This is a genomic window from Chitinophaga sp. CF118, from assembly GCF_900112615.1.
In the GTDB taxonomy this organism is placed as follows: Bacteria; Bacteroidota; Bacteroidia; order Chitinophagales; family Chitinophagaceae; genus Chitinophaga.
Genome location: NZ_FOMK01000003.1, coordinates 173,015 through 230,685, shown reverse-complemented (window position 1 = coordinate 230,685; position 57,671 = coordinate 173,015). Strand labels below are relative to the sequence as shown.

Genomic DNA, 57,671 nt, shown 5'->3' with positions numbered 1-57,671 from the left:
TAAAAGCAGCGGGTTTCTTTTAAGTTACCCGCATTCAATATTATGCCTTTTTGTAGCTATATCAACAGGTTGATGATTTGATGATTTTAGTTAAATTTATACAAATAACGAATTGACTGGTATCCGTGAATAATCCTCCTGTATATAATAATGAAAATGAGCATAAACTACTCCTGCAGATCGCACAAAATGATGGGGTGGCTTTTAAGTTAGTTTTTGACCACTACTGGGACAGGATCTATTCTATGGCTCTGGCTTATCTGAAATCTCCTTTATACGCAGAAGATGCTGTACAGGAGGTTTTTGTGAAGTTATGGAATAGCAGGCAGCAATTAACCGCTGTACGTAAATTTGATTCATACCTCTTTATTGTTGCCCGGAATGAAATAATCAGTACCCTCCGGAAAAAGATAGTACATGCTCCTTTTGACGACTACCTGAGTGACGAATTGACAGAAGAAGTACTGGCCCCTGATCAGCAACTGGATTTAAAAGAGTTCCAGATATTGGTCGATGAAGCCATAGAAAAACTTCCGGTGCAGCAACAGCGCGTTTATAAGATGAGCCGGCAGGAAGGAATGTCTCAGGAACAAATATCCAGGGAGCTGGATATTTCCATATCAACCATTAAAGGTCATATGACCAAAGCCCTTCAATCTATCAGGACACAGTTATCTATGAATTCTAATAAGGCAAGCCTGCTCTGGTGGCTTATTTTAATCTCCATAAAAAATAATTAACTTTTTTTTAGGATCAACCAATACCTGAGGCAATTATTTGCGTCTTTAGATATATGCAGGTAGTAAAATAGCCCGAGGAGTTGGTTATCAGCCAGATCACTGCCTAATTTATCCGATAATATGGAATTTAAGTTTAGAGCCTTACTTGAAAAATATCTGGCAGATTCAATCAGCGAGTCTGAGAAAGCACAGCTTTTTCAGATGCTTCAATCTACGGATTATGAGTCTGAACTGGAACAAATAATAGATAATGGTTTCCTGGAAGGAAAAATAAGTGGTTTGGCCGATCAGCGCAGAGCAAAAGCATTGTTTGATAAAATCGTTGAAGCCGGACAGGTATCACGTAAACCATTCTTTAGCCGCAGGCTGCGATATACCGCGGCTGCGGCTGCAATTCTTTTAATGCTGTCTGTAGCTATTTATAAATTCAGTACAACAAACAGCACCTCCCCGGCCATAGCAGGCAAGGGAAAAACAGATGAGGAAATTGTTCCAGGCAGTGATAAAGCAATGCTGACACTGGCAGATGGTACTGTTATTATACTGGACAGTACTGGTACAAAGGCTATGCGGCAGGGTAATACTGCTATCCGTCAGTACAGAGGACAATTGCAGTATTTACAGCAGGAACCTGAAACAGGGATCAGCTATAATACGCTTACTACTCCCCTCGGCGGACAATTCAGGCTTACCTTACCCGACGGCAGTAAGATATGGCTGAACGCTGCATCATCTATCACCTATCCTACAGCCTTCACTGGTAACAGGCGTAAAGTGTCTATCACCGGCGAAGTATATATGGAAATAGCGAAGAATGAAAATATGCCGTTTGAAGTCATTGTAAAAGATGTGGAAATAACAGTACTGGGTACCTGTTTTAATATAAATGCTTACGAAGATGAGCCTTCCATGAATACAACCCTCCTGGAAGGAGCAGTGAAAGTAAGCCGGACAAATAATGATCAATTGTTAATGCCAGGTCAGCAGGAACAATTATTACCGGATGGTACATTTAAAATTATAGATGATATAGATACAGCATCTGTGGTTGCATGGAAAAATGGTATGTTTTCTTTTAATGATGCTGATATTCCTGCCGTGATGAGGCAGATAAACAGATGGTATGATGCGGAAATAGTATACAAGAGTGAAGTTTCTCAACATTTTATGGGGTCTGTGCCCAGAAACGTTCCTGTTTCTAAGTTGTTGACCATGCTGGAATTAACAGGTCGCCTGCATTTTAAAATTGATGGTAGAAAAATAATAGTAACCCAATAGTATAAAGCACAACTAAAAATATATTGTTCACCTAAAACGTAAGTGTTAATGTAGAAAACAACAAAACTATATCCTGCATGGGGGACATGAGGTGTTGGTCGCATCTTAAGTTCTGCAGGCATCTAAATCGTCGTGTTCTGAAAATTCCTTAATCAACCAAACTCAAAATCTATGCCTTTCACTGTCTGGTGCCAACACAGGCTTGTCACCGTATGCCTATTAATGATTGTATCACTTGCATTCAGCCTGTCTGCAAGTGCTGGTAATTTTCAAACTGTTACGCTCTCTTTAAAAAATGCTTCGCTACAAAAAACATTTAAAGAAATAGAGAAACAAACAGGGTATTCTTTCTTGTATTCAAGAGAGGATATGGAACAAACCAGGAATGTAAGTCTTGAAGTAAGAAATGTAAATGTTGAAGCTGTATTGAATATTTGTTTTGAAGCACAGCCTTTCACCTATACTATAGTGGACAAAGTTGTGATCATAAAAAGAAAATCGTCGGCTCCTCCCATTACCGGTACAATAGTTGGTCCTGATGGCGCTCCTATCCCGGGAGCCAACATCCAGATCAAAGGAACCAATACAGGAACTGTCACTGATCCTGAAGGTAGATTTTCACTGACTGCCGAAGTGGGCAAAACACTGGTGATCAGAATAGTGGGATATGAAACACAGGAAGTGAAAATAGGATCTGAAACTTCTCTCCGGATAGTACTAAAAATAAGCACCTCTTTACTGGAAGAAGTAATTGTAACAGCAGGTGGTATAAGATCAAAACGCAGAGAAATCGGTACAGCCAATACCGTTATAAAAACGGCGAGCCTGGTAGCAGGTAAATCGGTAAATGTAGCCGGTGGATTACAGGGTAAAGTAGCCGGTTTACAGATCAATGCTACCAGTGGTGGTGTAAATCCTAATTACAGGCTGATTTTAAGAGGACAGCGTTCCTTAACCGGTAATAACCAGGCATTGATTGTACTGGATAACGTGATAGTACCCAATACCGTTTTAGGTAACCTGAACCCGGAAGATGTAGAAGAACTGGTAGTTCTGAACGGTGCCGGTGCAGCAGCGCTGTATGGTTCCCAGGCATCCAACGGTGCGATCGTTGTAACTACTAAAAAAGGTAAAAAGGGCGTTACAGAGGTAAAATTATCTCATACTACCACTGTTGAATCCGTTGCCTTCTTCCCTAAGCTGCAGTATGCCTATGGTGCAGGTGGTAGTACTTACGGTTTTGATGTGAATGGCAAACCTTTATTCTCTAATCTGGAGAACCAGTCATATGGTCCCGGTTTTGATGGTACCAAAGTACCTTTAGGAGAACCATTGGAAGATGGCAGTCAGGATTCTGCTTATTATTCCGGTAATAAAGAGCATAATAATTTCTGGGAGAGAGGGATTACTAACCAAACTGATTTTTCTGTTTCTTCAGGAGATGATAAATCAACCCTTTACCTTTCCGGACAATATGCAGGTATAACAGGTACCACGCCGAAAGATAAATATAACCGCGCCGTACTGAGAGCAAACGGAACGCATAAAATGGGGCAGCATATCACCTCAGTATATAGTATTGCCTATACCCAGACCAGGTCTGATCTTACTTCGCAAACGGCTACAATTTACAGCCAATTGCTGAACATGCCACAAAACGTAGATATTACAAAATACAAAAACTGGCGTTCCAACAAATTCGCTAACCCAAATGGTTTTTATAACCCATGGTATGGCAACCCGTATTTTACACTTGACAACAACCGCAGTAAACAAAGAAATGACTATTTAATAGGAAATCTTGAAATAAAATATTCTCCGCTGGAATGGTTGGACTTCACTGGCCGCCAAGGTATTTCTGCCAGGAATCTATCATACAAATCATGGGGTGGTGGATTTAATTACACTACCTATGCAGAGGTAACGAGTGCTTCCAAAACAGACATTTCTGCTTACGTTAATGATGAAAGCGGATATACCACTGAATTGCTCACTGATGTATTCACACAGATACATAAATCAGCAGGAGATTTCAATTTTAACCTCATAGCAGGTGCTCAATGGCGGCAGGATCAGTCTAAGTTTGTAGGTAATGGAGCAAACGGACTGACTATTCCGGATCTGTTTAACGTGGGCAACAGTGCCACTAATCCAACAGCTTACGAAAACAACTACAAGGCCCGCCAGATGGGGATATACGGCGACCTCCGTATCGGCTATAAAAATGTATTGTTCCTGCATGGTACCGGCCGTAAAGACTGGGTATCTATCCTGGCTCCCAATAACAGAACCTTCTTCTACCCTTCTGTAGATCTTTCATTTATAGCCAGTGATGCAATCAGTGCATTAAAAGACAGCAGAACGATCTCTTACCTGAAGCTGAGAGGCGGCTGGTCAAAAGTAGGTCAGGTGAATCTCGGCAACAGTTCAGACTTCGGTGCCTATTACCTGCAACCAACCTTCAGCCAGGCAAATGGTTACCCTTACAATAATGTATCCGGTTATACCGTAAACAATACTCTTGTTTCGACCAATCTGAAACCGGAAATTACCAAAGGTTATGAAGTAGGTTTTGACCTGAATATGTTCCAGGACAGGATCATTTCCACTGTTACCTGGTACAGTACCAAAACTGATAACCAAACAGTAAATACCTCCGTATCCAATGCTACCGGTTTTTCATCTTACAGAGTTAACACCGGACAAACTACCAGCCGTGGACTGGAAGTAACCGTACATGTTACACCAATCAAGACTAACGACTTTGAATTAACAGTGGGTGGCAACTATACTCATCTTGATAACAAGGTGAATAATATCAGCGCCGACCTGCCACGTTTAACATTGTCTTCCTATACCAGCGGAACAGGATCTTATGCCGTAGCAGGACAACCATTCCCTGTTATCATGGGTAAAGATTATTCCCGCGATAAAGACGGACATGTTATTGTAGATCGTCTTACAGGTACTCCTTACCTGGATGATACTATTAAAATTCTGGGTAATGCAGTAGCTAAAGACCGTCTGAGCCTGGACCTGAGTGTTAGATATAAACATTTCCGCCTTTCTGCCCTGTTGGAATACCGTGGCGGTTATATGGTGTATAACAATATGGGATCTGAGTTAGACTGGGCAGGTACAGGGTATAGAACAGCAGCCTTTAACCGCACCCGTTTTGTATTCCCTAATTCTGTATACGAAGATCCTTCCCATCCTGGTACTTACATCAAAAATACCAACATTACCGTTCGAGATGGTAATGGTAACTCGGCTTTCTGGACTAACGACGAAAACCGGACCGTCGCATCCAACTATGTTACCTCCGGCGATTTCTGGAAATTAAGGGAAGTATCTCTTTCATATGATATCCCTTCTTCCCTGTTAAGCAAAACAAGGGTGATCAAAAATGCCACCTTCAGTTTACAGGGACGCAATCTCTTTATATGGCTTGCCAAATCGAATTATTATACGGATCCTGAATACAGCGATTCCGGTAATGATAGTAATGGTATTGGTCTGACAGGCCTGGGACAATCACCTCCTTCACGCTTTTACGGCGCAGCACTGTCATTGACATTTTAACGGCATTCCTTAAAAAACTGGACTAATGAAAAAATCACTACTTATTATAGCTACAGGACTTATTGTGTTGGGCAGCTCCTGTAAAAAATATCTCGACATAAATGAAAATCCCAACCAGGCAACTTCCGGTACGCCGGAAGTAGTACTGCCACAGGCACTTGTTTTTACTGCCAGTAACTTTAACACTTTTAATACTTATGGTTCCCAACAGGTAGGTTATTCTGCGAATGCCGGTGGTTATGGTGGCTTTGGATCAGCTGTTACTTATGACTACAGCAATGCCACCTTTGCCGGATTATGGACCAGCACATACGATCTGCTGTATGATTTCCAGTACGTAATCGAACAAACAGATACATTACCAGATTACGGGTACTTTAATGCCGCTGCCAAAATCATGAAAGCGATGAACTTCCAGATCCTGATAGATACCTACAATGATGTTCCATACAAAAGCTCATTGAAAGGAATCAGTAACCTTACTCCGGAATATGATAAGGCAGAAGACATTTACGTGGACCTTGCCAATCAGCTGGATACAGCCATTGGTACTATTATAACAACCATGACGGAAGAATCCACCAACCCGACCAGTAATGTGAAGCCACTAAGCTCTGCTACTGATCCTATGTTTGGAGGTGATATGGAAAAATGGATCCAATTTGCCAATACTGTGAAACTCCGCTTGTTTATCCGTGCAAATGGCAAAGTGACCTTTACGAATACAACTTTTGATGCTGCCGGTTTCCTTACTTCAGATGCTATTGTAAACCCAGGTTACACACGGGATAACGGAAAGCAAAACCCGCAATGGAATACATGGGCATATACCTATACAGGAGCTGCAGGCAACAAAGCATGGATACCTACTAAATTCATGCTGAGTTTCTATGATGGCGCCAAACTGAATGATTATCGAGGACAGGCTATTTACTACAACTTCGCTACTTCTGCAGGTACGGTATCCAACCAATTAGGCTATGAAAACAGTAGTGTACCTAGTTCTCCGGCTGGCAGTGCATGGCTGTCAGGCGCCAATACAGGCAGCGACAGAGGCAGCACAACTGCTGGTAAAAGCATAGGTATCCTGAAAGGGCCCAATGCAGGGGAACCCATCCTGATGGCATCAGAGAGCTATTTCCTGCAGGCGGAAGCTGCACTCAGAGGCATTATAACAGGTGATGCAAAAACACTTTTCGAAAACGGTATCCTCGCTTCTTATAAATATCTGTATATGAAGCCAGATGGTACTTATGATAACAACTGGGATCCCGCTACAGATTTCGACAGCTACCTGGCAGACAATGACAGCTACCTGGTACATTTTGAGAATGCCACAACCCTGGAAGAACAGGTCGAAGCCATCATCACCCAGAAATATATTGCACTGAATTTCATTCATGGTCATGAGGCCTGGAATGAATATCGCAGAACGCATTATCCGGCTATTGTAAATGGTTCTACTAATGCTACTTTAACCTTTGCCTCTACACAGTCTATAAGTACCCGTCCGGACAGACTTCCTACCAGGGTTCTATATCCGCTTACGGAATCGTCCAATAATTCGGTTAACATGCCTAAAGGAATAAGCCCATTCTCTTCTTTTATTTTCTGGGCTTTACAATAAAAAATAAATGGGGAAAACTATGAAACATATAATCAAAAATACATTGCCTTTACTGGCATTAACACTTGTATTTACTTCCTGCTTAAAGGACCATCTTGCCATGGATCCTGCACAGTCAAATAACGTAATAGAATTTGCCAATACGGGTGCAAACGTTTCTCCGGCAACGGCTATCTATCCCCGGTTTGCAAGTGATATGGGCAGCCTGGGTACTGGTGATTCAGCTACTTTCAACGTCAATTTAAGTTATTCAGGTGCAGAGATGGCACCCAACGATATCACAGTAACTCTTGCATTAGATACGGCTGCATTGAGGGCTTATAATGATGATCTGGGTACAGACTATGTAGCCCCTCCGGAAAGTGTATATAAACTTGCAACTACCGCTGTAATTAAGAAAGGAACACAGGTATTACAGTTAAAAGTAGCTATCATCAATAATGACAATTTTGATTTCAATGTTAATTACGCATTGCCTCTCAAAATAGCTGCGGTTTCTTCTGGCGTGATCAGTGGAAATTATGGTCTTGCAATCTATTCTTTTGCAGTACGTAATGTGTTTGATGGTGTATATGAAATGACAGGAACATTAACTGATAATGCGAGTTCAGCCATCACCGGAAACTACCCGGTGGAAACACAATTAATTACCTACTCAGGTAATTCAATTGCTTTATGGGATCCGGTTTATGCGAAAGCTTACGGGCATATTATCCGCAGTGGTACAGGCAACTCTTATTACGGTTACTTCAGTCCTGTTTTTGCGTTTGATGCCAGTGGCAACGTCACTGTCTCAAACTATTTCGGAGATCTGGCAGGTCCCAGTAAACGATCTGCTGCACTGAATCCTACCGGCATCAACAAAATCACTTATGGTGCTGATGGACATGTAGAATATTTCGAAGTGAGCTATTTCATGACACAAAGTGGTACAACCAGAACCTCTTTTAATGAGAAGTTCACCTATAAAAGACCCAGATAATCTACATTTCCTCCCCCTCTGAATATAAGTATGGCCCGTGTAATGCGGGCTATGCTTTTTTTTCAGGAGTAAAAAAAATCCCACTCACCGTGTGGTGAATGGGACAAGACCGGTGATGTTGGTCGCACCTCTGGCCCATAGGGTAATACTAAATCGTCGTGTTCTGATATTTATTAATCACCCGGAACCAAAAGTATGAATTTCCCCAGGATCAAAAAATCTATACTCATATCATACTTAAAGCTAAATCGGACCAATTAAAATCCAAACAGGCTGTATCAAAAGTTAGATACAGCCTGTTTTCCATGCTCCTTAAGTAATTCCTTCTTTTTGTTACATCCCTTCGGTTAGTTTATATATCTGCTTTAAAACGTTCTTTTCTACTCAGACTCCTGATTGAAGTTTTATGCCTGTTTTGATTCGCCCCTGTTGTTTCATAACTCTCACCTGAATCATTATTGTACCTGTTCCAGCATAGCATCCAGCATCTGATCCGTAAATTTCCCACCACCCATACTCACAAGTTTACTCACAGGCATTTCATTCAATATGGTTATCATCATCGTCTGCATTTTCTTCTTAGCATCTTCCTGCGCAGGTGTAAGCTTTTCAGTACTATTACTGTTTCCACCAAACATACTGCTCATATTTTCCATCAACTTCGCATACATTGCTTTGCCTTTGGGATGCTGTGCAAATTCTTTCAACAGAGAATTACGTGTTAGAGGAGGATACAGCACATGGCTGGCGCTGATTTTCATAGAAGTATGCAACGGCAGGTCTGCGGAAGAACCACCGGCTAGGATATTATACTGTCCATTACTCGTTTGCCACTCATGTACCTTCTCATCGTAATAAGCGAAATCGCGGTAGTTTAATTCAAAACTGACAGTTGTTTCCTCTCCGGGTTGTAAAAACACTTTGGTAAAATGCTTCAATTCTTTTTCCGGCCTTAATATTGTTTTATTCTCATCCTGAACATACAGCTGCACCACTTCCTTACCTGCCACCTTGCCGGTATTTTTAACCTTTACACTTACTTTTATTTTATCTGTATCACTGGCAGCAGCAGTGCTGATATCCATATCACTATAAGCAAAAGTGGTATAACTTAATCCAAAGCCAAATGGAAATAATGGCGCTACTTTCTTCTTATCATAATACCGGTATCCTATAAAGATCCCTTCTCCATAGATGGTAGTGCCATTCCTTCCGGGAAATTCCAGGTAAGAGGGTGTATCTTCCAGTTTAACCGCAAACGTTTCTGAAAGTTTACCAGAAGGATTCACCTTACCGGTAAGTATATCTGCCAGTGCCTCTCCTCCTGCCTGACCACCCAGCCAGCACTCAATAATCCCCTTTACTTTACCAGCCCAGGGCATGGCAACAGCTGATCCGTTCATCAATACCACCACTACATTTGGTTGAACTTTCACAACAGCATCAATGAGCCTGTTAAAGGCTTCCGGCATATCCATGTTGCTGCGGTCGAACCCTTCGCTTTCATAAGTATCTGGCAGCCCTACCACCACAACCGCAACATTGCTGTTTTTAGCCTCTTGCTGCGCCTCAGCTATCAGTTTGTCATCTGTAGTCGCATCAGCTGTATACCCCTGCGCAAAGGTCACGGATGCTGCCTTACTGAGGGCATCATACACATTTGCGATACGGGTAGGATTCACCTGCGAGCTACCGGCACCCTGATAACGGGGAACTTTAGCAAAATTACCTATCAATGCGATCTTCTTTTTTTCAATAGGCAAAATGTTGTTGCTGTTCTTTAACAACACTGCACATTCACTACTCACCTCCCTGGCCAGTGAGTGATGTTTATCTTTATCGTAGGTAGCCCCTTCTTTGTGCAGGGCATGTGTTTTCAATTGCTGGGCCAGGATTTGTGTCACCACTTCATCCAGCCTTTGCATACTGATCCGGCCACTGTTCACAGCATCAATGATCTTTTTATCGTTGATCCCGCCATTGCCCGGCATTTCAAGATCCAGCCCGGCATTGATGCCCGCAGCACGATCATTCACAGCCCCCCAGTCGCTCACTACGAATCCTTTAAAGCCCCATTGTTTTCTGAGGATACTATCCAGCAGCAGACTGTTTTCAGAAGCATACACTCCATTTATTTTATTATAAGAGCACATGACTGTCCAGGGTTGCGCTTCTTTCACAGCTATTTCAAAAGCTGGCAGGTAAATCTCGTGTAAGGTTCTCTCATCCACAACGGAGTTGTTTGAAAGCCGTTCGAATTCCTGGTTGTTCGCCGCAAAATGTTTTAATGATGCACCTACTCCCTGGCTTTGCAGACCATTAATAAGTGCCGCAGCCATCTTACCCGCCAATACAGGATCTTCAGAAAAGTATTCAAAGTTCCTTCCGCCCAGAGGAGAACGTTTCATATTTACACCAGGGCCTAAAAGGAACTGTACGTTATTCGCCTGGCATTCCTCCCCGAGTGCGACTCCCATTTCCTGCAGCAATGCCGGATTCCAGGAAGATGCCAGTCCGGCAGCAGTAGGGAAACAGGTAGCAGGCACACTATTCGTAAAATCAGTTCCAACTGCCTTACGCAAGCCGTGCGGCCCATCCGTCATAAAAACTGAAGGGATATCCAACCGTTCTATTGGTTTGGTACTCCAGAAATCCCTGCCGGAGCATAATGACGCTTTTTCTTCCAGCGTCATTTTAGCTACCAGTTCTTTTGCTTTTGTGTCGTAACCGGATTGACCAAAAGCTGTTTGAGCTAACATGATCATAGAAATTAACAGGCCTTGTTGTTTCATCTTCAATGGTTTAAAATTCATAAGAAACCGAAGCCCAGAAGCTGCGGGGAAGAATGGTTCTTCCTGCCATCACAGCACCTTTGGTAACGGTAGAGAAATCACGGAATTGGTCGCCTCTCACATCACCTTCAGTCAACACTTTTGAGTTAAGCAGGTTATCTACCCATCCTCTCAATGCAATCTTCTTAGTGATATCATATCCTACACCACCACGCATTACCACATAGGCAGGCAATTTGTAACTATCAGAAGGAGAAGTGAAACGGCTGCCAATGTAGTTCGCAGAAAGGTTGATATTAAAACGTTTGATATCATAAGTAGCAGAAAGTTCAGTATTCAGCACTGGTACTCTTTCTGTTCTTTTACCTGTAAAGCTATAAGTGGTATCACCCATCTCTGCCAGTACTGAGGGGTTGGTATTGGTAGAAGCGGAATAATCAGTATATTTTGAATCCTGTAAAGTACCTGTCAGTCTTAGTCCCAGCTGTTTAACGGGCCTGTAAGACAATTCAAATTCAGCACTGTAAGTACGTGTAGAACCGAATGCAAGAATGTTCTGCAAACCTGCTGAAGTAGTAGGCACTGCAATAGTAAGGGATACATTTTTGATAGCAGAGTAACTGGCAGATGCAAACAGGGATACATTGCCCTGTGCATATTTTACGCCTAATTCTCCCAGGTACACAGGTCTTTTCTTAATAGAAGCAGGATCGAATGTAGTGGCGTTATAATCAATGATGTTAGGTGAATTATATGCTTTTGTAGCACGGCCAAACATGGCGATTGCATCATTTATTTTGTAGTTTAAACCTACTGATGCAGCCCAGTTAGTATTGTTTTCTGTATAAGCGGTATAGCCTGCAATAGAGGTAGTAGCAGCCACGGAAGGATCTCCAGAGCCATCAGCTTTTACACCATAGTAAGGTCTTTTGCCTGTAATATGATCGTTATCTGTCCTGAAGCCAATATCTAAACGCCATTGTTCGCTGAGGGTAATTTCATCACTCACATAAGCCGATAAGGTACGGGTGTTCCCTATAACCGTAGCAGTAGATAATGGAATCATCCCATTGCCGGTAGCGCTGCCAGCTAATAACCTGCGGGGATGTTCTTTTAGTTCCTGGAAAAACAGGAAGGTGTTATTAGGACCATTATTCACGTTGTACTGGTAAACACCTGCACCCAGCGTAAGCTGATGCCGGTTGATCTTCTTCCTGAAATCCAGGTAATCGATGATTTGTTTATCCCTGTTCTGTTGTGCAATTGCAACGGCAGTCACGATACCCTCACCGGTTTTAAGAGAAGCCGCTGTACCATCGGTATAGTAATAGTTACCCGAAGTGTAGGTACTCGCACCAATCGGGATCCCAACAGTATAATTGGTTTTAGCATCCTGGTAGCGGAAGTTGTTATTGATTTGCCAGCCGTTGCCGGTTGTATAATTAAACTGGAAACCGCCATATCCGAGTTTGGTATGGATCCCATCTGCCAGGTCGTAATTGAAGGTTTTACCAGAAGGATCCGTATAGCTCCATTTAGTATCTGTAGTAGCCAGCGACTGGTTGAAAAGGTCGAATCCTGCAACTGAGCGTGGCTTTCCGGAACCATCATATGAATAGTAGCCTGGCAGCATCCATTGCACTTTATCATTCAGGTATTTACCATACAGCCGGATGAATCCTTTCTTATTTTTGAATCCGAAGGTCATATTGCCTTTGATCTGCCCTCCCTGGTTAGCGGTATATCCCGGAGAAACAATGCCTTTATCTGTCCGATAAAATCCACCCACATTATATTTCACATTCTCGCTGATCTTTCCACCCACATTAGCATCCAGACGGTATAAGTCCTGCGATAAACCGCTGGTGAACTTTACTCTGCCATATGCATGTTCTGCACCGGTATAGCTCAGATTGTTCACCACAGCACCCGGTGTATTAGCTACAAGGATAGCCGCATTACCGCCCCTGATTGCTTCCACGCCTTTCACGGTAAGATCTGTTTTGTAATATTGATCTGCCGAAGGAATAGAGTTAAAGCCAGTAGGGATTACCGGAAGGCCGTCTTCCATGATGCCCAGGAAGATATATCCACCCTGTTGGGGGAAACCTCTCACCCATACATTACCTGGACCGTCGCCACCAGTACTTTCCACGGTAAGGCCGGGAATGGCCTTTAACAGGTCTGTACTATTGAGTGGTGCTCTGGTTTCAATATCCTTATTGCTCACTGTGGTAATTGCCACACTGGATTCAATTTTCTTTTTGGGATTACCTCCTGTAACTACCACGCCCTGCAATTGCAGCACATCTTCAATTAGCTCCACATTGATGGAGAGAGGAGCGTCACCCACCACTACCTGCAATTCTTTTGAGATATAGCCGATATATGATGCCGCAAGCGTGTAGGTACCCGCTGGCACCCTTTTCAGCTCGAACCGGCCCTCTGCATCTGTCAATGCAGAGGAACCGGTATTTCTGAGCTGGATGGTGACCCCTGGTAGCAACTCCCCCTTATTGCTCTTCACTGTACCGGAAATACTCACCTCTCTATCTAGTTGAACATTATCAGTATTGTAAAGCAACAGCTGATCATCCACCACTTTATAACCAATATGAAGTGGAACGAAGATTTGTTGCAGGAAGGTGCCCAGTTTCTGGTCTTTAATAAACAGACTGATAGTACGTTCCGATTGAATAGCTTTCGCGCTGAAGATAAAGCGGATCCCTGTCTGCATCTGGATATCGGCAATGATCTTCTTCAGCTCTTTCTTATCAGCATTAATAGAAATCGTCTTATCCAGCATTCCCTGAGCAGAGGAAGGCATAGTAGCATTTACTGAAGAGATAAAGAGTATTGTGAACGCGAGTTGCACAGCAGTTACTTTCATTGCAAGCAGCATTAAAGCAACAAGTTGCTTTTTTTTCATATTTTTACGTGGATTTAATCGTTAATAATGCATTGGCGATGGAATTCTTCCTGTATAGGAATGAAGGCCGGTAATGTTGCAACCATTGCCGGTTTTTTTTTACAGGAAACAACAAGTGTTACCCTGGCGGAGGCATAGTATTCATAACGTGTTATTTGGATTAATGAAATTTATTCAGATACATCCTTTTCCTCTCAGCAAAATTCTAGTTCCTTTGATCTCATAAGTAGCACCTACAGACTGGCAGATCACATCCAGTTTGGCGTACAGGTCTGCCTGCGTGAGGCCACCCGTAAAGGGACAGTTATATAAATGTTCATCCTCGACAACAATCTCCACTCCATAATAGTTTTCCAGTGATTCCATTACAATGCGAAGTGATTCATCATTAAATATGAGGGATGGCAGAGGCAGCGTATCATTATGTTGGATAACCGGCTGTGGCGATTCTACCAGGGTAGTTTCAAAGCTACTTTCAGACTGCCGGTAAATTACTCTCTGGTTAGGCATCAGGATGACTCCGGTATTGGCATTATGCTTTAAAGATTTATCTTCATATACTTCTACCTGGCCACTACGAACAGATACTTCCACCTCATTACTATTTACGGCCGGGGCAATTGTAAAACTCGTTCCCAATACATGCGTAACAAGTTTCTTACTATAAACATAGAAAGGACGGTTTGCATCTTTACCCACATCAAAAAAGGCTTTTCCTTTCAGGTATACTTCTCTTTTTGCCGTATTAAAATGTAATGGGTATTTCATAGACGCACCGGGATATAATGTAATGACAGTCCCATCTTCAAGCTTTATTGTATAATCAGCAGTGGTGCTGTTAATTGCTTCTTTATAGTGGCCATTACCCGCATTTACGTAGCCCTGATCTGATTCACGGCTGGCAAAGAACAGCCCGGCACCAATGATTACACCTGCCAGCGCAGCAGCAATCGCCCAGCGATATAGGGGCTTCATGCGGCGTACCGGCTGGCGGGTATCTGCCTGAATCTTCACCCAGAGTCGTTCTTCTGTGGCCTGCCACTCGTCTTCCTTCATAGAAGAAAGTTCTGTATCATCTCCTATCAGCTCATACCAGTGGTCTACCAGTTCCACTTCTTCCGGAGTACATCTGTTCTCCGCGTATTTCTTCAGGAAAAGGTGAAATTCATTACGATCCATGGCCGAATGTTATGAAAGGTTATATAGTAAGTAGTCAGTTCACGAAGACAAATCCCTAAAAAGAAAGTAAAGTTTTTTTTAAGACAGAGCTATCAGAAGGGGAATTCCCAATACCATGAAGTCTTTCAGGCTCACGCGCATCAGTTTCAGGGATTGGGTGATATGATACTCCACTGCTTTTTCAGTGAGATTCATATGATGTGCTATCTCTTTTACGGAGTATTTCTCGAAGCGGCTCAGGGTAAAAACTTCTCTCGTTTTGGGGGGTAATTTGGCCAGGGCCTGCTGGATGGCATGGTGGAGGTCATTGATTAAGATGGTGGCTTCTGTAGATTCATCGGTGCTGGTGCCGGGCATGTTCTTTTGGCTTACCTGCCTTACCATCATGGCATCCACATAATTGATCACCTTATATTTTACAGCAGTGAAAAGGTATTCTTCGAGTTTTTCTATCTGCAAAACGGCTCTTTTCTCCCATAGACTGACAAAAATATTCTGCACAATCTCTTCAGCAGCTTCCTTGTTCTTTAATTTATAACAAGCCATTGCAAACAGCCTTTTCCAGTACCGTTCATATAATGTGCGGAATGCATTTTCGTCGGAGGCTTTTAATAGCCGTAACAGGAGCTCATCAGTCAGCAACTCGAAACTCATACGTGGCAATATGTCCGTAAGTTAATGTTTTTTAAGAAACAACAATCGAATGATATTAAGCGTATTGATTACGTTTATGAGTGTGTCCTGATCGTACAAATCGTGAACTGATTTGTACGATCAGGCATTCCCCTATATTTTCCCGGGACTGACTGTGTCATCTCTTTTTAGTTTGCAGGTAGTTTCTATAGCTGGCATTTTAAAGTACTTAGAATTCAGGTATAAAAAATTTGGTAACAACCAATGATTCATTTCACTTTGAGATAAAACCCAGGTGAAAGAATTTTATTCCAGCAAATAGTTTTGTTTTATTAATTTTCCAGGAATATCCGCAATCAATTAAAATAAGAAACAGCCAATCAATTTGATTTTTAAAATATTGCAACAGCCTTAATGATTATCATTAGGGCTGTTTTTGTTTAATCTGACCGGTTGAGTTTATTAAACAAAAATAAAAAAACGAGGGAGCGGCTTTTTCATACCCCTACTCTCCCATAAGCAATTAATTGTTTATATTCACTTAAACATCCACGGTTTCCTGCTGGTATAATATTTGGTTCAAACTTAACTTATTAAACTACAACAAAATGAAAGCAATCTGGCACCATGAAATAATAGCGGAAAGCAATAATACAGTTGTGGTGGAGAACAATCATTACTTTCCTGCGGAAGCAGTGAACATGTCACTGCTGAGTCCCTCCAACACCCAGACCCATTGCCCATGGAAAGGAGAAGCATCTTATTATAATGTTACTATTGACGGTAAAGTAAACAACGACGCTGCCTGGTATTACCCGGACCCCAAGGCTGCTGCAGTTGAAATAAAAGACCGCATCGCTTTCTGGAAAGGCGTAGAAGTAACCAAATAAACTATTCTTTATGAAGAAATTTGATGCAATTGTCATTGGCTCCGGCCAGGGTGGTACTCCGCTTGCGAAAAAACTGGCAAATGCCGGCTGGGAAACAGCCCTGGTTGAAAAGAGATGGATCGGTGGGACCTGTATAAATGACGGCTGTACGCCTACCAAATCCATGGTAGCCTGTGCAAAAGCAGCATATACTATCTCACATAGCCAGGAATGGGGTATTACTGTCAGCGATTGTAAAGTGAACCTGGAAAAGATTATTGACCGTAAGAATGAAGTAGTACTTCGCTTCAGGTCTGGTTCTGAAAAGGGATTGGAAAAAACGGAAGGTCTTACCCTTATTTACGGAGAAGCCGCTTTTACCGGAAATAAAACATTGTCTGTTCAATTAAAAGATGGAAGCCTGGAAGAAATCACGGCGGATTATATTTTGATCAATACAGGCGCACTGCCAAAGATCCCTGCTATTCCAGGACTGGATACCATTCCCTACCTCACCAGTACCACCCTGCTTGATAATAAAACACTTCCCTCCCACCTTGTCATATTAGGAGGCAGTTATGTAGCCCTTGAATTCGGACAGATGTTCCGCCGTTTCGGCAGCCAGGTGACGATCATTGAAACAGCGTCACAATTGTTATCACGTGAAGATGAAGATGTATCGGCAGAAGTGAAAAAGATTATTGAAGCATCCGGTATTACAGTGCATACGAATGCACAGGTAAAAAAGGTAGAACTGGCAGGCAATGATGTAATCCGGATAGAGTTAAATGCTAATGGACAATCACACGCCATCACAGGTTCTCACCTGCTGATAGCTACCGGACGGGAACCACAAACAAAAGCCCTTCAACTGGATAAAGCAGGAATCCTTAAAGATGAAAAAGGATATATTACTGTAAATGATAAACTGGAAACTGGTGTTCCCGGAATTTTTGCTTTTGGAGATGTGAAAGGAGGACCGGCATTCACACATATTGCCTATAATGATCACCTTGTATTATTTAAGAACCTGGTGGATAAAAAAGTTACTTCTATCAAAGATCGCCCCATACCATACTGTATGTTTACAGATCCTCAGTTAGGGCGTATTGGCCTTACGGAAAAAGAAGCCCTTGAAAAAGGTTATCATGTTAAGGTTGCCTGTTTACCAATGACCAGGGTAGCAAGAGCCATTGAAACAGGCCATACACAAGGCTTTATGAAAGCTATCGTAGATGCTGCCACGGATAAAATATTGGGCGCTGCCATACTGGGTGAAGAAGGAGGAGAAGTAATGTCTGTGATCCAGATGGCTATGCTGGGAGGATTTACAGCTGCACAACTCAGGGATATGATTTTTGCACATCCTCTTTATACAGAATCTCTGAATAACTTATTTGCTACAATAACCGATTAAGTTATATTTTACTTGCGGGTAACAATCTGAGTATTCAAATACCCAATAAGGGCCTATGATACGACTCGAAAATGTAAGTAAATCATTCACCAACGGAAAGCCGGTTGTCAGTAATGTTTCATTTGAGGTGAACACCGGAGAAACGATGGTATTACTGGGCACAAGCGGAAGTGGTAAAACGACAACACTACGGATGATTAACCGGCTGACAGACTCCAGCAGCGGTAACATTTATGTTAACGGTACACCGGTGACTACACAGCAACCGGAAACACTGAGAAGAGGTATCGGATATGTACTCCAGGATAACGGTTTGTTTCCTCACTACACTGTTGCAGAGAATATTGCTATCATACCTGAACTCCTGCAGTGGGACAAAAAACGGATTATTGACCGAACAGCTATCCTGATGGAGAAGCTGCATCTACCGGTATCTGAATATCTGCATGCCTATCCTCAGCAATTGAGTGGCGGACAGCAACAACGCGTAGGGCTTGCACGTGCACTAGCCGCAGATCCTCCTGTGTTGCTGATGGATGAACCATTCGGAGCACTGGATCCTGTTACGAGGGCCAGTGTGAGAAAGGAATTCCGCTCACTCGATGAGGTGCACAGCAAAACCGTAATCATCGTAACTCATGATGTGCAGGAAGCATTTGAACTGGGCACCTACATCTGCCTGATGGATAAAGGGATTGTTCAACAGATAGGTACACCAGCCGAACTATTATTTGCACCTGCAAATGATTTTGTGCACTCCTTCTTTCACGAACAAAGATTACTACTGGAACTGAAAGCACTGAAGTTGGCAGATATCAGACCCTGGTTAACAGGAACCGATCAACTAAAAAACGGGGTTATAGAAAGCAACCTGACACCCGAATTCAAAATAGCAGTTCCTCTCAATGGCGGCAACTCATGCTGGGAAGCCCTTGAACAAACAACTGCCGGGGAGATGACTATCGTTCAATTTGACAATGGTATAGCAGAGCTCAACACAAATGCATTAATGGATGCAGTAAAACAATACAAGCAAACAAGGGTACATGGAAGAACAACAGAGCTTCATTGAGTTTGTACAACAGCAATCCGGCAAGCTGCTGGAACAAACATTGCAGCATATCGGACTAACATTTATTTCATTACTCCTGGCTGTACTGATAGGTGTACCTCTCGGTATCCTGATTACACGCAGGAAAAAACTGGCAGGTACTGTACTCGGTGTTGCCGGGGTATTACAGACCATACCCAGTATAGCACTGCTGGGTTTTATGATTCCATTGCTGGGCATAGGTGCTCAACCTGCCATCGTTGCGCTATTCCTCTACGCATTGTTACCAATTATCCGCAATACCTATACTGGTATTCAACAGGTGAATCCTACCGTGACAGACGCTGCCATAGGAATGGGGATGAGTAAGCAGCAACTCCTGTTTAAAGTACAGCTTCCACTGGCTATGCCGGTATTATTGGCAGGCATCCGCACCGCGACAGTAATTAATGTAGGGGTCGCCACTTTGGCAGCATATATTGCCGCTGGTGGACTGGGAGAATTCATTTTCGGAGGTATTGCTCTGAATAATACCAATATGATCCTGGCAGGTGCAGTGCCTGCTGCCTTACTGGCAATCATTTTTGACTGGATTTTATCAAGGATGCAACGGCTCAATTTGCGTAAGGTTAAGAAAAGCTTGTACATATTCCCTTTTTTGTTGCTGATATTATCGTCTTTTTACTTATTGCCAACTGTATACGGTACGCAGCTTGTGGCAGGCTTTACGCCGGAATTCATGGGCCGGAAAGATGGTAACCTGGGATTAAAAAAGATCTACGGACTAAAGATCCGGACGGTGGTAATCAGTGATATGATAATGTATAAGGCTGCTTATGAAAAGAAACTGGATGTAATTAGCGGAAGCAGTACGGACGGGCGTGTAAAGGCATATGACCTGATTGTACTGAAAGATGATAAACACATTTTTCCACCCTATTATGCGGCGCCTATTGTACGGCAGGAAACTCTTGATAAGTATCCGGAACTGACAAGTGTGCTGAATAAATTGTCTGGTATAATTAATGATAGTATTATGACTGAGCTCAACTACCGGGTGGACTATCTGAAACAGGATCCGGCAGTGGTAGCAAAAGATTTCCTGGTAGCCAGTCACTTATGGCAGCCGGAAAAACATGGAACTAAAGGAAGTATTCGTATTGGTGCTAAAATATTTGGAGATGGGTATATATTAGCTAACATGTATAAGATGCTTGTGAATGGCTACACTGATATAGAAGCTATTACAAAGACCGGCCTGGGAGGCACTAAGATCTGTTTTGAAGCACTTACCAATGGTCAGATAGATCTTTACCCGGAATATACCGGCACCGGTTTGCTGGTGTTATTACAGGCCGGTCAGCCGGTTGTTGATTCCCTGATCGGAGATAATCAGAAAGTATATGATTATGTTGCAGGAGAATTTACCAGGCGGTTTAATATCAGGTGGCTGGCTCCTATCGGCTTCAATAATACATATGCCTTAATGATGCGCAGGCAGCAGGCTGTTACGCTTAACATTACATCTATTTCCGACCTTACAAAATATTTAGTGCATCACTAACCACCAGGTATATGCAACTTAGAAATGATTATGAAACGGTGAGGAAGCGATCTATTTATATCTGCGCGCCTCTCAAAACAGAAGATTACGTAGTACAGCCAATAGTGGATGTTAGTCCGCCGAAATGGCATCTCGGCCACACTACCTGGTTTTTTGAGACTTTTCTGCTAAAGCCTCACCTGCCGGGTTATACAGAGTTTGATCCTGATTACAATTTTGTATTTAACAGCTATTACGAATCTGTAGGTACACGTGTAGTACGCACAGACCGTGGTAACCTGAGCCGTCCAGCAGTGGAAGATGTGATGCGTTACCGTGAGCATGTGGATAATGCTATGCATACTTTGCTGGATTCTCCTGTTACACCGGAACTGGAAACACTGATTGTGTTAGGACTAAACCACGAAGAACAACATCAGGAACTCCTCTATACAGATATCAAATATATCCTGGGACATAACCCCTTATTACCTGCCTACGATAAAAACAAAGCAGGTACGCCAGTGGATACTTCCAGGGATGATGATTTTCTTTCTATGCCAGCAGGTGTTTACCAGATTGGGCATGAAGGGAAAGGATTTTGTTTTGATAATGAACTGTCAAGACATTCTGTATACTTACAGGATTATGCCATCAGCACAAAGCTGGTGACAAATGCCGAATACCTTGCCTTTATGGAAGCAGGCGGCTATAGCGATTTCCGTCACTGGCATGCAGAAGGCTGGGATTGGGTAAAGACAAACCAGGTAACCGCTCCGCTGTACTGGCATCAGTTGAATGGGCAATGGCAACATTATACCTGGCAGGGATTACAACCTGTTACACCAGATGCACCCGTTTGTCATATCAGCTATTACGAAGCTGCCGCTTATGCCGCCTGGAAAGGAATGCGGTTACCTACAGAGTTCGAATGGGAAGCAGCAGCGCCTCAATTATCATGGGGACAACGATGGGAATGGACAGAAAGTGCCTACCTGCCCTACCCCGGCTTTACCAAAGCACCTGGCGCTATTGGAGAATATAACGGCAAATTTATGATAAGCCAGATGGTATTGCGTGGTGGTTCTGAGGTAACACCTCCTAATCACAGCCGTATCACCTACCGGAACTTTTTCCATCCTTCTTTAAGGTGGCAGTTTACCGGTATCAGGCTGGCAAAACAGCACTTATTTAACCTAATATAATATTGTTATGGCAACCACCACCGTAATAAATTCGTTATCTGCACGTGTTGAACAACAGGAGCCCAGGGAAGTATTTTACCAGGATGTGATACGTGGACTTTCAGCTACAGATAAGTATCTTGATTCCAAATATTTTTATGATGCGGAAGGGGATCACCTTTTTCAGCAGATCATGCACTGTCCTGAATATTATCCCACCAATTGTGAGATGGAAATATTACGGGAGCAGTCTGCAAAAATCAGCCAGACAATACGTACCTACACCCCTCATTTTGATGTGGTAGAACTGGGTGCAGGTGATGCTACCAAATCAATTCACCTGTTACAGCAATTACAGAAAACAAATAAGGCTGTAACCTATTACCCTGTTGATATATCCGGCAACGTTATTAACCAGCTGGAAAAAACACTACCGGGTAAATTACCTTCCCTGCAGTTACACGGATTGAATGGTGAGTATTTTGAGATGCTGCATCAGGCTAACATATTATCCGCAAAAAGCAAAGTGGTATTGTGTATGGGCGGTAATATCGGAAACTTCACGCCTCCGGAAGCCAAGAAGTTCTGCCGGCAGTTGCGGCGTCACCTACAACCGGGCGACTTACTACTCATCGGGTTCGATCTGAAGAAACATCCTCAGATTATTCTGAATGCATATAATGATGCTGCAGGTATCACCCGTGATTTTAATCTGAACCTGTTGCGGCGTATTAACAACGAATTAGGTGCAGACTTTGATCTCACTAAATTTGAACACTACCCTACTTATGATCCTGGCACAGGTGCCTGTAAGAGTTACCTGGTAAGCCTGGAAGATCAAAGGGTAAATATCGGCACACAGTCTTTTGACTTTGCAACGCATGAACCTGTGTATATGGAAATTTCACAGAAATACAGTCTTGCAGAAACAGAAACACTGGCTATGCATTCCGGGTTTAAACCTGTGGCTAATTTCTTTGATACAAAGAAATGGTTTGTGGATTGCTTGTGGTTGTGTAGTTAAGATTTATAAATTTATATTAAAAAACCCGATGCCGTATGGTATCGGGTTTTTTAATTAAATTTTATGCAGGATTTCTTTTAGGGCTTCCAATAATATGTCACACTCTTCATTTGTATTATAATAATGTGGAGAAATTCGCAACGCCCAGTCTACTCCCTTACTTTCAAAATCTATAAATGCACCACTAAGAGTACTGACAGATGTATTGATATTCTTCCTGCGTAAAGTATCCAGTAACCAGTCTGAATTAACAGATGGAACAGACAATGTAATGATGCTGGACAACTCTGCACCTTTATCCAGTAACCGTACACCAGGTAATTCCTGTAATGCGGGTCTCAGTTTATCGCAAAGTTCTTTATTGCGTGCCGCTATATCAGGAATTCCGATCTGCAAAGCATATTCAACAGCTGCAAGACTACCAGCCAGAAAGGCATATGGTTGTTCCCAGTCCTGAAAACGTTTTGCACCCCGTACCGGTTCGAATACGTCTTTGCCCGTCCATTCTGCACCATACATATCAATATAGAGCGGTAACCATTTCTTTTCCAGAATGTTGTCAGACACATACAGAAAGCCAGCACCTCTCGGGCCACGAAGAAATTTCCTCATGGTTACACACAAAAAATCACATTGGATCTCTTCCACATCAAGGGGCATTTGTCCCACCGACTGGCAGGCATCTACGAGATAAGGAATATCCAGTTCCCTGCATATCTTTCCAATAGTCGCTATCGGTTGTACCAACCCTGAATTTGTAGGCACATGCGTCAATGATACTAACCTGGGATGATGCTGGCGGATCAGACGTTCCATATCTGTTACATCTACTCCACCCTCCGGCAAACTGGCAGCACGCAGCAACCGGATTCCCATTCTTTGTTGTAATGATAGAAAAGCCAGTTGATTGCTGGAATAATCTTCATTTGCAATTATTACTACATCGTCTTTTTCAAAAGGGACGCAGGATAATGCCCTTGCAAAAGAGTTGGTAGCACTGGATGTAAAAGCAATGTTATGAGCAGCGGTATTTATCAGCTGGCCAGCAGCAACATAAAAGCGATTGTTGGACGCAGCCCGTAAGGCAGCCAGTTCGTATCCACCCGTCAGGGATTCTTGTGTAATATAATCCTGTATTGCGTGTATCACAGGAGCAGGCATTAAAGCAGATCCGGCATTATTGAAATGTACTTTCGTTTTACAGCCTGGCGTGTCCGCCCTTAGTTGTTCAATATCCATAATAGGGTTTATAGTTACAGGGTTACTTCCATGCGACCAGTAATTTTCTTAATCTGAAGATCTCTTTCGTACAATAGCTGGTATGATCTCCGGCCAGCAAAACCTATTTCCACGCTCCCAGCAATCTTCTGAGTACGATGATCTCTCCTGTATGATAGCTTGTATGATCTCCGATCAGCAGGGCTTCCCTTAAAAGGTGCTGCCCATCACCATGTGAAAAAGGTGCAAACAGGTCAACATCGGGAGCTTCAAGCAAGGTAATGAATTCCTCATTATTTTTTTTGATCTGGTGCAGTGCATCTTTCCAGGCAGCTTCGCTGGGAGGTTCCGGTTTCTCAGGCCAGTAGCCTTCCGGCCAGGATGGCGAAGTATGTTTGGGGTCGCGCGAAAACTCAAGAATATCCCATTGGGTAATACGAATATGATCTACCAGTTGCCAAATACTATAAGGCATTCCATCCGGTACTACCCCACGCAGTTTTGCAGGCAGTTGTTTTACCGCATCTTCAAAAGTAGCATGTGCATTTCCGCCGGTTAATAATTCTTTAAGTGATTTTACCAGTTCCTTATTAGCTTTTGACATAAAAAAATTTACCCCAATTCCCCAATAAAGATGCCAGGGAAATTTTAATTTGCTTACTTACCTACAAGTAAGTAATTTTGTGATCCATGCTATATTATTTATGCAGGACACAAAAGAAAGAATTATTGAGCTGGCCGACCGGCTGATTAAAACCAGGGGGTTTAATGCTTTCAGTTACAAGGACATCTCTGATCCCCTGGAGATTAAAAATGCGGCAATACACTACTATTTCCCATCAAAAGCCGATCTGGGAATCGCAGTTATTGAGCAGGAAATAGAAAAATTAGCTACCAATAAACTAAAATGGGCTACTTTACCAGAAGATAAGCAACTGCAACTCTTATTTGATACCTTCAATCAAAAAAGCAAGCAAGGCTTTGTGTGCCTGATGGGTTCCCTTTCTCCTGATTATGAAACCTTGCCAGCTCCTATGCAGGAAAAAGTACAGCAGATGAGTGAGAATGTACTGGAGTGGACAACTTTGTGTCTGGAACACGGGCGCAACAGAGATCTTTTTCATTTTGACGGTGAAGCATATAACAGGGCCTTGTTGGTAATATCCGACCTGCTTGCCTCCCTTCTCTTATCAAGAGTAATGGGTAGTGAAGTGTTCGATAAGATGAGCAGACAATTATTAAACGATCTTTTATAAACATTTAATCAGAAAACCTAACAATCAGTCAATAGAGAATGGAAACATACACGTTAAAACGAGCAGTTATCACCGGTTTAGGCGCACTTACTCCTATAGGCAACAACGTAGCTGACTACTGGAATAATCTTAAAACCGGTGTCAGTGGTTCTGCCCGTATCACGCGATTTAATCCGGAACGTTTCAGAACACAGTTTGCCTGTGAATTGAAGAATTATGATCCTACCACCTTGCTGGACAGGAATGACATCCGTAAAACTGATCCATTTACACAATATGCACTGATTGCGGCACAACAGGCTGTAGACGATGCCAAACTGGATTTTTCTACAATGGATCCATTTGACAGTGGTGTAATATGGGGTTCCGGACAAGGAGGAATGCAAACATTTGAAGAACAGGTAAAAGAATATACACAGGGTGGTTTTAATCCGAGGTTCAATCCTTTCTTTGTGCCTAAATTCATTACCAACATGGCTTCTGGTATGATCTCCATCCGTTTCGGACTTATGGGCATCAACTATACCACCGTTTCTGCCTGTGCAACATCCAATACCGCTATTATGGATGCGCTGAATTATATCCGCCTGGGTAAAGCGAAAGTGATTATTACAGGTGGTTCTGAAGCTCCTGTAACAGAGGCTTCTATAGGAGGTTTCTGTGCTATGAAGGCCATGTCTGCCAGAAATGATGATCCTGCATCCGCTTCCAGACCATTTGATGTAACCAGAGATGGTTTTATTATGGGCGAAGGTGCCGGTGCCCTGGTACTGGAAGAATATGAACATGCTGTAGCCAGAGGCGCTCATATCTACGCAGAAGTAGTGGGTGCTTCCATGACAGCAGACGCTTATCATATGACGGCTACCCATCCAGAAGGACTGGGTGCATTAAGAGCCATGCAGAATGCGTTGAATGAAGCAGGATTGAAACCGGAGGATGTAGATTATCTGAATGCACATGCTACCTCTACACCAGTAGGTGATCTGAGTGAGATCTCTGCCATCATGAAACTGTTCGGAGAAAATCCTAAGAACTTATCTATCAGCGCTACCAAATCCATGACAGGTCACCTGTTGGGAGCTGCCGGCGCTATTGAAGCCATTGCTGCTATACTAAGCATCAGGGACGGCATTATACCTCCTACTATTAATACAACAGAACTGGACAAAACTATTCCTGCAACGATGCCTATCGTGCTGGGAAAAGCTATAGAAAAGAAAGTGCGTGTAGCCATGAGCAATACCTTTGGGTTTGGCGGGCATAATGGCATTGTACTGTTCAGAGAAGTAATCTGATTTATCCGGCTCCTGCTGGCGCCTACTTTCCTTTTAAAGGCGTCAGCAACCCGGTAAGCCCATTCATCTTAATTTCAAGCATCGTACTCAATAGCATCCCCAGTTTACCCTGGGGCATGCCTTTGCGCTGAAACCATTCCAGATAAGAAACTGGCAGGTCGCAAAGTAATACATCCTTGTATTTACCATAAGGCATTTTCATGGTAACCAGCTGCTTAAATATTTCCGGATCGGGTTGTATCAGTTCCATCGGACAAATATAAGATGAAAAATCAGTTACATAAAAACCAGGTACTACCTTTCGCTAAGGATAGTTCATCGATTTCAACAGGGAATTTAAGAAGAAACCCAGTTACCACATTTCGTTAAGAATAGATGCATCGATTTCAACAGGAACAGTAGATCAGTTTGTTAATATTAAATTGCTTAAAATTAATAGTAGATTAAAGAACATTGACCGTAATTTCTTCTCCCGAAAAAAAATCCCTTTTTTCCCATCTTTTTTAAATCCAAAAGAAATCCTACTACGTAAATACCTTTATTATTACAATTTATCTATATCTATAAGAGGTTAAAAGGGACAATATATACTATAAATCAGCGAATTAAATAAAATATACATAATTACGATTGCATTGTTTTCAAATTACATGAGAGCTAACATCTGTGATATATTTCAACCTATACATATAATAGAAGACAAAAAGGCATCTTTCATTTTGCATTTTTGTAAACTTTTTGATTTAAGCATCCCCCCAGAAGAGTGGTAATTCAAGAAAGCCCGGTTACAGCCCATTTGTGGCTGTAACCGTTTTTTTGTTTTACTACTCCTTATAAGAATAGTTTTTGAATGTTAAACAGAGATTATTATGGAGTACGGGGAAACAGGAAACCCTAAAGCGTTACTTGAAATAGTGCAATACTATGTCAACTCTGAGGGATCTTCTGATGATATAATAGGAGATACTACAGAACTACATACTGGTATACATATACTGGGCAAAAAACTGCAGAAGGCAGAACTCTCCCTAAAAGTAACTGAGCAACAATTATTAAGATCCAGAGAGCGGTATAATAATATGGTGGCAGAAGTAGAGGATTATGCCATACTGCTGCTCGATCTGGATGGCAATATTCTGAACTGGAATAAGGGGGCCGAATACATTAAAGGATATTTAGCCCACGAGGTCCTTGGCAGGAACTTCAGAATATTTTATACAGAAAAAGACAGGGCGGAACACTTACCGGAAAAACTAATTGGTATAGCTATCAGCGAAGGGCGTGTACAGAATGAAGGCTGGCGCGTATGTAAAAGTGGAAAGACTTTTTGGGGAATAGTGACCATCACAGCCCTGCATGATAACCAGGGAAATATAAACGGTTTTTTAAAGATCACCCGGGACCTGACAGAAAAAAAGAAAGCTGAAGATAACAAACGTCTATACATAGAGAGGCTAGAGAACAAGAACATGGAACTGGAGCAGTTCACTTACATTGCTTCTCATGACCTGCAGGAGCCATTACGCTCTATGAGCAGCCTTATAGAACTACTGCTGGAGGAATACTCGGGTAGGTTTGACGAGAATGCAGATACCTATCTGCGGTTTATCCTGCAATCATCCAACCGTATGAGCCAGCTGATTACAGGATTACTGGATTATTCCCGGATAGGAAAAGAACGAATTCCGGAAAAGGTAGACTGCAATGAAGTGATGGAAACTGTAAAAGTGGATCTACGCAAGGCAATACAGGATAGTAAGGCAATAATAAGAGCGAAAGACCTTCCTGTAGTGGATGCTTATCCAATGGAATTAAAATTATTATTCCAGAACCTGCTAAGCAACGCTATCAAATTTAAAAAAGCCGAACAGCCGCCCACCATTGATATTTCTGCAAGTAAAACTGATGATGGATGGCTTTTCTCATTCTGTGATGATGGGATTGGAATGGAAGACCGGTTCAAAGAAAAAATCTTTGAGATTTTCCAGCGTTTGCATAGCAAGCAGGCATATGAGGGTACAGGTATAGGCCTTGCTCATTGTAAGAAAATCGTGACACTCCATAATGGAAAGATCTGGGTGGAATCAGCCCCCGGCAGAGGTAGTCAATTTTATTTTACTCTTTCAGTATAAATTGTATGAAGAAACTAAATTCCATCCTACTTGTGGAAGATGATGAGATTACAAATTATATCAACCAAATGGTTATTAAGAAGCTGGACTGTGCAGAACATGTACAAGTGGCCTGGAATGGGGCCGATGCGCTGGCTTATCTTAAACAATGCGGGGAACATGCCTGCCAGCAACCCGAATTGATCCTTCTGGATATCAATATGCCCGGGTTGAATGGTTGGGAATTCCTGGACGAATACTCTAAACTGGATGATGAGGAGAGATGTAAGGTGGTAGTCGTTATGCTAACTACTTCCCTTAATCCCGATGATAAGAAACGTGCTACAGATAATCCTGTTATCGCGGGTTTCAGAAGTAAGCCGTTAACAACGGCTGTACTGGAAGAAATACTTTCCCAGTATTTTATCCGCGGATAATTAGCTTCTGTTACAGCCAACCTCTCTCCTTCCAGGAAGAAATAACGGAACCGGATAAACCGCATTCCAGCAGGATATCTTCAAACTCTTCCATTTCTGACTCCCAATCAATGGCATAAGCTGCAAATTCATTGCTTACAGGGATCTTATTATTCAGTTTATTAGTTGTTAACAGGTAGGCTACTCTTCTAAGCATAGCGGTACCCAGATCCCATTTCTCTTCTCTCTCCACAATCTGAATAAACTGACGGAAAAGACGCTCAAAACCGGCTGGATTAATCTCCATATAAGCATGGGAGACTTCTGTAGATAAAAAGATCAAATCGAAAATATCTTCCTCTTCGTGATTACGCGAGATCTCCTCTGTAAAAGCAAGAGAACGCGGCGTAAGCAATGGCATATATTCCGTTATAGATTTATAGTTTATTTCCAACAATGATAAAGGCACTTCTATCCTGGATTCCTGCAGGGTATCTATGATAGCCGATGCCATGTTTTCAGAGACGGCTAAAGATAACTGGTTGATATCAATATTCTTATTCAACTGCACATAAGCCAGCGACGTTTTTCCATCTTCGTACACTGTGCGGATCTCATCCAGTTTATTATTCTCATCATACCTGTATACCTCTGCATACCTGTATTCTCCTGCACCAGGTGCAATAGCAATACAATCTGCCTTCAGTATCTTCCCATTTTCAGTTGTATATTTTTCAACCGTGCAGAACAGAGAATGTTGATCATCTATTATACCGGCAATAATTTCTTCTTTAGGGCTGCCTTTATAGATTGGAATACTTCCCCGGCTATTTACGGATAAAGACTGGAATATCGCTTTTTCGCCATCTTCGTAAATAAAACGTTTAATCGTGGAAGGAATCCCCGTTTCCATACAGAATTCAATATACTCTACCAGGTTCTTACTATAGCTATAATAGCCTTGCCAGTTTACTTTACTTACCCTGTGGCCGAAAGAAGTGTAACAGGGCATACCATCTGTGGTAAAACCATAGAAATGATAATCACTGATTTCGCGGGACCGGGCTTCGGGAAAGAGTTTTTCTTCGGGTTTCAGGAAAAGGGGAGTATCATAATCTTTCAGATCGTATCTGAAACCGGGAATATATCTTTCAGTTTGTATTTTATCCTTGTATTGCTGGAGAAGCTCAATTTCATTAAATGCATGCTTCCATCTTTCGAGTAAGTCTTGCTTCTGTAGTTCCAGGTCCATCGTCGGCATTTTGAATAAAATTAATATTTTATATCATAAAATAAAAGATTGGCAATCATATTATAACTTTACCCCAAATAAGATACACAAAGCACGCCATATACCTATGTTGAGGAAAAACCTGCAATTACTATTATTGCCATATCTCATTGTTACCTACAACGTTGCATTAGCTCAGATGGCCGTTCCACAGCAACCAGGAGAGCCTTCCCGCGCAGCTGTCTGGCAGGCTGGTCATCCAAGATCCTGTGGTACAGATATGATGCTGAACACCTGGAGGCAGGATGCCACCTTTGTAAAGAAGGAAATAAACATCAATAAGGCGGTGCGCCGACAGGCAGCAAGAGCGGCCGATTATACATTACCCGTTGTATTCCATATTATCAACGAAGATCCTGCTTCAATCACAGATCAGAATATTCTGGATGCCCTGGATATGCTCAACCAGGCATATGGCAAAACAGGTGCATTTGCCGGAGCACGAGCGGATACCAGGATCAGCTTTTGTCTTGCTAAAACAGCACCGGATGGTGGTCTTACTACCGGTATACTTCGTACCAAATCCTTCCTAACCGATTTTGATGCAGATATGGAAGGCGAAAAGCTAACAGCCCTGGGCAGGTGGGACCCTACCCGCTACCTCAACATATGGGTGGTATCGGATATTAAATCCGAGTTTATGCAGTCATTTGAATGCGGACAATGGACAAGGCTTAAGATGGCCGGATATGCCAGTGCAGGAGGCGAAGTGGTGGTAGCCGGACTGGGCGTAGACCTGCTGGCACATGAAGTAGGGCATTACCTTAGCCTGATTCACACCTTTGCGGCACAAGACTGTAGAAATGATGACTGTACCACCGATGGTGACATGGTATGCGATACTCCTCCCGACAGGTCCATTGCCGGTGGATTTGCGTGTAGTAACCCGGAGAACTCCTGTAACACAGATACTCTTTCGGGCTTCACTACAGATGTTCCCGATTTGCCGGATAACTTCATGGACTATGGAGGAGGTGTAGGTTGTATCATGTCTTTTACAGACGGACAGGGAACACGTATGCGCAACTTTATAGCCAGTAGTTTACCAGGGATGATTAACAGCACCGTATGTACGCCACCGTGCACATCTACGGCGGTAGCTTCCTTTACGAAGAATATCGATTATCCGGTTATCGGAGATATCGTTAACCTTACCAATACTTCTACAGGAGCGACCAGTTATGAATGGCTGGTGAACGATGTAGTGGTAGCCACCACAACAGATTTCAGTTACCAGGTAACTGCAAAACAGAACTACCGGATTACTTTAAGAGCTTACACCGCCCCCGGTTGTTTTACCCTTGCACAGGATATGCTTTCCGTGAGCTGTGGTGTAGTGTCCCGTTTTTACCCGGACAAGCGGAAGATTGCATCAAAAGAAAATATACAACTGGACAGTATACTCTTTACCAATCGCTCTATCAATGCCAATAACTATCGCTGGTTAATGAGCAACAATAAGGGTATGACAGAGCAGGTAGTGAGTACTGTTCAAAACCTCACCTATGTCTTTAAGATTCCCGGAACTTATAAAGTACGGTTGATAGCTGATAATGGGAGTTGTATTGATACTACCAACCCGGTAACTATAGTGGTAGATGATCCTACCACAGATGGGGTTGTGTATGTTACAAAAGTGGAATGTTACGAACAGAATAAACTGAAGATCTCTCTGTTTTTTAATAATTTCGGATATAAGTCCATTCCCAAGAATACACCTGTTAGTTTTTATAACCGCGATCCGCGAACCGGCAATGCCGTGAAACTGGGAGATCCTTATTTAATACCATACGAGATTAAAGGAAAATGTGCTTCTTATCTTGAAACATTTGTGCTGAATGCAGGCCGTTCGGGTTTAGATACCGTAGTAGCCGTTTTCAATGATGATGGGACTTCTCAGCCATTCGTATTACCTAATCCACTCGATACGCTCATTGAAAGTAATTACAATAATAATTATGCAACCACTGTAAACTTTAAATTCAGAATCCAGTTACAACCGTCAGACATTGTACTTACTCCTGATCAACAGGTCGTGCTTACTCCTACATCAACCGGAACAATGCTTTCCGGACTGTGGACTCCGGCTTCTTATATAGATTGTGACAAGTGCGTAAGCACAACCTTTACAGCTCCCTACAGGAAAGATACCCTGTTGGTACAACAGGTAAAAATCACAACCGACAACAATTGTTATGATAGTGCTTTTGTTACGATTCATATACCTCCGGTAGATGATTATGTAGTAAATATAAGTGAGACTGAATGCGCGAAAGGTGACAGCATCTATGTGACATACGATCTCTGTAATAACTTTGCAACCGGCAACATTCCTCCTGGCTTACAGGTGGATTTTTATGATAATGTACCTCTTGCTACTTCCTTTGTGACAACGGGTTACAGTACCGGCCAATGTGCCAGCTTTTCAAAAATCATAAAGAACACGGCTAATGGTCAGTTCTTTGCAGCCGTAAATAAAAATAATGCATGGCCGGAAACAGATACGCTGAATAACAGCAATACGGGTATATACGTTTTCCCTTCTGCCAAACTCACGCCTGCAGACACCACCGTTTACAGGGGATCAGCATTTCCCATTACCTTCCAGACCAATGCATTTGATCCCGTTGCTATTGCATGGCAAACGGGCGATCAATATACACTCAGCTGTACTAGCTGTGCTGTACCATCTGTAAAAGTGTGGGATAGTTCACTGGTAAAAGTAACACTGACCAGCCTTTACGGTTGTACCCTGACTCCGCAGGGAATCATTAAACTGGTACCTCCGGATCTGACCGTACAGTTGACTGATGTGAAATGTTATGATAACACTCATTCCATTGTAACATTCACAATATGTACATCTAATGGATATGACAGTATCAAAAAACAATTACCGGTAGCTTTCTATGATGCTGATCCGCTCACAGATACTGCACATCTTTTAACACCTGTATTTTCTACGTTGACTACAGAACAAGGAGTTTGCAGGGATTATACACATATTATTTCAACACCTGCTACCGCACAATTGTATGCAGTTGTAAATGCTCCTGGTACATTCAGGGAAACAATCTATGATAATAATACGGATGATGTGCCTGCTCCTCCTTTTACAGCCACCTTCGATCCGGCTGTGATCCAGCTCAGCAGACCAGGGAATGTGCAGTTGAAACCGGTGATTACCGGTGGAGAAACAAGCAAGTACACCTGGGTTCCTGTTGAAGGACTTTCCTGTAGTACCTGCGCCAATCCAACAGCTACAGTTTCATCTTCCATTAAATATCTACTGGAAGTGAACAATGAATATTATTGTACAGATACAGCGAATATTTATTTGCAGACATTCACCAGCAGTAAATTTGCCATTCCATCAGCGTTTACGCCTAACGGTGATGGAGTTAATGATATATTCTATATTATTGGCAGTCGCGATATTAAGCTCGTAAAAAGCTTTATAATATTTAACCGCTGGGGAAATAAAGTATTTGAAACAGCAAATATTCCTGCGAATGATAAAAGCTATGGATGGAAAGGAAGTAATGCTGATGCAGGAGCGTACGTATATTTTGCGAATGTAACATTTGCTGATGGAAGTACGGAAGTGGTGAAGGGGTCTATTATGTTGATTAAATAAACTCTGGAAGGAATGCTATTGATCAACAGAAATCACACTTTATTGGCAGCGTTATACTTATAAGAGCAAGGTCAATAAGTTAAATTACTATAAATGGGGAAACTCCCCCAGGATTAAATTGGCATTTAATCCTGGGGGAGTTTCCCGTTTGTAGTGCTCTCTCTTAATTTCTTGTTTGGAATACCCTCTTAATTCACATCCCAGAAAATTTTTGTATCTCTTGTATCTTTAGAAGAGACAGCTGAATAATTTACTGCGTTATAAAGTTGTTCAGATGAAGGATAGAGTAAACGTACGGGAGGCGTTGATGCCCCGGTAGCTGTTGCCGTAGAGAAAGTCAGTGCAGGGTAACCAGTGCGCCTGTATTCAGCCCATGCCTGCCCTGACTGCAGGATGAAGAAATGCATCCATTTCTGGGTGTAGATCTTTGCCAGTTTCTCTGTAGTAGTACCGCTATAAGCGATGGCTGAGTTCAGCAGGTAGGTACTGATCACAGCACTGGAAGGTGTGGTAAGCACCGACCAGCTGCCTGATCTCAGTATTCTGGATTGGTTAATACCATAATAGAATTCTACGGATTGTGTGATCCCATTTTCATATTCTGTTTGTGCAGTTCCCAGGCCCCATCTTTCATATGCTTCCGCTTTCAGGAAACTTACTTCTGAAGCTGTCAATATTACTCCCGGAATGTTATAGTTGTAGTAGAAGGTAGCAGAGTCGTAAGTTGCATAGCCTTTAGCCGCATATTCCGAAGCAGTACCCGTTGCAGGGAAACCTCTATATCCGTTGGTAGCATGAGGGTCCCAGTATACTGCTGTACGGGGATCATTGTTTGCTACCATCAGAGTATCCATCAGGTAAGCAGGTGCGGTTCCGAAGTCCTTAAACACATCACCCAAATCGCTCTTCAGTGCTGAAGGGCTCATCTGTAAAGCTGCATTATAACTGTTGTCGGTGATCAACGGATAAGTGGCTGCATCTGCCAGCATAGTGGTCACTTCGCTTTTCGCTGTAGCTTCATCAAAATTAGAGATGCGCATTAACAAGCGGAGGCGTAGTGAGTTAGCATAACGTTGCCATAAGGAAAGATCTCCTTTAAACAGTAGATCCTGTTTTGCAAGTTCCGCAGAGGTAGTTGTTGCCAATGTAGCTGTATCAAAATAAGTATTCAGGTCTTTCAGTCCTGTGATGAGCGTATCATAGATATTAGCAGCATTGTCAAAAGCAGCATCTCCTATACTCCTTGATGATGTATTCAGAGAGCCGGCTTCGGAGAAAGGAATATCTCCCCACAGATCCACCATTTGTGCAGTCTGATCATATAAAAGCACCTGTGCACATTTCAGGAATACAGTTTGTAATGGTTGCTGTGTAGCAGAGAGTGCAGCGTAGCTGGTTTGCATTTCCCTGTAAGAGCTCATAATACCAGGACCATTGTAATTGTAATCAGTACCGGTAGATCCATCATAATAATCTACCCAACGGCCTTCTGTATACGAAGTAGACGGTGTATACATCTGCGAACCAGGTGACAATGCAGACACTTGTGAGAAAGCCGCGGTGGTAGGCATTATAAAAGTGTAATAATCCCAATACGATGGGTGGATCCTTTTATTAAGGAACATACCAGATAACAGTTTACCTAAAGAACCGGTTGCCGTTAATTCAGGATTCAGGTAATCATCCGCAATCTTTTTCTTACAGGAACTAAAAGCACCTGCAAGTAAGATGAGGACTACCGTATATATCAAAAGTCTTTTCATTTTTAGCTGTTTTAAGTTCGTTTAGAAATAAGTTAAACTAGAAGCGTGCACGCAGGCTTGCACCCAGGCTTCTTGTAGGGCCGGCAGTACCGTTGTCAACACCCTGATCAAGCCAGCCGGAGCCCACAGCCACTTCAGGATCCAACCCATAAGGCACTGTTTTATAGAGGTAGAACAGGTTACGTCCTATCAGAGCTACTTGTAATCCCTGGAAATGCAATTTCTCGACTATACTTTTAGGCATGTTGTAGGTGAATGCCACTTCACGAACTTTGATATAACTATTATCGAATACAGCAGCTGAGTAATCTCCATTTGTTCTCCAATTGAAATTATTCTCATAATACATCCCAGCAGTGATCACCTTTGTATTGGTAGCGCCGGTAGAAGTTACCCCTTTCAGGATTACACCATCATTACGTGTTCCGGAGCTGGAAGCAACATAATTAGCGGTAGCATCATCCACTACATTATAGGCAATACCACCATGAGCAGCATCCCTGTATTTAAGTGTGCTTTCAAACATACCAGCACCCAATTGGTAGTAAGTTGGTATAGATACCAGTTTGCCACCCAAACGGTAATCCAGTGTAACGTCCAGGGAGAAATTCTTATAGGAGACAGTATTAGAGAAACCACCTACTACTTTAGGCATAACATTACCCACATATTTATATGCACCAGTATTAACAGTATACAAACCATCATCGCCAACTATTTTATTTCCTTTATCGTCGGTAGTCATAGGATGCACATACAGATTACCAAGCGGATCACCTATTTCAGAGCGGGCAATTAAATAACCTCCTCCTTCAAAATTATTGGTCAGACTGGTTAAGCCATCAGATAATGCAGTCAGCTTATTTTTATTGATTGCAAAATTAAAGCGGGTACTCCAGTGGAAGTTCTTATTAGCAATAGGAGTAGCAGTAATAGCAGCTTCATAACCATAGTTTGAAATACTACCTGCATTCAACAGCGCAGAGGTTGAACCGATAGAAGGAGCAGTACTTATGTAAAGGATCTGGCGGTTTACCTTATTGTTATAGTAACTTACATCGAGGCTGATTTTATCTTTCAGTAATCTTGTTTCGATACCGAATTCTGTTTCTCTTTTTTGTTCAGACTTAAGATTGTTATTTCCGAATTGAGAACCATTTGCCTGTTGATATAATATATTAGAGCTGTTATAAGTAACTCCATACTGGTTATAAGCCACATTTGCCTGATAGATGGAAGGGTGATTACCCACCAGACCATAAGAAGCTCTCAGTTTTGCATAGTTAATATAAGAAGGCATTTTAACAACATCTGACAATATGAAGCCAGCGTTGAAAGAAGGATAAAAATACTTATTAACAGCCTCTGGCAAAGTAGAGGTAGACTCATAGCGACCGGTACCTTCTAAGTACAGGAAGCTTTTGTAGTTTATATTCACTACGCCGAAAGCAGCAACGTCAATTTGTTCAGCACGGATAGCAGTGGTGGTAACGGTGCTGGCTGAATTGCTCAGACTAAACCAGTTTTCATTTTCAAGACCATCTTTTGTTGAAGAAGTTTGGTATACATAATTCTGTTTACGTCCGGAGAGACCACCTGTTAATGTAAGGTCCAGATCATGGCTTACTTTAGGATTGTATACTAATAATGCATCTCCATAAATAGAATTATTAGTTTTCGTCTGGATCTGGTATGCACCGGTATATCCTAATGCAGCAGGTTGCTGACTATACTCTTTATCTTCCACACCGAGGTTTGTGAAATCGCCTCCTACTCTAGCTCTGAAGCGCAGGTTATCACGCAGGCTTACATTTAAAGTAGCACTGTTGATAAAGCGGTTCTGGGTTTCATTGTAGCTATTACGCAGGTTTGTCCACAGGTAATCCAGTACGTTAGTCGCCCGGATAGGATATGCTAACTTTTCGCTCTGATCGTAGCTATTGTTATCATACGTCACATATTTATATCCTTCGGAAGTTTTGTATTTATTGAAATATGTACCCATGTCGTCCATACGGCTAAAGAAGCCACCATAGGAACCGAAGATAGTACTCATTGCATAAGCGCGGTTATGGGTAAAGTTATTATTGTAGGTAGACACCAGATCCAGGCTTACCTTATTGCTCAGTTTTAAAGTACCGTTGAAGTTAAAGTTGTTCTTAAACAAATTACTTCCCGGCATAATACTTTTATAATCGGTACGGGTATATGAGAATCTGTAGTTTCCTTTTTCGGTGGCATTAGACAACGCTACATTCAATGCAGAATTATATCCATTCTGGTAGAAGTCTTTATAGTTATCTTTCTGCGCCACATATTTTCTGGATGAACCATCCCAGTATTTAACAGTGCGACCATCGAACTTAGGGCCGAATTGTGCATAAGCGCTGTAATAGGGATGAACGGAACCATCAGCGTCTGTCATCCAGCCATTTCCATCAATACCACCAATTTGCGCATTAGACTGTTCATCATAACCGGGGCCATATTCATTCTGATAATCGGGAGAGGAAGCCAGTTTTTCGGAGTTCAGCGTGTAGTTTACATCAACACCCAATCCTCTGCCTTTTATTCCTTTTTTAGTGGTGATCACAATCACACCGTTGGTAGCTTCAGAACCATACAATGCACTGGCACTGGCACCTTTTAATACGGTAAGACTTTCGATATCTTCAGGGTTGATATCCAGTGCACCATTCCCGTCTATCCTTGAGTTGGTAGTACCAAAAGAGGAAGTTGTTAAATCATTGAAGTTCCTTAATGGCACCCCATCCACGATATATAGAGGTTGGGTATTTCCATTCACTGAAGACACACCTCTAACCTGTACGGATACACCGCTGGAAGCACCACCCGGAGCGGAAACGATTTTCACACCAGCAGCTTTACCATATAAAGCAGAAGCAAAGTTTGTACTACCTGTCTGTGTAATTTCTTTTGCACTTACTGTACTCACAGCATAACCCAATGAGCGGGTTTCTTTTTTAATACCCAATGCAGTTACTACTACTTCATTCAGACCTTTATTATCGGGGGCCAGTTTGATAGTAATGTTATCAGTAGCAGGCAATTCCTGTTTCAGATAACCGATGTAAGAAAAGACCAATATCGCATTATCGGATACCTGTAATTTAAATTTACCGTCTCCATCGGTAGTGGCGCCATGTAAGCTACCTTTTTGCTGTACACTCACGCCGATAAGCGGACTACCTTTTTCATCCAGTACAGTCCCTGAAACGGTTCTTTTTTCCTGAGCTATAGCATTAAAAGCGCATAGCATGGCCAGGATCGTAAATACAATTAACGATCTTTGCATTGATTGCTTGTTTTTGTTGATAATAGTTATATGTTAAGGCAAATAGTTATCCCCCCGGTCCTTTAGGACCAGACATGACTTTACGACAATAAATAAGTGGTTGAATAAATCAGAGGTATCTCTTAGATTTTATCTCAATTCTTCACATGTTTTAAAAATGACAATAGTAATCTACTTTGCATTGTTCACTTGCAATAACGTTTTTCTTACGTGCTAAAGTTACAGGAGATTAAGCGGTAGGAATCTGATGTTAAACTTAGATAAACTTTTTAGAATTAACAAAGTGTTAAGTAAAAAAAGATTAGATAAATCTATGAGCGGGTGATTTTTATCGACGAGTTAATTTTTCGTTACTACAGGTAGGAATATGAGTGGAAAAAGGCACATCAGAGCTGAGGTACAGGGCATTGGACCATATTGATCATATGCCCTGTACGTCTACCTTTCCATTTATAATAGTCAGTTTAGCGTAAAAGATAAATCCTGCATCTTTCCTGTTGTGCACGGTTTCATCAATGACAGCAATACTTCTTGATACTTTGCTATTGAACACCTGTTTACCGAGGTAGTTTACTTTTATATTTTTATTCAGGTTTACCAGTTTATCATTTAAACAAATGATCAGCGTATCATTGTCATTCTTCTCAATAGTAATCGTATTATCCTTTACACCAACAATTGCTTCTTTGTTTTTAATAGCTCCCGCAGGTGGTACTTCCAGCCAATAGAAATAATTATGCGTACGGTCGTCCTGTTTCCAGATTACTTTACCTGGTAATGGATTTCTTTTGTATTTAGCCATCCATGGCAATGCTATTGTATCCTTCCTGAACATCCAGTGCGAATGTTCCTTATATACATGCAGATCATGAATATAACCTCCATTGTCCAGCTTTTCCAGGCTATCCAACATATGTCCCCATTGAGCCACCAGGCCATTCCTATTGTAAGCATTATCTTGTGCGCCAACAAATAAGGTAAATGGGAGGTTACGCAGACTAACAATCTGAGCATCGCCGGGATGCCCGGCCATCATGGCAGCAGCAGCAAAACGATCCGCCATACGTGGAGCCAGCTGGAAAGTTCCATCACCACCGGCAGAATATCCCATTAAATACACTTTGTCAGGATTTACACCTTCTGTGATAACCGCATCCAGGATCAATTCATCAAGCATTACATCTATATGGGATTCATGCCATAAATTCCAGGTATTGGTTGGCGCACGCGGAGCAACGTATACACCTTCTTCAGGTTTATATAATCCCTGCTGATTTTCCCACTGCTGATCATTTACCGGTCCGGGTGCATTTCCTCCACCATGTAATGAAATATACAAAGAGCGGCCATCTACAGGTTTCTGACCTGTGATTTTGTATTCAAACCTCATGGTGAGTGTATCATACTTAATAACTTTTTCCTGCCATTCTCTGGCGGCTATTGGCCCCTGGATATCTAATGCTTTTTGAAAGGCAACAATGGCATAAGAAGCCGCTTCTTTAGCGGATAACCCTTTTTGAGCTGAGAGCTGGAAGGGTAGTAACAGGATAAGAACTGATAAAAAGCGATAGGGCATGTAAGTTTATTTTTAAAAAGTATTATTTAACGTTAAAACGCAGCTGATATTGGTTACCTCCATCAGTTGTGTTCAGGCCAGGTTTAGCATGTCCGGATAGTGCTATTGGGGCTGGAACACAGGTAAATCCCAGGTTGAACACCCTTTGAACAGCATTTTGCGATTCAAGGGCGTTCAACGTGTGTTCAAAGGGCGTCCAACCTACGAAGCAACTATAGACTCACTATTAACTTGCTATCAACTTGCCCTTAACTTCAGTCATCGTTATTGCAATATAAGTATTCATTCATTTCCTATTTCAGGAAACTGCATGGGCATCGCAAAAAAACTACACGAACACCCTAAAAAGCAGCATGAACGTTTTTTACTTATTAATAGCCACCACTGCTATTGGCATCGCATCTTAAGACTACTTATTTTAGGCAAAGCTTCATAATAAGTCTATATTCAAAAATTCACAAGGTATTCTCTATCATTCGACTATATTCTTTTTTCCCTTTTAGTTTCTATATTTCCTCTGTACTAATTGCCTGTTTCCTACATCTTCGTTTCCTTTGGTACTACCACGGATGAAAATTGCCACGTTAAAATGAAATTGAACTGTCCATCGACTTTTCACCTGTGAGGTATGAACCCGTCTCTAAATACCTTTCAATAATGAGAAAAACCCTTTCTTTTCCCTCTAACCAGGTACATCCCGGTATTCCGCCTGACTTTCCCAACAACTTACGGAAAGTGCCCGGCTGGCTGACAACGCTATTACTGTTGTTTTTATTAAGCAATGCACATGCGCAAAGCGACGGACTGCCACGCGGTGCTTACCAGCTACCTTATATCCGTTATGAATCAGACAATGCCATATTAGACGGTGGTGCAGCATTACAGCAATCACCGCAGTTTATTCAGACAGACATTGCATCGGAAGCATCTGATCAGAAGTATGTAAGTCTTACAGCTAACGGCGCCAGTATCGAATGGACCGCCACACAGGCAGCGCAGGGCGTAAATCTCCGGTTTACCCTGCCGGATGATAACACCGGTGCAGGCTTAACTGGCTCTCTGGGATTGTATGTAAATGGCGTTAAAGTGAAAACCATCCCACTCTCCTCCTATTGGGCTTACCAGTACTTCCCACAGGCAGACCCTGTACAGACTCCCGGCGGAAAAACGTTTATGCGTTTTGACGAAGTACACTTCAGACTGGACAATCCCATCAATATAGGTAATACCATCAGCATCAGAAAGGACAATAGTGATGCTATCACTTACGGGGTAGACTTCATTGAACTGGAACCTGTGCCGGCTGCACTGACACAACCAGCCAACTACCTCTCCGTTACTGCCTATGGTGCTGTGGCAAACGATCAGACGGACGACTTTGCGGCTTTTAATGCCTGTATTGCCGCAGCAGCCTCTCAGGGGAAAAACGTGTATATTCCTGCCGGTAAGTTCCTGCTGAGCGACAAACTGCCACTGAACGTCAGCAATATGAAAATTCTTGGCGCAGGGGTTTGGTATACGGAGGTGTATTTTTCCACCGACAAGCAATTCTATGGTGGTATCATGGGCCGTGCCAGTAATGTGGAAATCTCTAATTTCTCTTTAAATACCATCAACAACGACCGTCTGAAATACGATGAGGCAAACCCACGCCTGCCGGGAGAAATGTATAAAACTTACAAAGGTTTTATGGGTACTTACGGAGCAGGATCACGGATCCATGATATATGGGTAGAACATTTTGAATGCGGGTTCTGGATAGCAGGTTATGATCCTCCATATCCTATCGATATTACAACAGATCTCGTAATTTCCAAATGCAGGATCAGGAATAACTATGCCGATGGTGTGAACTTCTGCCAGGGAACTTCTAACTCAGTAGTAGAGCAATCCAGCGTTCGTAATAACGGAGATGATGGATTAGCTGTATGGCCCGCCAATGCAGCTGGTAATAATCAAACCTGCCGAAATAATATTTTCAGGTACAACACTATTGAAAATAACTGGCGTGCGGGTAGTATTGCCCTCTTTGGAGGTACTGGTCATGAGATTCATCATAACCTCATCAAAGACGGTGTAGCAGGATCTGCGATCCGTTTTACCAACGACTTTCCCGGATTTACTTTTGAATATCCCGGTGATGTGATTAAGGTATACGAAAATACTATGTCCGGCTGCGGCAGTAGCTATGACCTGTGGGATCAGAAGAGAGGTGCTGTTGAGTTCTATGCAGGTGGCAGTGGTATATTTAATATGCAGTTCGATAACAATACCATTCTCCGTTCGCAACGCGATGCGATCCAGATTTATGGTAACGGTATTCATCACCTTGTATTCAACAATACCACTATTGATGGTACTGGCCTGGATCCTGTAGTTCGTAATGAACCCGCAGACGTATATGGTGGTTTCGGTTTGTATGTACAGGCAGGATCTCAAACGGCTACCTTCAATAATCTGACAGTCACCAATGCTGAATCGGGAGCTTATATCAACAAGAATAACAGCTTCCAGCTCATCATTCAGAATATTAATATCCCTGTTTCCAGTGTCAGCATTAAACCTGCAAATGATACTACGCTGACAACAGGACAAACACTGCAACTCACTGCCAACATTCTGCCAGTGGATGCTACGAATAAAAATGTTACCTGGACAAGTTCCAATGCGGGAGCCGCAACTGTAGACGCCAGCGGTAAAGTAACTGCTGTAGGATATGGTATCGCTACCATAACTGTTGTAACTGCCAGTGGTAACTTTACGGCTACACGCAAAGTCACCATACAACCCGGTGTGAATGTGGTGGCAACTACTCCTGCTGCTGCCGAAGGTGGCGCTGCGGGAGTATTCACCTTCAGTACATCTTCCCTTTCCAGTACTATCAGTGTAAAATATACTGTGAGCGGAACAGCTTCCGGTAGTGACTATACGCCTTCATTAAACGGAACAATAACCCTGACGCCCACCAATCCTTCCGCCACTATCACCATCACTCCTGTAGATGATGTTGTTTTCGAAGGACCAGAAACACTACGCATATCCCTGAAAAAGGATAGTGCTTATAACCTGGGTGGTGATACGACTGCGGTCATCACTATTGCAGATAATGATAATCCACCTTGCGTGGCACCTGTTATTGCACTGGTATCCGGTACGGCACCTGTGATAGATCAGTCAATCGATGCTGCATGGGCCATTGCGCCAGTGAAGAATATCAGCAATGTAATATTAGGTTCCCTCCCTTCAGACTATGCAGGCAAATGGCGTGCACTGTATGATAACACCAATCTTTACCTGTTGGTGGAAGTGAATGATGGTACTAAATTGTCAGACTCCGGCGCCAGTTGGTGGGAAGATGATGTGGTAGAAATATTTATTGACGGCGATAACAGCAAAGGCACTGCTTACGATGGTATCAATGATTTCCAGTTAGGTTTCCGCTGGAATGATAATACTGTTCATGTGGGTAGTTATTCTGTAAACAGAACAACAGGTATCAACTACAATCAATATGCCACTGCCACAGGTTATACACTTGAAGTCGCAATCCCCTGGTCTACGATTGGAGTATCTCCATCAATAGGAAAATCGTTGGGACTTGATGTACAGATTGATGATGATGATAACGGTGGCACCCGTGATGCACAGATCGCATCCTTTGCTACCAATACAACCGCATTCCAGAATCCTGCTGTGTTTGGCACTGTATATCTCACAACCTGCAATGGTGTTGTTAATCAGCCACCAACAGTGAATGCAGGCACAGACCAGACACTCGCAGCGAATACTACCTCCGTTACTTTACAAGGCAATGGTAGTGATCCGGAAGGGCATGCCGTTACCTACAGCTGGACGAAAGTAAGCGGTCCTGCGGTTACATTCAGCAGTACTACTATTGCAAACCCGGTGGTTACTGGTCTTACAAATGGCAGTACTTATGTATTCCAGTTAACAGTCAGCGATGGCACTTTAACATCTGCAGATCAGGTGCAGATCTCCATAGGCAGTGTAAGTAATCCTGCTGATTTAACAGCTTATCCGGGTACTGTCACCGTTGATGGTAATCTTAATGAAAGCAGCTGGAACCTTTCCAAGTCTATTGCAAAAACAACAGTAGGTACTCCTAATAATACTGCCACCTTTGGCGTATTATGGGATAATAATAACCTGTACATTGGCGTAAAAGTACTGGATGCTACACTAAACAATGATTCTCCCGATTCATGGGATAATGATGCTGTAGAAATATTTATTGATGCCAATAATAATAAAGGCAGCACCTTTGACGGAAGAGATAACCAGTTCATCAAAGCATATAACAGCAGTACGCTTTTCAGCAAAATAGCAGTAACGGGTGTACAACATGCTTATGCAACCATCACCGGCGGTTATACTGTTGAAATAAGTATACCTTGGTCACAATTAGGCATTACGCCTGCCGCTGGTCTTACCATAGGTTTCGATGCAGGATATGATGATGATGATAACGGTGGTTCCCGTGATGGTCAGGCTGTATGGTTTGGCACAATCAATAACTACCAAAGCACTGCTGACTATGGTACCCTGGTACTTGCAAACACTGCCCTTAATACATTAGCAGTTGAGCATTCTGTTGTTTCATCATCAGATCTGAAAATCGTCCCTAATCCGGCTATTAACGGACAAGCCAAAGTGCTGATTTCAGGTAATACCGCGAAAGGCTATATTTATGTGTATGACCTGCATGGGAAACAGGTTTACACTACAAAGGCACTGCCGGAAGTTAAATTGGATCTGCAACAATTACCGAAAGGTGTGTATGTTGTGAAATATATTATCGGAGATAAGAGCTTTACAAGGAAGTTATTGATCCAGTAAATTTTAGTTATTAAATGCCTGCTCTATGTTTGCAAAACATGGAGCAGGCATTTTTATTAGCTCTAAATAAGCTAATTCTCGTTTTCATGAGACTGATTTATCGCCTCATTATTTTTTTTGCAGAGTAAACTTCCAGCTTCAATAAATTTCATCAAATTTTCATAAAACATTACTGAATAGCCTGCATTGACATCTTCATCCTGCAGGGTAGATACTAAAAAATCCCAGCAATGCTTCCTTATTTCTGGTAAATCATACGACCAGAAAAATTCCTGCATTGTATCAGTTGGATTCATCATTTCTGATACGGTTAACATTTGTGGCTTATTCTGCCAGTCAGGATAGTTTTTCATAAATAACGTTTCTTCAAAATAATACAACAATCCAATTGTATCAAACCAGGTAAACTTGTAAAATACAAATATGCAATTGTATTTTACAAGCACGCAATATTGATTCTAATTTGTTACATTTGTTTAACAACCAAATTCATATGGTAACTACACAAAAACATACGGGTAAAAATATAAAAGCAATACGTGAGATATTACGGGTGAAACAAGAGGTACTGGCTGATGCACTGGGAGTAAGTCAACAAAGCATTTCACTGCTGGAACAAAGAGAAACTGTAGAACATGATCTTTTAGAGAGAGTCGCTAATATTTTAAAGGTTCCTGTAGAAGCAATTGAAAACTACAGAGAAGACACCACGGTGAGTTTCATTTCAAATACTTACACTAACACTAATAATGATAATGTAAGTAACGGCATTCAGAATAGTCCAACTTTAAACTATTATGCGGATAAGCTAATAGAGTTGTATGAAAGAATGCTCAAAGAGAAAGATGCAGAAATTGAAAGACTAAGACAGGAGAAGAATAAATAATTTAATATTAGGGATATTGGAGCAGATCTGGTGATAATCATCAGGGCTGTTCCTTTTTTAATATATACTGCTGCTTATTCCAGGAAATGATCAATTTAATGCCTTTCCAGATTATACATAATATTAAAAAGTTGTAATATTTCCAATGCGGTTTAATGTTTGTTAAAATGAACTTTAGGCAATAATGCCTCAATCCATTTTCCACTCTGAATATTTTGTTAACCATCAATTCAATTTTAACTAAATGAATATAGAGCGTTATGAGTATACCGTTAACCCAACGGAAGGCCGTATACAATATGAATTTTGCAGTGACGGTCCTAATGGCCAGATAAGAAAAGAAATCCGTTTTGATGAAATCAGTGATAATTTTTATAATCTATCATTTGGTGATAGTACATCAGAAAAAGATAATTTTTCAGATTCAATTATTTCAAACAATGAAGACACTGAAAGAGTGTTAAGCACTGTAGCTAATGTTGTAATGGAGTTTACAAATAAACACCCTGAAGCTATGGTTTATGGAGAAGGAAGCAATCCTGCAAGAACCAGGTTGTATAGAATTTGTCTAAATAAACACTGGAAGATTATTCGCAAGGATTTTAATATTCAGGGGCTCCTTATAAATGGCGTCTGGGAGAAATTCAGAAAAAATGGGAAGTATATTGCTTTTGCAGGAACGCGAAAAAACTTGTACTTTTAGATAAATGATAATTCTATGAAAAAAGATCTTTTAGAAGAATCCTTTCCCGGATCAGGTGTAACTGAGGCAGGAACAGTTATAAATCGGAATATGAGAGATTATAGTAATGATCCTTCATTTATTAAAATGATGGAAAGAGCAAAAGAGAATATTAAGAATTTCCCGAAACATCTCCTTCGTCCAACAAAAAAATAGAAGCCCATCTGAGCGGCTTCTATTTTTTTTCTCAAGAAAATAAGCTTTCAAAAATATCAATATAATTAGTTATTCCTCCTTACTTAACCCGTTTCACAGCCCCCATAACAGATTGACTAAAGAACCCCATTCAGACTAATTGCCCCTCTGAAGCTCTATCCTTACAAAGAAAAACACCCTTTTTATTGAAAAATTAGATATTTTGTAGTGTCACGTGCACACTTAATTAAAAATTCCACTATGAAAGGATTCTTATTCTTCTTCTGTATTATAACTTGTCGCGTATTTGCGCAGAACCTTTCTATCAGTTCTCCTGATAACAAAATTACGATCTCTGTAAACACTACAGGTCTTTTACAATATACCGTTCATAAAAACGGTGCTCAGATTATATATCCTTCTTCGCTTGGTTTTGAATTCAAAGGAGAACCGGCAATGGGAGCAGATATGGTGTTACAGGACACCATTATCCGTGTGATAAACGATACCTGGATACCAGTGGTTAAATCTAAACATGCAGTTATAAATAATAACTATCGTGAACTGGAAATCCGCCTGAAAGAAAAAGGTGGTTTAATGCGGCGGATGGATCTCTTTTTCCGGGCTTACAATGATGGGATTGCTTTTCGTTATCAATTGTACAGCAGTAAAAAAATAGGGAACAAGGAAATAACAAAGGAAGTGACTGGTTTCCGGTTTACCAGTGGTGCTAAAGCATGGATAGCTGAATATGGTGGATATTCATCTTCACAGGAGGCTCCCTTTAACAGCCGTTCTCTTGACTCCGTGAATGAACATACCATTGCTGGACTGCCGATGTTAATAGAATTAAACAAGAATAGCTATGCTGCTATTACAGAGGCCAACATCGACAATTACCCCGGCTTTTACCTGGGAGCCTCACAGTCACTCAGCTTAACAACCAAACTGGCTCCTTTGCCGGGAGAACAGGAGGATGGTGTAAAGGCCCGTTTTTCAGATAAGCAGTTCACTCCCTGGCGCGTAGTGATGCTGGCCGATAAACCTGGTGACCTCATCACTTCTGAGATTATCCAGAACCTTAACGAGCCCTGTGCTATTGAAGATCCCTCCTGGATTAAACCCGGTATGAGTGCGTGGGACCATTGGTGGAGCGGTGAGGTAAAGATGGACATACCCACTATTAAAAAATATATAGACCTGGCATCGCAGATGGGGTGGCCCTATATGTTGATTGACTGGCAATGGTACGGTACATTCAACAAACCAGAAGCCGATATCACCAAAGCTGCACCTCAGTTGAATATGCCCGAAATACTTGAATATGCAAAATCCAAGAATGTACGTTGCTGGGTATGGTTGTACAGCACAGATGTAAATCTTAATAACAACTTTGAGGCTGCCTTTGGAGAATATGAGAAATGGGGTATTGCAGGTATTAAAATAGACTTTATGGATCGTGATGACCAGGATATGGTCAACTGGTATCATCAAATCATTAAAGCAGCTGCTGCGCATCACCTGATGGTAGATTTTCATGGTGCCTACAAACCTGATGGCATCATCAGAACCTATCCCAACATGATTACCCGGGAGGGTGTGATGGGGGAAGAATACTCCAAATTCTCTGATAAAGTTACTCCGCGGCATAATGTAACATTACCGTTTACCCGTATGCTGGCAGGCCAGATGGATTATACACCAGGTGGATTTTTGAATGTATCGAAGAAAGACTTTAAACAGCAATCGCCTACGCTGGTAATGAATACCCGTTGTGCGGAGCTATCAAAGTTTGTGATTTATGAAAGCCCTTTTACCGTATTCTGTGAACATCCGGATCATGTTGTTGGTCAGCCGGGGGCTGATTTTCTGCGATTGGTACCTACAGTATGGGATGATATTAAAGTATTGGATGGTTATCCGGGAGAATATATAGCACTGGCAAAAAGAAGCGGGAAAGACTGGTTCATAGGAGCCATGACCAATGAATCAAAAAGGCAACTGAGCCTTCAACTGGATTTTCTGGCTGCGGGTAATTATGAGATAGAGATCTGGGAAGATGCCGGAGAACAACCACAGCATCTGAATAAAATTAAAAAGACAATTAAAGCAGGTGATAAGATCAAAATCAATATGGCAGAAGGTGGGGGTTATGTGGCAAAGATACGTGCGTTATAAGTCTTCCAGTTGTTTAAGATAATCGTACTGCAAGTCTTCATGTTGCAAAGAGATCGCTTTGGCGATCTTTTTTAGTTGCTGCTGGTACAGGTTAGCCAGTGCAAGACTATCGTTTAATCTGATGCCCGCATTTTTCACCTTTGTACAGAAGTACAGTAACAGTTCAATCTCTGCCTGTTTAGAACCGGTATATTTGATCTGTTTATTAGTATTACGGAGGATTTTACGCAGATGTTTCTTGATGTAATAAACATGCCCTCGACCGGGTTCTGCGGCAAACTCAGTATCCATGTTTCCTTTTACGGCTTCAATATAAGCCTGTAGATCGTGCGATTCAAAAAGCAGGTAAGAAAGCAGTTCTTTATTATCCTTTTTAAACTTTGCCAGTCGAAGGCATAGCTCCACCAGTTGCCCGGGAGGCACTGCGTTTAACTCTTTCTTAATTTCGGTAAGACTGGCAGCTTTCATCAGGAATAAAAATCTACCAGGGCTCCGAAATAAGCATCATTCCATCCTTCTACAATATCATCAAATGCTTCATCAGGAATATTGGTATGCCTTAGTTCTGCATCAGTTCCCTTTTTGTCGGGATGCAGGATGATTGTAACGATTGAAGGCTCTTCCTGTTCTCCGAAATACCATTCCTGTACAATCTTCCTATCGTTTTCAAATTCCAGGTTCATACCGGTAATGCTTTCACTCCACAGAGAAAACTCTGTACCTGCAACGTCAGACATTTCAGCTGGTTCGCCTGACCACAGCTGTATAGTGGCCGGGTTCGTCAATGCCTTATAGATATCTTCGGGAGGTGCCGGAACAACAAAATGCTTCTTATAATCCTTCATACGATTTATCGAATAATGAGCAAAACTACCCAAATTATTGAAATATAACATCACTTCTTCTTTCCAGCAATACTGTATCCCGCCATATTCCATTCATCTGTCCAATCCTTTCTCTCCGCCCAACCAGCCGGAAACCATGTTTTTCATGGAGTCTTATACTGGCTATATTTTCAGGGAAGATCCCCGCCTGCAGGGTCCAGAACTGCTGTTTCTCACTTTCGGCAATTAATGCTTTTAACAGCAGACTTCCTATTCCTTTACCCTGAGCCTCCGGATGAATGTAAATACTAACCTCTGCTACACCGGCATATACCGCCCTTGCTGATACCTGGCTTAGTACAGCCCAGCCAAGAATAACATCTCCTTCCACAGCAACCAGGCGACAACTTTTCACATGGCCTTTATCCCACTCTTCCCAGCTTGGTGCTGTTGTTTGGAATGTGGCATTACCGGAAGCAATTCCTTTCTCATAAATATCTTTGACCTGCGGCCAATGTTCTGCCAGGAGATTATTTATTGTTACTGAAATAGTCATTATAGCGCCTTTTATAAATTCGTAGAGGTGGTAACCGTTGGCAATTTTATAAATTCATAAGCATGAGGATACTGTTCTATAAATTGAGAAAGACTATCGTCTTTCAGATTTGTCAGCTTATTTACAATTCCCCTTGAATATTTTGCCATGAGTTAGGCCGAACTAAAATAAGGAATTTGTTGAATAGTCTTTGCATTTGCAATTTTAATTTTAACAGCGTCAATATCTCCTATCCAGGAGATTAATTCAGGATCTATCCATTCTAATATTTCGATACATTCATTGTAGATTTCTTCTGCATAAGTAAAGTCAATAGTGTTTCCCCTAAAGCAAATGGGTTCATTATGATTAATCCTATTTCTAAACCGTCGAATATTATTAAGTTTTTTACAGACTTCACTACGGCCATATCCTGAAGGCAGATGATTAAAGATTTGTATGGGCTTACCTAATAATAAGCGGTAATGATGTAATTCAAATAAATCTGTCCAGAATCCCAAAGCCTGATCGGCAATAATTTTGCAACTTGCAATTGGAATGCGCAAACGCCTGATACGCCTCTCAGCTTTTTCAACCGAAGATTTTAAAAAATCATTGGTTCTGCTTTGTCTTGTTCTACGATTAATATTGGTTAGAGAAGGAGAATTCATAAACCCATATTTCTGATTTATAATCCAGTCCGGATCAGCAAAATGGGCCGTTAAAATGGCATTAATTCTGTTTCTCAGCGTTACTTCCAGAATGCCTAATAATGGATGAAATGCCTGAGCTATTTTCAGATTAGCTTTATAGAGCCTGTTTGCTTTAGTCTTATTATTACCTGTAGCTGCCAGATATCTATCAATACGTTGATTAGACAGGTATAGACTTACTTTTTGAAATTTCATTTTAAACTTTGGATTAACATGTGTCATAATGCTTAATAAGCTGCGTAACCAGGTTACGATTTTTAAAGGATCAAATTGGAGATCCTTTGTTTTATGACAATCTAATTTGATTAACAAAACAATAATCCAAATTACAAAAAGTCGGTTTAAAAATTAAATCTGTTTTTTAATTTAAATTGATTGAAAAATATTTTGTGGAACAAAAAATAAGTAATAGTTTTGTTTCATGGCGCCCGGTAAAGCCTCTTGCTGTAAAGCAACGTAACTGGGTTTACGATTTTAAAAAGGATCACATTTGTGGTCCTTTTTTCATTTGTGAAAGTCCCATTCCCAATAATTGTAATCAGTTGATTTAGGAACGTTTTAAGGATCAAGTCGAAAAGTTGGGAGATATTAAAAAAATAAGAATTTAGCGGTCAGAAAAAAGAAAGGACGTTGGATTCACAGTACCAGGATTTAATTATAGAATTGCTACCAACAGGGATTTTTAGAGGTATTAAAGAGACAGAGGATTCCATACTCGTTTGCGAACATACGTGTTGGGCATGTATAAAGGTTTCGGAAGGCTATTAGAGAAATCGAGGGTTCCATACCCGTTTGCGAACATCACAAAAAAACCGCCTCAGTACTACACTAAGACGGCTCTTTTTATTTTTCATTTCCCTACTTTACACTTTGTAACCACTCATCAGGTATTAGCTGAATTTTTCCGCCATTCACTCTGTATTCCAGCTTCAGCGTGTAACCGCCCCCTCCTTCTACAAACTTTATCTCGAAATGATGTAATCCCTTTTCCAGCGCTATTTGTCCGCTCTTCTGCAATGGTGCATGCCAGCCATCGTTATCAACAACTTTTTCATCGTCGATATACAGGTTTGCACCATCATCTGCGGTGAGGAAGAAGCTATAGATAGCCGTAGACGGTACATCGATATAACCGGTTAGTTTTGCTCCGAAAGGTTTACCACCATCACCCAAACTATCAGGAATAACAGCATTATTTACATGGATAATGCTGTCTGCTTTTTCCTTCAGTTTAGTTACACTCTTATAAGAACCACGATAAAAATCAAGCTGTAATCCTTGCTGTAATCCTGTAACGGAAACGGGCTTAAAGAAAGATTGTTTACGGTAGTTTAATGTGTAAATCTCTGTACTACTGCCCGAAGGACTAAACCCTGCCAACTTGATAGTTCCACTACCGGGAATGATATAATTCTTTGGTAACTCCGGTGAGTGAACATTTGGAGCTGTACTATCTGTGGTGTATCTGATTGTCATATCCGGCATTGGTTTGGCAATATCCAGCACAGTTTTTCCAACAAGTACATTTTCTCCGGTGAAGCCATCAAGATCAGGCATGCGGTAATGAACATTCAGCTTGTCCAGCCTTTTGAACTGAGTTTTCAGGCGTTGTTCATATCCATCGAAATCAGATTGGTGCGTCCATAAAACTTCAGCGAGAGCCGTCATACGGGGCATAAACATAAAGTCTGCACGCTTTTCAGAAGGGATCATTTCTGTCCAGATATTTGCCTGCGCGCCGATGATGTATTTTGCTTCTTCCGGTGTTAATCCTTTGGGAACTGGCTCGAAGTGATATACGTTAGAGATAGAATTACGATCAGGAATACCATCAAAATATAAAGGATTACCCGGTGTCATGATTACATGATTACCATTCTTTGCTGCCTTTATGGGTGCATCAGGTACCCAGCTGCGCCAGTACATAAGCACTGCTGTAGGACTGATACCACCTTCCAGGATTTCATCCCAGCCAATCAGTTTTTTGCCTTTGGAATTGAAGAATTTCTCCATCCTTTTTACAAAGTAACTCTGCAGTTCTTCTACTGTTTTCAGGTTGTTGGCTTTCATCACCGCTTCACAATCGGGTGAGTTTTTCCAGCTGCTTTTCTCTACTTCATCTGCTCCCAGATGGATATATTGAGAAGGAAATAATGCCGCTATTTCGGCGAATACATCTTCTGCAAAGGTGAACGTCGTTTCTTTACAAGGACATATTGGCGTTGTAAAAAGTGGTCCCCATGTACTTCCACCTGCACAGCTGAGATAAGGATATGCTTTGATGGCTGCCATCATATGACCCGGCATATCTATTTCAGGAATGATTTCTATATGACGGGCAGTAGCGTAAGCAATCACGTCTTTCATCTGTGCTTGTGTATAAAACCCGCCATATAACGTTTTGCCATTCTTGTGAATGATATGAGATTTATCGATCTCCATATCAGGATTGCTCTTTGCTTTCACCATACAGGCAGAATCCTGGTTATTGAATTCACGCCATGCTCCCTGTTCTGTGAGCAGCGGATATTTCTTAATTTCAATACGCCAGCCCTGGTCGTCGGTCAGATGCAGATGCAGTTTATTCATTTTATACAATGCCAGCACGTCTATAAATTTTTTCAGATAGGATACTGAAAAGAAATGACGGGAAACATCCAGATGCATTCCACGCCAGGCATATACCGGATGATCTGTGATCTGTACTGCCGGGATAGCGATCTTCAACAGTTTGCCTGTTTTTACACCTTCGATAGACGGTGGCATCAGTTGCCTGATGGTTTCCACTGCACGGAAAGCCCCGGTTGCCGTTTTAGCGGTAATAACCAGTTGTGTGGTACTGACTTTCAGTGTGTAATCTTCTTCACCGGCCAGTTCGTCGTTTTGCTGGAATACAATAGTACCGGAACCCGCTTTGGCGGCAACGGGCAATGCCTTGCCCAATCCCTGCGTGATCAGTGCCTGTAACTGTGCAGCCTCATTCTTAAATTGTGCTGGTGATACTAACTTCGTTTTCGCGGTAATTACAAACTCCCCTTGTTGCGGTACCAGTTGCTGTGGATAAGGAATGATTCCGTAACGTTCCTGTGCATGTGCTGCGAAAAAACACAGCAATACACATAGGACCATGGCGCTTGTAAACCTGAATGGTTTCAACATAATTCTCTCTTTATTGCATGATTTAGGAAGGAGGCAAAGTACCAAGAATATTGACAACAAACTGATGCGATATTGTTAATTTATGCAGTAATATTCTCGCTGGTTCTGATTTTCAATAATTCGAAAAATCGGCGTTCTTCTATTTCCCTGACTCCTCCGGGAGGCAGATCGCCCAGTTCAAGGTCTTCGATAGAAGTACGGATCAGGCGCAGACAACGATGCCCGATAGCCATCACCATTTTACGGATCTGATGGAATTTACCTTCTGTTAATGTGATTTCCAGCCAGGTATGTGGCAACTGCTCTCTCAATGCCTGTGGCCGGTGGAATAATCCTGAAGGCTTTTCCACAATGGCTGCCTCGCAGGGCGTAGTGATATACCCTTCTCCGCCTTTTACAATGATATTGATCCCATTTCTGAGCAATTCAACACTTTCCGGACTTACCACATGTTTCACCATCACCAGGTAGGTACGTTTATGAGGTACCTCCCCCTTGAATAACAAATTTGTTACTTTTTTGTTAGTGGTGAGAATTAACAGTCCTTCCGAATGGCTGTCCAGCCGCCCGATGGCATGTGTTCCTTCAGGAAAATCAAAGTCCATATCTCCCAGCAGCCGCACTTTATCGGGGCTGATAAACTGGGAAACCATATCAAAAGGTTTGTTTATAATAAAATACCGGTGGCCCGACTCATTCATGTTGCTAATATATGACCAAATCTGATCAATATATATTCTATACTTTGCAGTAACTATGAATAATTTTAGCTTTTAACATCGTTCTCCATGAAACAGTTCAATATAAAATTACTGCTCCCTTTTTTACTGGCCGGGAGTAGTGCCGCAGCACAGCTTAAAAAAGATTATCCCATTCAGCCGGTAGCATTCACACAGGTGCATGTATCTGACAGTTTCTGGGCACCTAAAATAAGGGTGAATGCAGATGTGACTATCCCCTATACATTGGAACAGTGCAGGAAGACCGGGCGTATAGACAATTTCAAACGAGCGGCACATACCATTCCCGGCGATAAAATGACGGAATATACTTTTGATGATACAGATCTCTATAAAGTGATAGAAGGGGCTTCCTATGGATTGCAGGTGAAAAAGAATCCGGAACTGGAACACTACCTGGATACCCTTATCGCGATCATTGGTGCAGCACAGGAAAAAGACGGATACCTGTATACTTTCCGTACGGTTAATTCTTCCACACCTCATCCGTGGATGGGTACCAAACGCTGGGAAATGGAAGAAGACCTGAGCCATGAACTCTATAATTCAGGGCACCTCTTCGAAGCAGCTGTAGCACATTATCAGGCTACCGGCAAACGGACCCTTCTGGATATCGCTATTAAAAATGCAGATCTGCTGGTGAAAACATTCGGATTCGGTAAGGAAGAAAAGTTTCCCGGTCACCAGATCGTTGAAACCGGCCTGACTAAAATGTACCGGGTAACCGGCAAAAAGGAATACCTGGATCTGGCTAAATTCTTCCTGGATGTAAGAGGCCCTGGCAAACCTAATAGTGGAGAGTATAATCAATCATACAAAAAAGTTACTGATCAGCATGAAGCTGTAGGCCACGCTGTAAGAGCAACATACATGTATACTGGAATGGCAGATGTGGCAGCCCTCACCGGCGATCAGCAATATCTGCATGCCATCGATGATATATGGGATAATGTGGTGGAAAAGAAATTATACATCACCGGGGGAATAGGTGCTACCGGTAACGGGGAAGCATTTGGGCAGAATTACGAATTGCCCAATATGTCGGCCTATGCAGAAACCTGTGCGGCAATTGCAAACGTGTACTGGAACAGCCGGATGTTTTTACTGCATGGCGACTCCAAATACATTGATATCCTGGAACGAACACTGTATAACGGATTACTGTCTGGTGTTTCTCTCAGCGGCGATCGCTTCTTCTACCCTAACCCTCTGGCCTCTATGGGGCAGCACCAGCGTAGCGCATGGTTTGGCTGTGCCTGTTGTATTTCCAATATGACCCGCTTCCTGCCATCTATGCCGGGATACGTTTATGCACAGGATAAAAATAACCTGTATGTAAACTTATTCGTAGGCAGCACAGCCGACATCAAACTACCGGCTACCAAAGTTACGCTGACACAAAAAACAAATTATCCCTGGGGCGGAAAAGTAGACATGACCGTTACACCGGCCAAAGCGGCTGCCTTTGCTGTACACATCCGCATTCCTGAATGGGCCAAAGGACAACCATTACCCGGTAATCTGTATTATGATAAAGATAGCAGCAAAACTCCTGTTACAATTACTCTCAATGGGAAACCAGTAAAATATACTCTTGTAAAAGGATATGCCGTATTAGAAAGAGCCTGGAAAGCGGGTGACAAAATCAGCATCAACTTCCCGATGGAAGTACAAAAGGTACTGGCCAACAGTAACGTGAAGGACGACAAAAACCGCTTCGCCCTGGAACGTGGGCCCATCATGTATTGCCTGGAAGGCCCGGATAATAAAGATGCAACGGTACAGAATATTGTAGTGGATAAAAATGCGGTGATCAACGCTGTATACAAACAGGATATGCTGAATGGTGTAACTATCCTGCAAATGCCAGGTACTTCTGCCAGCAGACAATTAAATAGTGATGCATTGATCAATTCAGAACAAACAGTGACCGCTATCCCATATTATACATGGGCCAACCGTGGCCCCAGTGAGATGACGGTATGGATTCCCTATGAATCATCAGCGGCAAGACCAAAACCAGCACCCTCCATTGCATCTAAAAGTACTATTAGTGCTTCTGTGCCAAACAAACGGATGTATATGGCGCTGAACGATCAATATGAACCACAGGATTCTAAAGATAACAGTGCCCTTTATATGCATTGGTGGCCTAAAAAAAATACGCTGGAATGGGTACAGTACGATTTT

The 57,671-nt window shown here is 42.0% G+C and carries 40 protein-coding genes (1 of these 40 cut by a window edge); 22 read left to right on the top strand and 18 right to left on the bottom strand.

All coding sequences use genetic code 11. The features are described 5' to 3' along the window. The first annotated feature begins 125 nt into the window (after nucleotides 1–125). The 5 genes from BM176_RS13305 to BM176_RS13285 all read left to right on the top strand — a co-directional run bounded on the left by BM176_RS13305 (nucleotide 126) and on the right by BM176_RS13285 (nucleotide 8,209). The gene (locus BM176_RS13305; RefSeq protein WP_090103738.1) at nucleotides 126–740 is read left to right on the top strand and encodes an RNA polymerase sigma factor; all 615 of its coding nucleotides are present in this window, start codon (nucleotides 126–128) and stop codon (nucleotides 738–740) included. Between the two features lie 120 nt (nucleotides 741–860). Then, nucleotides 861–2,018, top strand: coding sequence for a FecR family protein (locus BM176_RS13300; RefSeq protein WP_090103736.1), 1,158 nt, complete (start codon nucleotides 861–863; stop codon nucleotides 2,016–2,018). A 171-nt stretch (nucleotides 2,019–2,189) separates the two neighbouring features. After that, nucleotides 2,190–5,600 (top strand): SusC/RagA family TonB-linked outer membrane protein, encoded by a 3,411-nt coding sequence (locus BM176_RS13295; protein WP_177230394.1) that lies wholly within the window; start codon nucleotides 2,190–2,192, stop codon nucleotides 5,598–5,600. Between the two features lie 25 nt (nucleotides 5,601–5,625). After that, entirely contained in the window at nucleotides 5,626–7,227 is a 1,602-nt protein-coding gene (locus BM176_RS13290; protein WP_090103734.1) for a SusD/RagB family nutrient-binding outer membrane lipoprotein, read from the top strand. 19 nt (nucleotides 7,228–7,246) lie between these two features. Beyond that, nucleotides 7,247–8,209, top strand: coding sequence for a DUF1735 domain-containing protein (locus BM176_RS13285; RefSeq protein ID WP_177230393.1), 963 nt, complete (start codon nucleotides 7,247–7,249; stop codon nucleotides 8,207–8,209). Between the two features lie 455 nt (nucleotides 8,210–8,664). On the opposite strand, the gene BM176_RS13280 is transcribed toward BM176_RS13285, so the two are convergent. The 4 genes from BM176_RS13280 to BM176_RS13265 form a co-directional block, all read right to left on the bottom strand. Beyond that, a complete protein-coding gene (locus tag BM176_RS13280; protein WP_218162203.1) occupies nucleotides 8,665–11,001 on the bottom strand; it encodes a glycoside hydrolase family 3 C-terminal domain-containing protein in 2,337 nt (778 codons plus the stop codon). Nucleotides 11,002–11,011: 10 nt separating this feature from the next. Next, on the bottom strand, nucleotides 11,012–13,930 hold the full coding sequence (locus BM176_RS13275; protein ID WP_090103730.1) for a TonB-dependent receptor: 2,919 nt from the start codon (nucleotides 13,928–13,930) through the stop codon (nucleotides 11,012–11,014). 174 nt (nucleotides 13,931–14,104) lie between these two features. Continuing rightward, the gene (locus tag BM176_RS13270; protein ID WP_090103728.1) at nucleotides 14,105–15,109 is read right to left on the bottom strand and encodes a FecR family protein; all 1,005 of its coding nucleotides are present in this window, start codon (nucleotides 15,107–15,109) and stop codon (nucleotides 14,105–14,107) included. A 78-nt stretch (nucleotides 15,110–15,187) separates the two neighbouring features. Then, complete coding sequence (locus BM176_RS13265; protein ID WP_090103726.1) at nucleotides 15,188–15,763, bottom strand: RNA polymerase sigma-70 factor; 576 nt, start codon at nucleotides 15,761–15,763, stop codon at nucleotides 15,188–15,190. Nucleotides 15,764–16,350: 587 nt separating this feature from the next. Between BM176_RS13265 and BM176_RS13260 the strand changes: the two genes are divergently transcribed. Genes BM176_RS13260 through egtD form a run of 6 tightly spaced genes read left to right on the top strand, consistent with a single transcriptional unit; the run spans nucleotide 16,351 to nucleotide 22,830 of the window. Then, on the top strand, nucleotides 16,351–16,632 hold the full coding sequence (locus BM176_RS13260) for a DUF427 domain-containing protein (RefSeq protein WP_090103724.1): 282 nt from the start codon (nucleotides 16,351–16,353) through the stop codon (nucleotides 16,630–16,632). A 10-nt stretch (nucleotides 16,633–16,642) separates the two neighbouring features. Continuing rightward, nucleotides 16,643–18,028, top strand: coding sequence for a mercuric reductase (locus BM176_RS13255; protein ID WP_090103721.1), 1,386 nt, complete (start codon nucleotides 16,643–16,645; stop codon nucleotides 18,026–18,028). 55 nt (nucleotides 18,029–18,083) lie between these two features. Further along, nucleotides 18,084–19,100: an ABC transporter ATP-binding protein gene (locus tag BM176_RS13250; RefSeq protein ID WP_090103719.1), complete on the top strand. Its 1,017-nt coding sequence runs from the start codon at nucleotides 18,084–18,086 to the stop codon at nucleotides 19,098–19,100. Continuing rightward, on the top strand, nucleotides 19,075–20,643 hold the full coding sequence (locus BM176_RS13245) for an ABC transporter permease/substrate-binding protein (protein WP_090103717.1): 1,569 nt from the start codon (nucleotides 19,075–19,077) through the stop codon (nucleotides 20,641–20,643). The genes BM176_RS13250 and BM176_RS13245 overlap by 26 nt, the downstream gene beginning before the upstream one ends. Nucleotides 20,644–20,654: 11 nt before the next feature. Continuing rightward, nucleotides 20,655–21,827, top strand: a complete 1,173-nt coding sequence (gene egtB / locus BM176_RS13240; RefSeq protein ID WP_090103715.1) for an ergothioneine biosynthesis protein EgtB — start codon at nucleotides 20,655–20,657, stop codon at nucleotides 21,825–21,827. A gap of 7 nt (nucleotides 21,828–21,834) precedes the next feature. Then, on the top strand, nucleotides 21,835–22,830 hold the full coding sequence (gene egtD, locus BM176_RS13235; protein ID WP_090103713.1) for an L-histidine N(alpha)-methyltransferase: 996 nt from the start codon (nucleotides 21,835–21,837) through the stop codon (nucleotides 22,828–22,830). A 54-nt stretch (nucleotides 22,831–22,884) separates the two neighbouring features. On the opposite strand, the gene BM176_RS13230 is transcribed toward egtD, so the two are convergent. Together BM176_RS13230 and BM176_RS13225 are read right to left on the bottom strand one after the other, a co-directional pair. After that, entirely contained in the window at nucleotides 22,885–24,069 is a 1,185-nt protein-coding gene (locus BM176_RS13230) for an aminotransferase class V-fold PLP-dependent enzyme (protein ID WP_090103711.1), read from the bottom strand. Nucleotides 24,070–24,172: 103 nt separating this feature from the next. After that, a complete protein-coding gene (locus tag BM176_RS13225) occupies nucleotides 24,173–24,652 on the bottom strand; it encodes a DinB family protein (RefSeq protein WP_090103709.1) in 480 nt (159 codons plus the stop codon). A gap of 100 nt (nucleotides 24,653–24,752) precedes the next feature. Between BM176_RS13225 and BM176_RS13220 the strand changes: the two genes are divergently transcribed. Both BM176_RS13220 and fabF read left to right on the top strand, forming a co-directional pair. Then, nucleotides 24,753–25,304 carry a TetR/AcrR family transcriptional regulator gene (locus BM176_RS13220; protein WP_090103708.1) on the top strand — a complete coding sequence of 184 codons (552 nt, stop codon included), beginning with the start codon at nucleotides 24,753–24,755 and terminating at the stop codon, nucleotides 25,302–25,304. A gap of 38 nt (nucleotides 25,305–25,342) precedes the next feature. Next, nucleotides 25,343–26,602: a beta-ketoacyl-ACP synthase II gene (fabF, locus tag BM176_RS13215; RefSeq protein ID WP_090103706.1), complete on the top strand. Its 1,260-nt coding sequence runs from the start codon at nucleotides 25,343–25,345 to the stop codon at nucleotides 26,600–26,602. Nucleotides 26,603–26,624: 22 nt separating this feature from the next. Here fabF and BM176_RS13210 read toward each other — a convergent pair whose 3' ends face one another. Beyond that, nucleotides 26,625–26,852, bottom strand: a complete 228-nt coding sequence (locus tag BM176_RS13210) for a DUF3820 family protein (RefSeq protein ID WP_090103704.1) — start codon at nucleotides 26,850–26,852, stop codon at nucleotides 26,625–26,627. A gap of 619 nt (nucleotides 26,853–27,471) precedes the next feature. Here BM176_RS13210 and BM176_RS13205 point away from each other — a divergent pair. Further along, complete coding sequence (locus tag BM176_RS13205) at nucleotides 27,472–28,734, top strand: sensor histidine kinase (RefSeq protein ID WP_090103702.1); 1,263 nt, start codon at nucleotides 27,472–27,474, stop codon at nucleotides 28,732–28,734. A 5-nt stretch (nucleotides 28,735–28,739) separates the two neighbouring features. Next, entirely contained in the window at nucleotides 28,740–29,150 is a 411-nt protein-coding gene (locus BM176_RS13200) for a response regulator (RefSeq protein WP_090103700.1), read from the top strand. Nucleotides 29,151–29,160: 10 nt separating this feature from the next. Here the strand turns inward: BM176_RS13200 and BM176_RS13195 are convergent, their stop codons facing one another. Continuing rightward, the gene (locus tag BM176_RS13195) at nucleotides 29,161–30,381 is read right to left on the bottom strand and encodes a hypothetical protein (protein WP_090103698.1); all 1,221 of its coding nucleotides are present in this window, start codon (nucleotides 30,379–30,381) and stop codon (nucleotides 29,161–29,163) included. A gap of 106 nt (nucleotides 30,382–30,487) precedes the next feature. On the opposite strand from BM176_RS13195, the gene BM176_RS13190 reads away from it, so the two are divergent. Next, the gene (locus tag BM176_RS13190) at nucleotides 30,488–34,057 is read left to right on the top strand and encodes a M43 family zinc metalloprotease (protein ID WP_090103696.1); all 3,570 of its coding nucleotides are present in this window, start codon (nucleotides 30,488–30,490) and stop codon (nucleotides 34,055–34,057) included. A 188-nt stretch (nucleotides 34,058–34,245) separates the two neighbouring features. Here BM176_RS13190 and BM176_RS13185 read toward each other — a convergent pair whose 3' ends face one another. From BM176_RS13185 to BM176_RS13175, 3 genes are all read right to left on the bottom strand, one after another. Continuing rightward, nucleotides 34,246–35,820: a SusD/RagB family nutrient-binding outer membrane lipoprotein gene (locus tag BM176_RS13185; protein WP_090103694.1), complete on the bottom strand. Its 1,575-nt coding sequence runs from the start codon at nucleotides 35,818–35,820 to the stop codon at nucleotides 34,246–34,248. A 37-nt stretch (nucleotides 35,821–35,857) separates the two neighbouring features. After that, nucleotides 35,858–39,136 (bottom strand): SusC/RagA family TonB-linked outer membrane protein, encoded by a 3,279-nt coding sequence (locus tag BM176_RS13180; RefSeq protein WP_090103692.1) that lies wholly within the window; start codon nucleotides 39,134–39,136, stop codon nucleotides 35,858–35,860. A 421-nt stretch (nucleotides 39,137–39,557) separates the two neighbouring features. Beyond that, a complete protein-coding gene (locus BM176_RS13175) occupies nucleotides 39,558–40,712 on the bottom strand; it encodes an alpha/beta hydrolase (RefSeq protein WP_090103690.1) in 1,155 nt (384 codons plus the stop codon). 657 nt (nucleotides 40,713–41,369) lie between these two features. Between BM176_RS13175 and BM176_RS13170 the strand changes: the two genes are divergently transcribed. Continuing rightward, a complete protein-coding gene (locus tag BM176_RS13170) occupies nucleotides 41,370–45,569 on the top strand; it encodes a sugar-binding protein (protein WP_090103688.1) in 4,200 nt (1,399 codons plus the stop codon). A gap of 71 nt (nucleotides 45,570–45,640) precedes the next feature. Here BM176_RS13170 and BM176_RS13165 read toward each other — a convergent pair whose 3' ends face one another. Then, nucleotides 45,641–45,922, bottom strand: coding sequence for a hypothetical protein (locus BM176_RS13165; protein WP_143097797.1), 282 nt, complete (start codon nucleotides 45,920–45,922; stop codon nucleotides 45,641–45,643). Between the two features lie 140 nt (nucleotides 45,923–46,062). Here BM176_RS13165 and BM176_RS13160 point away from each other — a divergent pair, with 140 nt between their 5' ends. From BM176_RS13160 to BM176_RS32745, 4 genes are all read left to right on the top strand, one after another. After that, entirely contained in the window at nucleotides 46,063–46,455 is a 393-nt protein-coding gene (locus BM176_RS13160) for a helix-turn-helix domain-containing protein (protein WP_090103684.1), read from the top strand. A gap of 244 nt (nucleotides 46,456–46,699) precedes the next feature. Further along, complete coding sequence (locus BM176_RS13150; RefSeq protein WP_090103680.1) at nucleotides 46,700–47,158, top strand: DUF6934 family protein; 459 nt, start codon at nucleotides 46,700–46,702, stop codon at nucleotides 47,156–47,158. A 15-nt stretch (nucleotides 47,159–47,173) separates the two neighbouring features. After that, a complete protein-coding gene (locus tag BM176_RS13145) occupies nucleotides 47,174–47,353 on the top strand; it encodes a hypothetical protein (protein ID WP_090103678.1) in 180 nt (59 codons plus the stop codon). 240 nt (nucleotides 47,354–47,593) lie between these two features. After that, complete coding sequence (locus BM176_RS32745) at nucleotides 47,594–49,510, top strand: glycoside hydrolase family 97 protein (RefSeq protein ID WP_218162202.1); 1,917 nt, start codon at nucleotides 47,594–47,596, stop codon at nucleotides 49,508–49,510. On the opposite strand, the gene BM176_RS13135 is transcribed toward BM176_RS32745, so the two are convergent. The 6 genes from BM176_RS13135 to BM176_RS13110 form a co-directional block, all read right to left on the bottom strand. Further along, nucleotides 49,505–49,978, bottom strand: coding sequence for a hypothetical protein (locus BM176_RS13135; RefSeq protein ID WP_090103676.1), 474 nt, complete (start codon nucleotides 49,976–49,978; stop codon nucleotides 49,505–49,507). The genes BM176_RS32745 and BM176_RS13135 overlap by 6 nt on opposite strands. Continuing rightward, the gene (locus BM176_RS13130; protein WP_090104886.1) at nucleotides 49,978–50,355 is read right to left on the bottom strand and encodes an SRPBCC domain-containing protein; all 378 of its coding nucleotides are present in this window, start codon (nucleotides 50,353–50,355) and stop codon (nucleotides 49,978–49,980) included. The genes BM176_RS13135 and BM176_RS13130 overlap by 1 nt, the downstream gene beginning before the upstream one ends. Before the next feature lie 34 nt (nucleotides 50,356–50,389). Beyond that, nucleotides 50,390–50,890, bottom strand: coding sequence for a GNAT family N-acetyltransferase (locus BM176_RS13125; RefSeq protein WP_090103674.1), 501 nt, complete (start codon nucleotides 50,888–50,890; stop codon nucleotides 50,390–50,392). A gap of 152 nt (nucleotides 50,891–51,042) precedes the next feature. Further along, on the bottom strand, nucleotides 51,043–51,777 hold the full coding sequence (locus tag BM176_RS13120; protein WP_177230392.1) for an Abi family protein: 735 nt from the start codon (nucleotides 51,775–51,777) through the stop codon (nucleotides 51,043–51,045). Between the two features lie 663 nt (nucleotides 51,778–52,440). Beyond that, nucleotides 52,441–54,741, bottom strand: coding sequence for a family 20 glycosylhydrolase (locus BM176_RS13115; protein WP_255373504.1), 2,301 nt, complete (start codon nucleotides 54,739–54,741; stop codon nucleotides 52,441–52,443). Between the two features lie 80 nt (nucleotides 54,742–54,821). Then, entirely contained in the window at nucleotides 54,822–55,442 is a 621-nt protein-coding gene (locus tag BM176_RS13110; protein WP_090103671.1) for a pseudouridine synthase, read from the bottom strand. 87 nt (nucleotides 55,443–55,529) lie between these two features. Between BM176_RS13110 and BM176_RS13105 the strand changes: the two genes are divergently transcribed. Then, nucleotides 55,530–57,671, top strand: the 5' portion of a protein-coding gene (locus tag BM176_RS13105) for a glycoside hydrolase family 127 protein (RefSeq protein ID WP_090103669.1). 264 nt of this gene lie beyond the right edge of the window; 2,142 of the gene's 2,406 nt are visible here — the first part of the coding sequence; its start codon is at nucleotides 55,530–55,532; its stop codon lies off the right edge, out of view.

Excerpts from the sequence above, each read along its gene's own strand:
- BM176_RS13300 (WP_090103736.1), top strand. The coding sequence starts at position 861 with ATGGAATTTAAGTTTAGAGCCTTACTTGAAAAATATCTGGCAGATTCA.
- BM176_RS13295 (WP_177230394.1), top strand. The coding sequence starts at position 2,190 with ATGCCTTTCACTGTCTGGTGCCAACACAGGCTTGTCACCGTATGCCTA.
- BM176_RS13290 (WP_090103734.1), top strand. The coding sequence starts at position 5,626 with ATGAAAAAATCACTACTTATTATAGCTACAGGACTTATTGTGTTGGGC.
- BM176_RS13285 (WP_177230393.1), top strand. The coding sequence starts at position 7,247 with ATGAAACATATAATCAAAAATACATTGCCTTTACTGGCATTAACACTT.
- BM176_RS13280 (WP_218162203.1), bottom strand. The coding sequence starts at position 11,001 with ATGAAACAACAAGGCCTGTTAATTTCTATGATCATGTTAGCTCAAACA.
- BM176_RS13275 (WP_090103730.1), bottom strand. The coding sequence starts at position 13,930 with ATGAAAAAAAAGCAACTTGTTGCTTTAATGCTGCTTGCAATGAAAGTA.
- BM176_RS13270 (WP_090103728.1), bottom strand. The coding sequence starts at position 15,109 with ATGGATCGTAATGAATTTCACCTTTTCCTGAAGAAATACGCGGAGAAC.
- BM176_RS13265 (WP_090103726.1), bottom strand. The coding sequence starts at position 15,763 with ATGAGTTTCGAGTTGCTGACTGATGAGCTCCTGTTACGGCTATTAAAA.
- BM176_RS13260 (WP_090103724.1), top strand. The coding sequence starts at position 16,351 with ATGAAAGCAATCTGGCACCATGAAATAATAGCGGAAAGCAATAATACA.
- BM176_RS13255 (WP_090103721.1), top strand. The coding sequence starts at position 16,643 with ATGAAGAAATTTGATGCAATTGTCATTGGCTCCGGCCAGGGTGGTACT.
- BM176_RS13250 (WP_090103719.1), top strand. The coding sequence starts at position 18,084 with ATGATACGACTCGAAAATGTAAGTAAATCATTCACCAACGGAAAGCCG.
- BM176_RS13245 (WP_090103717.1), top strand. The coding sequence starts at position 19,075 with ATGGAAGAACAACAGAGCTTCATTGAGTTTGTACAACAGCAATCCGGC.
- egtB (WP_090103715.1), top strand. The coding sequence starts at position 20,655 with ATGCAACTTAGAAATGATTATGAAACGGTGAGGAAGCGATCTATTTAT.
- egtD (WP_090103713.1), top strand. The coding sequence starts at position 21,835 with ATGGCAACCACCACCGTAATAAATTCGTTATCTGCACGTGTTGAACAA.
- BM176_RS13230 (WP_090103711.1), bottom strand. The coding sequence starts at position 24,069 with ATGGATATTGAACAACTAAGGGCGGACACGCCAGGCTGTAAAACGAAA.
- BM176_RS13225 (WP_090103709.1), bottom strand. The coding sequence starts at position 24,652 with ATGTCAAAAGCTAATAAGGAACTGGTAAAATCACTTAAAGAATTATTA.
- BM176_RS13220 (WP_090103708.1), top strand. The coding sequence starts at position 24,753 with ATGCAGGACACAAAAGAAAGAATTATTGAGCTGGCCGACCGGCTGATT.
- fabF (WP_090103706.1), top strand. The coding sequence starts at position 25,343 with ATGGAAACATACACGTTAAAACGAGCAGTTATCACCGGTTTAGGCGCA.
- BM176_RS13210 (WP_090103704.1), bottom strand. The coding sequence starts at position 26,852 with ATGGAACTGATACAACCCGATCCGGAAATATTTAAGCAGCTGGTTACC.
- BM176_RS13205 (WP_090103702.1), top strand. The coding sequence starts at position 27,472 with ATGGAGTACGGGGAAACAGGAAACCCTAAAGCGTTACTTGAAATAGTG.
- BM176_RS13200 (WP_090103700.1), top strand. The coding sequence starts at position 28,740 with ATGAAGAAACTAAATTCCATCCTACTTGTGGAAGATGATGAGATTACA.
- BM176_RS13195 (WP_090103698.1), bottom strand. The coding sequence starts at position 30,381 with ATGGACCTGGAACTACAGAAGCAAGACTTACTCGAAAGATGGAAGCAT.
- BM176_RS13190 (WP_090103696.1), top strand. The coding sequence starts at position 30,488 with ATGTTGAGGAAAAACCTGCAATTACTATTATTGCCATATCTCATTGTT.
- BM176_RS13185 (WP_090103694.1), bottom strand. The coding sequence starts at position 35,820 with ATGAAAAGACTTTTGATATATACGGTAGTCCTCATCTTACTTGCAGGT.
- BM176_RS13180 (WP_090103692.1), bottom strand. The coding sequence starts at position 39,136 with ATGCAAAGATCGTTAATTGTATTTACGATCCTGGCCATGCTATGCGCT.
- BM176_RS13175 (WP_090103690.1), bottom strand. The coding sequence starts at position 40,712 with ATGCCCTATCGCTTTTTATCAGTTCTTATCCTGTTACTACCCTTCCAG.
- BM176_RS13170 (WP_090103688.1), top strand. The coding sequence starts at position 41,370 with ATGAGAAAAACCCTTTCTTTTCCCTCTAACCAGGTACATCCCGGTATT.
- BM176_RS13165 (WP_143097797.1), bottom strand. The coding sequence starts at position 45,922 with ATGAAAAACTATCCTGACTGGCAGAATAAGCCACAAATGTTAACCGTA.
- BM176_RS13160 (WP_090103684.1), top strand. The coding sequence starts at position 46,063 with ATGGTAACTACACAAAAACATACGGGTAAAAATATAAAAGCAATACGT.
- BM176_RS13150 (WP_090103680.1), top strand. The coding sequence starts at position 46,700 with ATGAATATAGAGCGTTATGAGTATACCGTTAACCCAACGGAAGGCCGT.
- BM176_RS13145 (WP_090103678.1), top strand. The coding sequence starts at position 47,174 with ATGAAAAAAGATCTTTTAGAAGAATCCTTTCCCGGATCAGGTGTAACT.
- BM176_RS32745 (WP_218162202.1), top strand. The coding sequence starts at position 47,594 with ATGAAAGGATTCTTATTCTTCTTCTGTATTATAACTTGTCGCGTATTT.
- BM176_RS13135 (WP_090103676.1), bottom strand. The coding sequence starts at position 49,978 with ATGAAAGCTGCCAGTCTTACCGAAATTAAGAAAGAGTTAAACGCAGTG.
- BM176_RS13130 (WP_090104886.1), bottom strand. The coding sequence starts at position 50,355 with ATGAAGGATTATAAGAAGCATTTTGTTGTTCCGGCACCTCCCGAAGAT.
- BM176_RS13125 (WP_090103674.1), bottom strand. The coding sequence starts at position 50,890 with ATGACTATTTCAGTAACAATAAATAATCTCCTGGCAGAACATTGGCCG.
- BM176_RS13120 (WP_177230392.1), bottom strand. The coding sequence starts at position 51,777 with ATGAAATTTCAAAAAGTAAGTCTATACCTGTCTAATCAACGTATTGAT.
- BM176_RS13115 (WP_255373504.1), bottom strand. The coding sequence starts at position 54,741 with ATGTTGAAACCATTCAGGTTTACAAGCGCCATGGTCCTATGTGTATTG.
- BM176_RS13110 (WP_090103671.1), bottom strand. The coding sequence starts at position 55,442 with ATGAATGAGTCGGGCCACCGGTATTTTATTATAAACAAACCTTTTGAT.